The 52,213-nt window shown below is 57.1% G+C and carries 50 protein-coding genes; 18 read left to right on the top strand and 32 right to left on the bottom strand.

What is annotated here, in order from left to right; translation table 11 throughout:
* Positions 1-552: 552 nt before the first annotated feature.
* From rpmH to H7K56_RS20975, 8 genes are all read left to right on the top strand, one after another.
* A complete protein-coding gene (rpmH, locus tag H7K56_RS20940) occupies positions 553-693 on the top strand; it encodes a 50S ribosomal protein L34 (protein WP_000831330.1) in 141 nt (46 codons plus the stop codon).
* 15 nt (positions 694-708) lie between these two features.
* Positions 709-1,068 (top strand): ribonuclease P protein component, encoded by a 360-nt coding sequence (gene rnpA, locus H7K56_RS20945; protein WP_040679622.1) that lies wholly within the window; start codon positions 709-711, stop codon positions 1,066-1,068.
* Complete coding sequence (yidD, locus tag H7K56_RS20950; RefSeq protein ID WP_071813586.1) at positions 1,032-1,289, top strand: membrane protein insertion efficiency factor YidD; 258 nt, start codon at positions 1,032-1,034, stop codon at positions 1,287-1,289. The genes rnpA and yidD overlap by 37 nt, the downstream gene beginning before the upstream one ends.
* A gap of 2 nt (positions 1,290-1,291) precedes the next feature.
* Positions 1,292-2,938, top strand: a complete 1,647-nt coding sequence (gene yidC, locus H7K56_RS20955) for a membrane protein insertase YidC (RefSeq protein WP_150361080.1) — start codon at positions 1,292-1,294, stop codon at positions 2,936-2,938.
* Positions 2,939-3,018: 80 nt separating this feature from the next.
* On the top strand, positions 3,019-4,383 hold the full coding sequence (gene mnmE, locus H7K56_RS20960) for a tRNA uridine-5-carboxymethylaminomethyl(34) synthesis GTPase MnmE (RefSeq protein WP_150361079.1): 1,365 nt from the start codon (positions 3,019-3,021) through the stop codon (positions 4,381-4,383).
* Between the two features lie 207 nt (positions 4,384-4,590).
* Positions 4,591-4,848: a helix-turn-helix domain-containing protein gene (locus tag H7K56_RS20965; RefSeq protein ID WP_150361078.1), complete on the top strand. Its 258-nt coding sequence runs from the start codon at positions 4,591-4,593 to the stop codon at positions 4,846-4,848.
* Positions 4,848-6,158 (top strand): type II toxin-antitoxin system HipA family toxin, encoded by a 1,311-nt coding sequence (locus H7K56_RS20970; protein WP_150361077.1) that lies wholly within the window; start codon positions 4,848-4,850, stop codon positions 6,156-6,158. Before H7K56_RS20965 ends, H7K56_RS20970 begins: the two co-directional genes overlap by 1 nt.
* Before the next feature lie 149 nt (positions 6,159-6,307).
* Positions 6,308-6,898 carry a malonic semialdehyde reductase gene (locus tag H7K56_RS20975; protein ID WP_021506918.1) on the top strand — a complete coding sequence of 197 codons (591 nt, stop codon included), beginning with the start codon at positions 6,308-6,310 and terminating at the stop codon, positions 6,896-6,898.
* A 41-nt stretch (positions 6,899-6,939) separates the two neighbouring features.
* Here the strand turns inward: H7K56_RS20975 and H7K56_RS20980 are convergent, their stop codons facing one another.
* Positions 6,940-7,449, bottom strand: coding sequence for a flavin reductase family protein (locus tag H7K56_RS20980; RefSeq protein WP_031279601.1), 510 nt, complete (start codon positions 7,447-7,449; stop codon positions 6,940-6,942).
* A gap of 293 nt (positions 7,450-7,742) precedes the next feature.
* On the opposite strand from H7K56_RS20980, the gene H7K56_RS20985 reads away from it, so the two are divergent.
* Entirely contained in the window at positions 7,743-8,507 is a 765-nt protein-coding gene (locus tag H7K56_RS20985) for a 4'-phosphopantetheinyl transferase family protein (protein WP_031279602.1), read from the top strand.
* Positions 8,508-8,534: 27 nt separating this feature from the next.
* On the opposite strand, the gene H7K56_RS20990 is transcribed toward H7K56_RS20985, so the two are convergent.
* The gene (locus H7K56_RS20990; protein ID WP_150361076.1) at positions 8,535-9,848 is read right to left on the bottom strand and encodes an NCS2 family permease; all 1,314 of its coding nucleotides are present in this window, start codon (positions 9,846-9,848) and stop codon (positions 8,535-8,537) included.
* A 151-nt stretch (positions 9,849-9,999) separates the two neighbouring features.
* Between H7K56_RS20990 and yieH the strand changes: the two genes are divergently transcribed.
* A complete protein-coding gene (gene yieH, locus H7K56_RS20995; RefSeq protein ID WP_150361075.1) occupies positions 10,000-10,662 on the top strand; it encodes a 6-phosphogluconate phosphatase in 663 nt (220 codons plus the stop codon).
* Between the two features lie 307 nt (positions 10,663-10,969).
* Here yieH and H7K56_RS21000 read toward each other — a convergent pair whose 3' ends face one another.
* The 27 genes from H7K56_RS21000 to ravA all read right to left on the bottom strand — a co-directional run bounded on the left by H7K56_RS21000 (position 10,970) and on the right by ravA (position 39,841).
* Positions 10,970-12,208, bottom strand: a complete 1,239-nt coding sequence (locus tag H7K56_RS21000; protein WP_136546230.1) for an MFS transporter — start codon at positions 12,206-12,208, stop codon at positions 10,970-10,972.
* A 119-nt stretch (positions 12,209-12,327) separates the two neighbouring features.
* Positions 12,328-13,062 carry a phosphate signaling complex protein PhoU gene (gene phoU / locus H7K56_RS21005; RefSeq protein WP_150361074.1) on the bottom strand — a complete coding sequence of 245 codons (735 nt, stop codon included), beginning with the start codon at positions 13,060-13,062 and terminating at the stop codon, positions 12,328-12,330.
* Positions 13,063-13,076: 14 nt separating this feature from the next.
* The gene (gene pstB, locus H7K56_RS21010) at positions 13,077-13,850 is read right to left on the bottom strand and encodes a phosphate ABC transporter ATP-binding protein PstB (RefSeq protein WP_021506925.1); all 774 of its coding nucleotides are present in this window, start codon (positions 13,848-13,850) and stop codon (positions 13,077-13,079) included.
* A 44-nt stretch (positions 13,851-13,894) separates the two neighbouring features.
* A complete protein-coding gene (gene pstA / locus H7K56_RS21015; protein ID WP_021506926.1) occupies positions 13,895-14,782 on the bottom strand; it encodes a phosphate ABC transporter permease PstA in 888 nt (295 codons plus the stop codon).
* Positions 14,779-15,741 (bottom strand): phosphate ABC transporter permease PstC, encoded by a 963-nt coding sequence (gene pstC / locus H7K56_RS21020; protein ID WP_031279603.1) that lies wholly within the window; start codon positions 15,739-15,741, stop codon positions 14,779-14,781. Before pstC ends, pstA begins: the two co-directional genes overlap by 4 nt.
* 86 nt (positions 15,742-15,827) lie before the next feature.
* Complete coding sequence (pstS, locus tag H7K56_RS21025) at positions 15,828-16,871, bottom strand: phosphate ABC transporter substrate-binding protein PstS (protein ID WP_150361073.1); 1,044 nt, start codon at positions 16,869-16,871, stop codon at positions 15,828-15,830.
* Between the two features lie 143 nt (positions 16,872-17,014).
* Complete coding sequence (locus H7K56_RS21030) at positions 17,015-17,824, bottom strand: MrpH family fimbial adhesin (RefSeq protein ID WP_104094320.1); 810 nt, start codon at positions 17,822-17,824, stop codon at positions 17,015-17,017.
* Positions 17,825-17,859: 35 nt separating this feature from the next.
* Positions 17,860-18,351 (bottom strand): fimbrial protein, encoded by a 492-nt coding sequence (locus H7K56_RS21035; RefSeq protein ID WP_031279604.1) that lies wholly within the window; start codon positions 18,349-18,351, stop codon positions 17,860-17,862.
* A complete protein-coding gene (locus H7K56_RS21040; RefSeq protein WP_150361072.1) occupies positions 18,352-18,834 on the bottom strand; it encodes a fimbrial protein in 483 nt (160 codons plus the stop codon).
* 233 nt (positions 18,835-19,067) lie between these two features.
* On the bottom strand, positions 19,068-20,897 hold the full coding sequence (glmS, locus tag H7K56_RS21045) for a glutamine--fructose-6-phosphate transaminase (isomerizing) (RefSeq protein ID WP_058775624.1): 1,830 nt from the start codon (positions 20,895-20,897) through the stop codon (positions 19,068-19,070).
* 179 nt (positions 20,898-21,076) lie between these two features.
* Positions 21,077-22,447, bottom strand: coding sequence for a bifunctional UDP-N-acetylglucosamine diphosphorylase/glucosamine-1-phosphate N-acetyltransferase GlmU (gene glmU, locus H7K56_RS21050; RefSeq protein ID WP_150361071.1), 1,371 nt, complete (start codon positions 22,445-22,447; stop codon positions 21,077-21,079).
* 354 nt (positions 22,448-22,801) lie between these two features.
* Positions 22,802-23,221, bottom strand: a complete 420-nt coding sequence (locus tag H7K56_RS21055) for a F0F1 ATP synthase subunit epsilon (RefSeq protein ID WP_021508191.1) — start codon at positions 23,219-23,221, stop codon at positions 22,802-22,804.
* A gap of 24 nt (positions 23,222-23,245) precedes the next feature.
* Complete coding sequence (gene atpD / locus H7K56_RS21060) at positions 23,246-24,643, bottom strand: F0F1 ATP synthase subunit beta (RefSeq protein WP_021508190.1); 1,398 nt, start codon at positions 24,641-24,643, stop codon at positions 23,246-23,248.
* Positions 24,644-24,706: 63 nt separating this feature from the next.
* Positions 24,707-25,573 carry a F0F1 ATP synthase subunit gamma gene (gene atpG / locus H7K56_RS21065; RefSeq protein WP_150361070.1) on the bottom strand — a complete coding sequence of 289 codons (867 nt, stop codon included), beginning with the start codon at positions 25,571-25,573 and terminating at the stop codon, positions 24,707-24,709.
* 52 nt (positions 25,574-25,625) lie between these two features.
* Positions 25,626-27,167 (bottom strand): F0F1 ATP synthase subunit alpha, encoded by a 1,542-nt coding sequence (gene atpA, locus H7K56_RS21070; protein WP_021508188.1) that lies wholly within the window; start codon positions 27,165-27,167, stop codon positions 25,626-25,628.
* A 14-nt stretch (positions 27,168-27,181) separates the two neighbouring features.
* On the bottom strand, positions 27,182-27,715 hold the full coding sequence (gene atpH, locus H7K56_RS21075) for a F0F1 ATP synthase subunit delta (protein ID WP_021508187.1): 534 nt from the start codon (positions 27,713-27,715) through the stop codon (positions 27,182-27,184).
* Positions 27,716-27,729: 14 nt separating this feature from the next.
* Positions 27,730-28,200, bottom strand: coding sequence for a F0F1 ATP synthase subunit B (gene atpF / locus H7K56_RS21080; protein WP_021313757.1), 471 nt, complete (start codon positions 28,198-28,200; stop codon positions 27,730-27,732).
* 108 nt (positions 28,201-28,308) lie between these two features.
* On the bottom strand, positions 28,309-28,548 hold the full coding sequence (gene atpE, locus H7K56_RS21085; RefSeq protein WP_003849523.1) for a F0F1 ATP synthase subunit C: 240 nt from the start codon (positions 28,546-28,548) through the stop codon (positions 28,309-28,311).
* A gap of 49 nt (positions 28,549-28,597) precedes the next feature.
* A complete protein-coding gene (gene atpB, locus H7K56_RS21090) occupies positions 28,598-29,416 on the bottom strand; it encodes a F0F1 ATP synthase subunit A (RefSeq protein ID WP_031279833.1) in 819 nt (272 codons plus the stop codon).
* Between the two features lie 8 nt (positions 29,417-29,424).
* Positions 29,425-29,805, bottom strand: a complete 381-nt coding sequence (atpI, locus tag H7K56_RS21095; protein ID WP_021508185.1) for a F0F1 ATP synthase subunit I — start codon at positions 29,803-29,805, stop codon at positions 29,425-29,427.
* 713 nt (positions 29,806-30,518) lie between these two features.
* The gene (gene rsmG, locus H7K56_RS21100) at positions 30,519-31,136 is read right to left on the bottom strand and encodes a 16S rRNA (guanine(527)-N(7))-methyltransferase RsmG (protein WP_150361069.1); all 618 of its coding nucleotides are present in this window, start codon (positions 31,134-31,136) and stop codon (positions 30,519-30,521) included.
* Between the two features lie 48 nt (positions 31,137-31,184).
* The gene (gene mnmG / locus H7K56_RS21105) at positions 31,185-33,074 is read right to left on the bottom strand and encodes a tRNA uridine-5-carboxymethylaminomethyl(34) synthesis enzyme MnmG (RefSeq protein ID WP_150361068.1); all 1,890 of its coding nucleotides are present in this window, start codon (positions 33,072-33,074) and stop codon (positions 31,185-31,187) included.
* Between the two features lie 441 nt (positions 33,075-33,515).
* The gene (gene mioC / locus H7K56_RS21110) at positions 33,516-33,956 is read right to left on the bottom strand and encodes an FMN-binding protein MioC (protein WP_021508182.1); all 441 of its coding nucleotides are present in this window, start codon (positions 33,954-33,956) and stop codon (positions 33,516-33,518) included.
* Between the two features lie 154 nt (positions 33,957-34,110).
* Positions 34,111-34,572, bottom strand: a complete 462-nt coding sequence (gene asnC, locus H7K56_RS21115; RefSeq protein WP_007893613.1) for a transcriptional regulator AsnC — start codon at positions 34,570-34,572, stop codon at positions 34,111-34,113.
* 105 nt (positions 34,573-34,677) lie between these two features.
* Positions 34,678-36,816 (bottom strand): 5-histidylcysteine sulfoxide synthase, encoded by a 2,139-nt coding sequence (gene ovoA / locus H7K56_RS21120; protein ID WP_150361067.1) that lies wholly within the window; start codon positions 36,814-36,816, stop codon positions 34,678-34,680.
* Positions 36,817-36,887: 71 nt separating this feature from the next.
* A complete protein-coding gene (gene viaA, locus H7K56_RS21125) occupies positions 36,888-38,348 on the bottom strand; it encodes an ATPase RavA stimulator ViaA (protein ID WP_058770715.1) in 1,461 nt (486 codons plus the stop codon).
* Positions 38,345-39,841, bottom strand: coding sequence for an ATPase RavA (gene ravA / locus H7K56_RS21130; protein WP_150361066.1), 1,497 nt, complete (start codon positions 39,839-39,841; stop codon positions 38,345-38,347). Before ravA ends, viaA begins: the two co-directional genes overlap by 4 nt.
* Positions 39,842-40,140: 299 nt before the next feature.
* Here ravA and kup point away from each other — a divergent pair, with 299 nt between their 5' ends.
* Positions 40,141-42,009, top strand: a complete 1,869-nt coding sequence (gene kup / locus H7K56_RS21135) for a low affinity potassium transporter Kup (RefSeq protein ID WP_021508177.1) — start codon at positions 40,141-40,143, stop codon at positions 42,007-42,009.
* Between the two features lie 11 nt (positions 42,010-42,020).
* Here kup and qseC read toward each other — a convergent pair whose 3' ends face one another.
* Positions 42,021-43,352, bottom strand: coding sequence for a quorum sensing histidine kinase QseC (gene qseC / locus H7K56_RS21140; RefSeq protein WP_150361065.1), 1,332 nt, complete (start codon positions 43,350-43,352; stop codon positions 42,021-42,023).
* The gene (qseB, locus tag H7K56_RS21145; RefSeq protein ID WP_141496847.1) at positions 43,349-44,011 is read right to left on the bottom strand and encodes a quorum sensing response regulator transcription factor QseB; all 663 of its coding nucleotides are present in this window, start codon (positions 44,009-44,011) and stop codon (positions 43,349-43,351) included. The genes qseC and qseB overlap by 4 nt, the downstream gene beginning before the upstream one ends.
* A 170-nt stretch (positions 44,012-44,181) precedes the next feature.
* Between qseB and H7K56_RS21150 the strand changes: the two genes are divergently transcribed.
* From H7K56_RS21150 to rbsR, 7 genes are all read left to right on the top strand, one after another.
* On the top strand, positions 44,182-44,577 hold the full coding sequence (locus tag H7K56_RS21150) for a YgiW/YdeI family stress tolerance OB fold protein (protein WP_058758226.1): 396 nt from the start codon (positions 44,182-44,184) through the stop codon (positions 44,575-44,577).
* Positions 44,578-44,749: 172 nt separating this feature from the next.
* On the top strand, positions 44,750-45,169 hold the full coding sequence (rbsD, locus tag H7K56_RS21155; RefSeq protein ID WP_021313542.1) for a D-ribose pyranase: 420 nt from the start codon (positions 44,750-44,752) through the stop codon (positions 45,167-45,169).
* A 7-nt stretch (positions 45,170-45,176) separates the two neighbouring features.
* Complete coding sequence (gene rbsA, locus H7K56_RS21160; protein ID WP_150361064.1) at positions 45,177-46,685, top strand: ribose ABC transporter ATP-binding protein RbsA; 1,509 nt, start codon at positions 45,177-45,179, stop codon at positions 46,683-46,685.
* Positions 46,682-47,653: a ribose ABC transporter permease gene (rbsC, locus tag H7K56_RS21165; RefSeq protein WP_021508172.1), complete on the top strand. Its 972-nt coding sequence runs from the start codon at positions 46,682-46,684 to the stop codon at positions 47,651-47,653. Before rbsA ends, rbsC begins: the two co-directional genes overlap by 4 nt.
* Before the next feature lie 27 nt (positions 47,654-47,680).
* On the top strand, positions 47,681-48,556 hold the full coding sequence (gene rbsB / locus H7K56_RS21170) for a ribose ABC transporter substrate-binding protein RbsB (RefSeq protein WP_021508171.1): 876 nt from the start codon (positions 47,681-47,683) through the stop codon (positions 48,554-48,556).
* Between the two features lie 64 nt (positions 48,557-48,620).
* Positions 48,621-49,550, top strand: a complete 930-nt coding sequence (gene rbsK / locus H7K56_RS21175) for a ribokinase (protein WP_058770712.1) — start codon at positions 48,621-48,623, stop codon at positions 49,548-49,550.
* Between the two features lie 4 nt (positions 49,551-49,554).
* Positions 49,555-50,547, top strand: coding sequence for a ribose operon transcriptional repressor RbsR (gene rbsR / locus H7K56_RS21180; RefSeq protein WP_369597187.1), 993 nt, complete (start codon positions 49,555-49,557; stop codon positions 50,545-50,547).
* Here the strand turns inward: rbsR and mdtD are convergent.
* On the bottom strand, positions 50,544-51,947 hold the full coding sequence (gene mdtD, locus H7K56_RS21185; RefSeq protein ID WP_021508168.1) for a multidrug transporter subunit MdtD: 1,404 nt from the start codon (positions 51,945-51,947) through the stop codon (positions 50,544-50,546). The two genes, rbsR and mdtD, sit on opposite strands and share 4 nt — an antisense overlap.
* Positions 51,948-52,213: the final 266 nt, after the last annotated feature.

The following is a 52,213-nucleotide window of genomic DNA, read 5'->3' on the forward strand; positions in this document are numbered from 1 at the left end:
AGAAACTGTCTTTTTTGACACAGGCGGTCAGAAAGCGCCTGCGACCGCTATCCGCGGTAGTCATCCCCGGCGATCGCAAGGAGGATCGTCAGCGGAAGGGCGGATCATAGCGCAAAGCGCCTCAGAGATCTTCCCTTTCTACACAGTTTTGATCCATTTTATCCACAGGGTGTCCAGGCATGCATCAGTTTACGCCGTCTGCGGAAAAAGCGAGCGGGGATCAGGCTGAAAGCGAGAAATTTTCCACCGCGCTCGCATTTTTGCCGTTACGATCGGCGCGGCGATCGCAAGAAGATCCTGGACGATCCTTGCGCTTTCCTTTATAGCCCGTATAATTCCCCACCCGGCATTGGCGCGTGAAGCTTTGATGCCCGGAATTAGCGGGCTGTATCAGAGTTTTCAGGTCTCGCGCCCAGCGAAGTAAATTGACTCCGGACTGTACAATTATTACAATCCCGCCTCTTTATTAAAGACACATTGAGGCGTCGGTCGTTTTACTGGCCCGAAAACGCGTCACCCAGTGAAATTTTTCAAGTTTAGGTAGAAATCGCCATGAAACGCACTTTTCAACCGTCCGTACTGAAGCGCAACCGTTCTCACGGCTTCCGTGCTCGTATGGCTACTAAAAATGGTCGTCAGGTTCTGGCACGTCGTCGTGCTAAAGGCCGTGCTCGTCTGACCGTTTCTAAGTAATAAAAGCTAACCCTCGTGGTTAAGCTCGCATTTCCCAGGGAGTTACGTTTGTTAACTCCCGCTCATTTCACTTTCGTCTTCCAGCAACCTCTTCGGGCTGGCACGCCGCAAATCACCATCCTCGGCCGCCTTAATTCGCTGGGGCATCCCCGCATCGGTCTTACCGTCGCCAAGAAGCACGTGAAACGCGCCCATGAACGCAACCGGATCAAGCGATTGACCCGCGAAAGCTTTCGTTTGCGTCAACACGAGCTGCCGCCGATGGATTTTGTCATCGTGGCGAAAAAAGGGATTGCTGACCTCGATAACCGTGCACTGACGGAAGCGTTGGAGAAATTATGGCGTCGTCACTGTCGCCTGGCGCGCGGCTCCTGATCGCCCTGATACGCGTTTATCAACGCGCCATCAGCCCACTGCTGGGACCTCATTGCCGGTTCCATCCCACCTGCTCGCAGTATGGGGTGGAAGCTGTACGCCGCTTCGGCATGTTAAAAGGCAGTTGGTTGACGATTAAACGCGTATTAAAATGCCACCCTTTGAACCCGGGTGGCGACGATCCGGTGCCGCCAAAAACCTTTGATACCAGAGAACATTAACGATGGATTCGCAACGCAATCTCTTTCTCATCGCTTTTCTGTTCGTGTCTTTTATGATCTGGCAAGCCTGGCAGACGGACCACGCTCCGCAGCCACAGCAGACCCAGACCACGCAGAACACAAGCAGCGCAGCGGGTGATGCCGCCTCTTCCGGCGTGCCGGCTAGCGGCCAGGGCAAAACGATCACCGTTAAGACTGATGTCCTGTCAATCAACATTAATACCCGCGGCGGTGATATCGAGCAGGCACAGCTGCTGACTTACCCGGACAAACTGGGTTCAGACGCACCGTTCCAGCTGCTGGAAACCACTCCGGCCTTCGTTTATCAGGCGCAGAGCGGCTTAACCGGCCGTAACGGTCCGGATAACCCGAACAACGGCGCACGTCCGCTGTATACCGCTTCCCAGGATCACTTCGAGATGGCCGATGGCCAGACCGAGCTGCGCGTGCCGCTGAGCTGGACCGGTGAGAACGGCGTGGTTTACACCAAAACCTTCGTGTTCAAACGTGGCGAATTCGCGGTTAACGTCGACTACAACATCAATAACGCCTCGCAGCAGCCGCTGGAAGTGGCGATGTTTGGTCAGCTGAAGCAGACGATTGATCTGCCGAAGCATCGCGATACCGGCAGCAATAACTTTGCGCTGCACACTTTCCGTGGTGCCGCTTACTCGACCAGCGATGCGAAGTATGAAAAATACAAATTCGATACCATCGCTGATAACGAGAACCTGAACACCACCACCAGCAACGGCTGGGTGGCGATGCTGCAGCAGTACTTTGCGACCGCATGGGTGCCGCGCACTCAGGGTAACAATACGCTGTACACCAGCAATCTCGGCAACGGTGTGGCGGCAATCGGCTATAAGTCGGCGCCTGTAACCATCTCCGCCGGCGCGCAGCAGGATCTCGGTGCCACTCTGTGGGTCGGTCCGGAAATCCAGGACAAAATGGCCGCTATCGCGCCGCACCTCGATCTGACCGTGGATTACGGCTGGCTGTGGTTCATCTCTCAGCCGCTGTTTAAGCTGCTGAAGTTCCTGCACAGCTTTATCGGTAACTGGGGCTTCTCCATTATCGTTATCACCTTCATCGTGCGTGGCATCATGTACCCGCTGACCAAAGCGCAGTACACCTCGATGGCCAAGATGCGTATGCTGCAGCCGAAGATTCAGGCCATGCGTGAGCGTCTGGGTGATGATAAGCAGAAGCAGAGCCAGGAGATGATGGCGCTGTATAAGGCGGAGAAAGTGAACCCGCTGGGCGGCTGTCTGCCACTGGTTATCCAGATGCCAATCTTCCTGGCGCTGTACTACATGCTGTCCGGTTCCGTTGAACTGCGTCATGCTCCGTTTGTACTGTGGATCCATGACCTGTCAGCGCAGGACCCGTACTACATTCTGCCGGTCATCATGGGTATCACCATGTTCTTCATTCAGAAGATGTCACCGACCACCGTGACCGATCCGATGCAGCAGAAGATCATGACTTACATGCCGGTTATCTTTACCGTGTTCTTCCTGTGGTTCCCGTCAGGTCTGGTGCTGTACTACATCGTCAGCAACCTGGTAACCATTCTCCAGCAGCAGCTGATTTATCGCGGGCTGGAAAAGCGTGGTTTACACAGCCGCGACAAGAAGAAAGCGTAACGCCCGGCAACGCTGAGCAGGACGCAACATCTCCAGGGGCGGCATTTATGCCGCCCTGTTTTTTTTGGAAGAAGGTACTTATGAGCCACAGTGACACTATTGTTGCCCAGGCGACGCCTCCCGGCCGTGGTGGCGTCGGTATTCTGCGTATTTCCGGAGGCAAAGCCGCTGAGGTGGCGCAGGCCGTGCTGGGCAAGCTGCCGAAGCCACGCTACGCCGACTATCTGCCCTTTAACGATGCTGATGGCAGCGTGCTGGATCAGGGCATCGCGCTGTGGTTCCCGGGTCCCAACTCCTTTACCGGCGAAGATGTGCTGGAGTTGCAGGGCCACGGCGGTCCGGTGATTCTCGATCTGCTGCTGAAGCGCATTGTGGCGCTGCCGGGTGTGCGCATTGCGCAGCCGGGCGAGTTCTCGGAACGCGCCTTTCTGAATGACAAGCTCGACCTGGCGCAGGCAGAAGCGATTGCCGATCTGATTGATGCCAGCTCCGAGCAGGCCGCCCGCTCCGCCGTCAACTCGCTGCAGGGCGCCTTTTCACTGCGCGTTAATGCGTTAGTGGAAGCACTCACTCACCTGCGCATCTATGTGGAAGCGGCGATTGATTTTCCGGATGAGGAGATCGACTTCCTTTCCGACGGCAAAATCGAAGCGCAGCTGAATGCGGTGATCGACGATCTCAACGGCGTCCGCGCCGAAGCGCGTCAGGGCAGCCTGCTGCGTGAAGGGATGAAAGTGGTGATTGCCGGTCGTCCCAACGCCGGGAAATCCAGCCTGCTCAACGCACTGGCTGGACGCGAAGCGGCGATCGTCACGGATATCGCCGGCACCACGCGTGACGTGCTGCGCGAGCACATCCACATCGACGGCATGCCGCTGCACATCATCGATACCGCCGGTTTGCGTGAAGCCAGCGACGAAGTGGAACGTATCGGCATTGAACGCGCCTGGCAGGAGATTGAGCAGGCGGATCGCGTCCTGTTCATGGTGGATGGCACCACCACTGACGCCACTGAAGCCGCCGCCATCTGGCCTGATTTCGTGGCGCGCTTACCGGCTGCGTTGCCGATTACCGTGGTACGTAATAAAGCGGACATGACCGGTGAAACGCTGGGCCTGACAGAAGTAAATGGCCACTCACTTATTCGCCTGTCGGCGCGCACCGGCGCTGGCGTCGATACGCTGCGCGAGCACCTGAAACAGAGCATGGGCTTCGCCGGCAATATGGAAGGCGGCTTCCTCGCGCGTCGCCGCCATCTGCAGGCGCTGGAGTTAGCAGCCACTCACTTACAGCAGGGCAAAGATCAGCTGCTGGGAGCCTGGGCGGGCGAACTGCTGGCCGAAGAGCTGCGGCTGGCGCAGCAGGCGCTGAGCGAAATCACCGGCGAGTTCACCTCCGACGATCTGCTGGGCCGGATTTTCTCCAGCTTCTGTATTGGTAAGTAAAACAAACCTTTATATTAATGGCTGGCGGCTTCTTTACCGTTCGTCAGCCACTCCACGCTGTTCTTCCCGGTATTATTAACCCGCGTTAACCCTAGTTCACTACCGCCAGTTGCGCGTGAAGCCGGGATTACCTGTGATAGCGGGTAAACCTTGCTTCACACGCAATAGCGTGTAATGGTATCACGATTGCCAGACTGGAGCGCCGCTATGAAAATCACCAGCGCCAAACAATTAAGTTCTTATCTCAAAGATAGAAGACTCACAGAGGCACTCTCGCAAGCGAAAGTTGCCAGCAAAATTGGTATTCGCCAGGATACCGTCTCGAGCTTTGAGCTACAGCCAGAAACCACCCGACTGGACACGCTGTTTCGTATTCTCGCTGCTCTGGATCTGGAAATGGAGATAAAACCCCGTGGTTTGCCATCGGCCAAACAGGACCCGGAAGGCTGGAAGGAGGAGTGGTGATGACAGAACTGGATGTCTACATGAACGGCTATCGGACAGGCGTTTTCAGCAGGGCAGCAACCGGTGCACACACCTTCAGATATTATGAGAGCTGGCTGAATCAGCCGGGTAGCCGACCGATATCCCTCTCCATGCCTTTGCGCCACCAGCCTTACAAGGGCGCGGAGGTCTATAACTTTTTTGACAACCTGCTGCCTGATAATCCTGAAATTCGCGCACGTATTCTGTCTCGCTATCAGGCCAGCTCCACCCAGCCTTTTGACTTACTGGCAAAAGTCGGCAGCGACACCATTGGTGCGCTGCAATTGTTACCGCCTGACAGTAAACCGCACACTGTCCGAACGATCGATTATCGCAGGTTAAGCGATAGCGAACTGGAAAAAATCCTGTCAGGCTATCAGTCAGGCGCACCGCTTGGCATGCTGGAAGAGCTAACGGATTTTCGTATTTCACTGGCTGGCGCGCAGGAGAAAACGGCGCTGTTACGCATTAATCAACAATGGTGCCTGCCGCAGGGTAATACGCCCACCACCCACATTTTAAAATTGCCGATTGGCAATATCCAGAGCCATTCGCATCGCATCGATCTTTCAGATAGCGTGGAGAATGAGTGGCTTTGTACGCTGATTGCCAGAGAATTTGGCCTGGCAGTTCCCCCTTGCTTTATCGTAAACACCGGGAAAATTAAAGCACTGGCCGTAGAGCGGTTTGATCGGCGTTATGCATCGGATGGACAGTGGATCATGCGGTTACCCCAGGAAGACTTTTGTCAGGTGCTGAATGTACCCGCGGCAGGAAAATATGAAAGCCACGGCGGCCCGGGCATCTCTGCGATTATGGATTATCTCCTGAACTCAGTTAATGCAGAACAGGATCGATATGATTTCATGAAAGCTCAGGTCCTGTTTTGGCTGCTGGCGGCCACCGATGGCCATGCCAAAAACTTTTCCATTTTTATCGAAGCGGAAGGACGTTTTCGCCTGACGCCGTTTTACGACATTCTTTCCGTTTATCCCGTGATTGGCGGTGCGGGATTACACATTCGTGATGCAAAGCTGGCAATGGGACTGAACGGGAGCAAAGGCCGGAAAGCCGCCATCGAACACATTTTTCCCCGCCATTTTATAGAAACCGCAAAAACGACAAAATTTGCCCTGACGGCGATGGCACATATCCTCGATGAGTTCAGAGCCAGGACGCCAGAAGTGATCCAACGCGTGCAGGAGCAAATCCCTGCAGCCTTCCCGTTACGCGTGAGCCAGACCATCCTCAATGGCTTTAAGGCGCGGGCCGCGCGTCTGCAGCAGTAAACGTTCAACGGTTGTCATGCGTGTTTGTTATTTGGCGCGCCTTCGCCTTTGTCGTATAACGGTTGAGGGTCGCCGCGTAAACGCAGCGGCCCCATCCATTATTCATGCTAAAAATCAGGCGCAGGTTGTTGCCTGAACAGGAGAGAAACATGAGTACACCGCTCGACAGCGTGGCGCTGAACGCGCTGTTTACTGAAGCCCGCACACATAGCTACTGGCAGGATAAACCGATTTCGCAGGAGGTGCTGAAGCAGCTCTATGCGCTGACGGCTCTGGGGCCGACCTCAGCCAACTGCTCGCCGGGCCGCTTTGTGTTCGTGACGTCTCAGGAAGGTAAAGAGAAGCTGAAACCGGCGCTCTCCTCAGGCAATGTGGATAAGACCATGGCGGCACCGGTGACGGTGATTGTGGCGTGGGATCCGACCTTTTATGAAGCACTGCCAAAACTGTTCCCGCATGGCGATGCACGCAGCTGGTTTACCAGCAGCCCGGATTTGGCCAAAGAGACCGCGTTTCGCAACAGCAGCCTGCAGGCGGGCTATCTGATTCTGGCGGCCCGCTCGCTGGGACTGGATGCCGGCCCGATGTCCGGTTTTGATCCGGCTAAAGTTAACGCCGCGTTCTTCAGCGAAAATAACTGGCAGGTCAACTTACTGATCAACCTTGGCTATGGCGAAGCCAGTAAGCTGCATCCGCGCCTGCCGCGTCTGAGCTTTGACGAAGCCAGCAAATTTGCCTGATACGTTAAGCAGCGCAGCCGCACGACGCGCTGCGCCATGACTTAGCCCAGCGAGTGAAAACCGCTGTTGAAGTAGACCATCGGCGCTGTCGCTTCGCCCGGCAGCGCAATACCAACGATACGCGCCAGCAGCACGCTGTGGGTGTTCCACTCCACCGTTTTTTCCAGCTGACAATCGAAGCTCACCAGCGCATCAGCCAGCACGGGCGCGCCCGTATTAAGGGTTTGCCATTCACCGCTCTGGAAACGCTCAGCGCGGCGCGTCGGCGAGCTGAACTGCGCGCACAGGTCATCGTGCTGCTCGCGCAGAACGTTCACGGCAAAGTAGCCCGCCTGCAGAATGGCATCGTGGCTTGATGCGCTGCGGTTAACGCAGACCAGCAGGCTGGGCGGTTCCGCTGCCAGCGAGCTGACCGAGGTGGCGATCAGCCCGAACTTTTCTCCGCTGGATGAGGTGGTCACCAGCGAGACACCGGCAGTGAGACGGCGCATGCCGTGACGAAATTCATCCAGCGAGATCGATTCCTGGCGAGCAAGAGAGGTAACAGACATAACAACTCCGACGTGCATGGTTTGCGATGCGCACGATTGGCAGATAGGTGAATAATTTAAGCACTTCATTGTGCAGCTCTTTCCTGTCCAAATCCTACACCACATCCGCCGCTTCGGCACCCCATCCGACACCAATGTGCAAAAGCCTCATATTCAATTGCAGCTCATGGCAATGAGATTCGCCTCGTCCTTATCTGAATTTACTGGCTATCCAGCGTAAGCCGGATGCAAACCCATGAGAAAATTCTTACAATAGCCCTGATGATTATCCGACCATTTTCACGGAGCGACAGATGGCTAGTCATTTTGTTCGTTGGGTGGTTAACCCGCCCCTCACCCCAGAGACCATGCGGGTTCCACAGGATGTGATGACCAGCGCCGGGCACCTGCCTGATAAGCGCCGCGGCCGCTTTCTTGCCGCACGCGCGCTGCTGGCCCAGCTGATGCTGCGCGTCTATGGTATTCGTGACCTGCCGCCGCTGATCGCCAGCAGCAGCGGTCGTCCCTGCTTTGCCGATCCTAATCTGCCTGACTTCAGTATCTCCTATGCCGGTAATATGGTCGGCGTGCTGCTGGCAGAAGAAGGCGGGCGCGCTGGCCTGGATATGGAAATCGTTCGGGCGCATAGCCGTCAGGCGCAGGATGCCCTTACGCAGGGGCTGTCATCGGGTGAAAAGGCGTGGATTAACGCCCAGCAGGATTTTATGGAAGCGGTGACGCAGATCTGGACGCTACGCCAGAGCATCCTCAAACTGACCGGCGAAGCCAACAGCGGTATTGATGCACTGCGGCTGCATCCGGCGGCCGGCCGGCTGCGATCCAGCGTCTATCCCGATATTCAGGCAGTGTGTGATGCCGAGCCGACGCTGGTATGGTCCTGCGCGCTGTCGCCCGGCACTGAGCGTTTACGGCTGTGGGAGATTGATGCGCAGCAGCAGTGGCAGTCGCTGCGCGATGTGGAGATGAGCAAACCCAACATCGGGCCGCGCACCCTGCGCCTCACCAGCCTGCCCGGCGAGCGTGTCGCCAGTCAGCCGGAAGTCAGGCATCCCGGATAACCAGGCCGCACCCGCGGCCTGTTGCGTTTAGTGCGCGTCGATAAAAGCGATTTTCAGCACAAACAGCAACGCCACCACCACCACGCACGGGCTGATTTCACGCCAGCGTCCGGTACCGAGTTTCATCACGCAGTAGGAGATAAAACCGAGCGCAATACCTTCGGTGATCGAGAAGCTGAACGGCATCATCGCCGCCGTGACAAACGCCGGCACCGCTTCGGTGAGATCGTCCCAGCGCACGCGCGCCAGCGAAGCCGTCATCAGTACGCCGACATAAATCAGCGCGCCGGCCGCCGCATAGGCTGGCACCATGGCTGCCAGCGGCGACAGGAACATCACCAGCAGGAACAGGATACCGGTCACTACCGCCATCAGGCCGGTACGGCCACCAATCGCCACGCCGGATGAGCTTTCGATGTACGCCGTCACCGAAGAGGTGCCGATCAGCGAACCGGTGACGGAGCTGATGCTATCCACGTACAGCGCCTGTTTCATGCGCGGAAAAGTACCTTTCTCATCGGTCAGGCCCGCTTTATCGGTTACGCCAATCAGCGTACCGGATGAGTCAAACAGATTGACCAGCATGAAGGCGAAGATCACGCCCGCCATGCTCACGTTGAACGCGCCTTTGATATCGACCTGGCCGACCACAGAGGTGATGGCCGGCGGCGTGGCGAACAGCCCGGTAAACTTCACGTCGCCCAGCAGCAGACCGATCGCGGTGGTCACGACGATAGAGACCAGCACCGCCGCGTGGATGTTGCGCGACGCCAGAATCGCAATGATAAAGAAGCCGAGCGCGCCGAGCAGCACGTTGTGCGAGGCCAGGTTGCCGACGGTCACGATGGTGTCCGCGTTGGGCACAATAATGCCGGCGTTTTTCAGCCCCATCATGGCGATGAACAGACCAATACCGGCGGTGATGCCCACGCGCAGGCTGAGCGGAATATTGGCGATCATCCAGTAGCGTACGCGCAGCAGCGTCAGGATCAGCAGCCCCAGCGCGCCCCAGAAGATCGCGCCCATACCAACCTGCCACGAGTAGCCCATCGCGCCCACCACCACAAAGGCAAAGAAGGCGTTGAGGCCCATGGCCGGTGCCAGCGCCACCGGCAGATTGGCCACCAGCCCCATCAGGATGCTGCCGAACGCAGCAATCACGCAGGTGGTGACAAACACCGCCTGGGTGTCCATGCCTGCGGCACCAAGAATCTGCGGGTTAACGAAGACGATGTACACCATCGTCAGGAAAGTAGTGAAACCGGCAATCACTTCGGTGCGCGCGGTGGTTCCGTGTTCCTGCAGCCTGAAAATACGCTGCAAAAGGCCCTGCTCGTTCATTTCGCTGTTCCGATGAAAAATTTATCGCCGCGTATCCTATAGACTTTAGCGCCGCAAAACACTGATTTTTCGCAACCGGTTGCCTGGGGTCGCTTTCTGCGCTGAGTGCGCTAGAGTGACAGCTTATTGTTTACTAAAAGGATGAGGCGCGATGTCAGTTGAATGTATCTTTTTTGATTGCGACGGCACGCTGGTCGACAGCGAAGTGATCTGCACGCAGTCCTACGTCAACACCTTTGCCCGTTACGGTATCGAACTCTCGCTGCAGCAGATGTTTGTGCAGTACAAAGGGGTGAAGCTTTACGACATCATCCGCGATGTGACGGCCCAGCATCAGGTGACACTGCCGCTGGCTGAGGTGGAGAGTGCCTACCGCGCGGAAGTGGCGCGCCTGTTTGATCTTGATCTGCAGCCGATTGCCGGCGCCAGAGCGCTGGTGGAGCGCGTGAAGGTGCCGATGTGCGTGGTGTCGAACGGTACGGTGAAGAAGATGGAGCATTCACTGGGGCTGACCGGCATGCTGCCGTATCTGAGCGGACGCCTGTACAGTGGCTATGACATTAATCACTGGAAACCGGATCCGGAGCTGATGTATCACGCGGCGGAACAGATGCAGGTGCCGATTGAAAAGTGCATTCTGGTGGATGATTCAGAGGCTGGCGCGCGGGCTGGCATCGCCGCTGGCATACCGGTGTTTTATTACTGTGCCGATGCACACAATCCGGTGATTGATCACCCGCTGGTGACGCGTTTTGACGATATGGCGCAGCTGCCAGCGCTGTGGCGTGCACGTGGCTGGGATGTGGTCAGGTAAGTGCGCGCAGCCCCCTCATCCCAGCCTTCTCCCGCCAGCGGGAGAAGGGGCCGATCGAGCGGGGTTGAACAAAAGTGCCCACCCACATACCGCACCAGACGGTTCCCTCTCCCGTTTGCGGGAGAAGGGGCCGATCGAGCGGGGCTGAACAAAAGTTCCCACCCACATACCACACCAGACGGCTCCCTCTCCCGTTTGCGGAAGAAGGAGCCGATCGGGCGGGGCTGAACAAAAGTGCCCACCCACATACCGCACCAGACGGTTCCCTCTCCCGCAAGCGGGAGAGGGTTAGGGTGAGGGGAAAAAATCACCCAATCGCGCCCAGCGAATCCTCATTGCCCTGGCTTTTTGGCAGCAGGAACAGCGTGGCGACAATATCCAGCAGGTAAATCAGCGCCAGCAGCGTAATCGCAGCGGTGAACGAAATATGCGTGGCCAGCATGCCGATCACCAGCGGGCCGAAACCGCCGACGCCGCGGCCGAGGTTGAACAACACATTCTGCGCGGTGGCGCGCGCCTGCGGTGGGAAAGTGTCCGAGATCAGCGCGCCGTAGCCGCCAATCATGCCGTTAACAAACATCCCCATGATGGCACCGGTAAACAGCATCACCGTCGGGTCGCGCAGCTGGGCGTAAACCACCACCATCGCCACGGCGCCAAACTGGTACAGCAGGAAAATCTTCCAGCGCGCAAAGCGGTCCGCCAGCACGCCGAACAGCCAGATGCCGAACGTCATGCCCACTACCGTAACGGCCGTCCACAGGCCGGATTTGGTCAGGCTGAAGCCGAAGCTGGAAGAGAGATAACTTGGCATCCAGATCATCAGGCCGTAATAGCCAAAATTCTGCACCGAACAAAGAATCAAAATGCCGAGGCTAGCTTTGCTGGTGGCGCGATCGGCAAACAGCAGTTTAATGCGCGCGGAAAAGGAGAGCTGCGGAGTTTTTTCCACATGGCGGGTGAAGGCTTCCGGCTCGCCCATACTGCGGCGAATCACAAACGACACCAGCGCCGGCAGCAGGCCAACCAGGAACATACCGCGCCAGCCAATCACGCTCAGCAGCGGCGGTGTGATAAAGGCCGCCAGCAATACGCCGAGCTGCCAGCCGATACCGACCCACGCCGAGGCGCGGTTACGCTTCTCCTTCGGCCAGGCTTCGGCAATCAGCGCCATGCCGATGCCAAACTCACCGCCCAACCCCATGCCGGCCAGCGTACGATACGCCAGCAGATCCCAGTAGCCCTGCGCCACGGCGCACAGCCCGGTGAACAGCGAGAACATCAGGATCGTCACGGTCAGAATGCGGATGCGGCCGTAGCGATCGCTCAGATGACCAAACACAATGCCGCCGACCACCGCGCCGATCAGCGTCCAGGTCACCAGCGAACCGGCCTGCGACGCATCCAGCGCCAGCGACACGCTGATCGCCGGCAGCATAAATCCCAGAATCAGCAGATCAAATCCATCCATGGCATAGCCGCTGACGGCAGCCACCATTGCTTTCGCCGGCGTAACGGCGGTTTTGTTGTTATTTGCAGAGGACATAAAACAGCACCTGGCAGAAAAATGTGCGCCAAGTATAAAGAGAGCGGCAGGTTGAGAACAGGCAGAAATCAAGCGCACTGCCTGTCAGCCTCAGCGCTAACAGGCAGTCATCACGTCAATCAGGAGGGTTTATTGCTGCCGTCGTCGCCCGACAGCAGTTCATCCAGCTTGTCACCGCCCACGTGACGGAAATCCTGACCTTTCACGAAATAGAAGATAATTTCGCAGATGTTCTGGCAGCGGTCACCGATGCGCTCGATAGCGCGCGCGCAGAACAGCGCGGTGAGCACGCTGGGAATGGTGCGCGGATCTTCCATCATGTAGGTCATCAGCTGGCGCACAATACCTTCGTACTCTTTATCCACCTTTTTGTCTTCGCGGTAGATCTTGATGGCTTCGTTGAGATCCATGCGCGCGAAGGCATCCAGCACATCGTGCAGCATCTGCACGGTGTGATGCCCGAGCGACTCGAGGCTCACCAGCAGCGGCAGATGCTGCTGACCGAACTTCTCCAGCGCGGTACGGCTGATCTTCTCCGCCACGTCGCCGATGCGTTCCAGCTCCGAAATGGTTTTGATGATCGCCATCACCAGACGCAGGTCGCTGGCGGTAGGCTGACGCTTGGCGATGATGCGCACACAGGCTTCATCGATCTCCACTTCCATCATGTTGACCTTCTGGTCACCTTCGATCACCCGGCGCGCCAGTTCGCCATCCTGGTTATGCATCGCGGTGATGGCATCGGTAAGCTGCTGCTCCACCATGCCACCCATGATCATCACCTGAGTACGAATGTGCTCCAGCTCCGCGTTGAACTGACCGGAGATATGTTTGTTCAGATTTAAATTATCCATGTTTCTCTCCTGAATCAGCCGTAACGACCGGTGATGTAATCTTCTGTCTGCTTCTGCGCTGGCTTGGTAAACAGCGTGTCGGTGTCACTGAACTCAATCAGCTCGCCCAGATACATAAACGCCGTGTGATCGGAACAGCGCGCCGCCTGCTGCATGTTATGAGTCACGATGACCACGGTGTAATCCTGCTTCAGCTCGGTAATCAGCTCTTCGATGCGCCCGGTGGAGATCGGGTCCAGCGCCGAACATGGCTCATCCAGCAGCAGCACTTCCGGGCGAATCGCGATGCCGCGCGCGATGCACAGACGCTGCTGCTGACCGCCGGAGAGACTGTAACCGCTCTGGTGCAGCTTGTCTTTGGTTTCATTCCACAGCGCGGCTTTGCTCAGCGCCCACTGCACGCGCTCATCCATATCGGCACGCGACAGCTTCTCAAACAGCCGCACGCCAAAGGCGATGTTGTCATAAATCGACATCGGAAACGGCGTCGGCTTCTGGAACACCATGCCGACGCGCGCGCGCAGCAGGGCGATATCCTGATGCGATGCCAGAATGTTATCGCCATCCAGCAGAATTTCACCCTCAGCACGCTGCTCCGGATAGAGCGAGTACATTTTGTTGAAGGTGCGCAGCAGGGTGGATTTGCCGCAGCCCGACGGACCGATAAACGCCGTCACCTGGTTTTTGGCGATATCCAGATTAATGTTCTTCAGCGCGTGGAACTTACCGTAGTGGAAGTTCAGATTGCGCACCTGAATTTTACCGGCAGAAGGAGTTGCCATACTCATTGCTCATCTCTCATGTGCAGCGCCGCCGAAGCCGCGCCGGAAAATTAGTGTTTGCCTTTGGCGAAAATCACGCGCGCCACGATGTTCAGCAGCAGCACGCACAGCGTAATAATCAGCACACCCGCCCACGCCAGGCTCTGCCATTCGGCAAACGGGCTCATGGCGAATTTGAAGATGGTCACCGGCAGGTTGGCCAGCGGCTGCATCATGTCGGTGCTCCAGAACTGGTTCGACAGCGCGGTGAACAGCAGCGGTGCGGTTTCACCGGCAATGCGCGCAATCGCCAGCAGCACACCGGTAATGATGCCGGAGACCGAGGCTTTCAGCGTAATAGCCGAGATCATCTTCCACTTCGGCGTGCCCAGCGCATAAGCCGCTTCACGCATGCTGTCCGGCACCAGCCGCAGCATGTTCTCGGTGGTACGAATCACGATGGGCACCTGCAGCAGCGCCAGCGCTATCACACCGGCCCAGCCGGAGAAGTGCTGCATCTGCGCCACCACGATGGTGTACACGAACAGGCCGACCACAATTGACGGTGCGGACAGCAGGATGTCGTTGATGAAGCGAATCACTTCCGCCAGCCAGTGCTTGCGGCCATATTCTGCCAGGTAGATACCCGCCAGAATGCCCAGCGGCGTGCCAAAGAAGGTGGACCAGAAGATCAGCAGGCCGCTGCCCGCCAGGGCGTTCGCCAGACCACCGCCCGCGGTGTTGGGCGGCGGCGTGGATTCGGTAAACAGCGTCCAGCTCAGGCCATCGATCCCTTTCGTGACGGTGGTGAACAAAATCCAGATCAGCCAGAACAGGCCGAACGCCATGGTCAGCAGCGAGAGCGTCAGGGCAATTTTGTTTTTGGTGCTGCGCCACGCCTGCATTTTACGGCGCGAGGCTTCCAGCTCGGCGCGCGCCTGCATTTCAATTGCTGTCATGAACGGGCTCCTTCACTCTTCGCCAGACGCAGAATCATCAGTTTGGAGATCGCCAGAACGATAAAGGTAATCACGAACAGAATCAGGCCGAGCTCCATCAGCGCCGCCACGTGCACGCCGGATTCGGCTTCGGCGAACTCGTTCGCCAGCGCCGAGGTGATACTGTTGCCGGGCATAAACAGCGATGCGCTGTCCAGCTGGTAGGTATTACCGATGATAAAGGTGACCGCCATGGTTTCGCCCAGCGCGCGGCCGAGACCCAGCATCACGCCGCCGATCACGCCGTTTTTGGTGAACGGCAGCACGATGCGCCAGATCACTTCCCAGGTGGTGCAGCCGATGCCGTAGGCCGACTCTTTCATCATCACCGGCGTCTGTTCGAACACATCGCGCATCACCGAGGCGATGTAAGGGATAATCATGATGGCGAGGATCACGCCCGCCGCCAGAATGCCGATGCCAAAAGCCGGACCGGAGAACAGCGCGCCGACGATCGGGATATTTGCCAGCACGTCGCCAACCGGCGTCTGGAAATACTCCGCGAACAGCGGAGCAAAGATAAACAGGCCCCACATGCCGTACACGATGCTGGGAATGGCCGCCAGCAGCTCAATCGCGGTACCCAGCGGACGGCGCAGCCAGTTTGGCGCCAGTTCGGTCAGAAACAGGGCGATACCGAAACTCACCGGCACCGCGATGATTAAGGCAATCAGTGAGGTCACGAGGGTGCCGTAAATCGGCACCAGCGCACCAAATTCTTCGTTTGGCGCATCCCAGGTTTTGGTCCACAGAAAGGAGAAGCCAAATTTCTGGATGCTCGGCCAGGAGGAGAAAATCAGGGAGACGATAATGCCACCCAGCAGCAGTAACACGATCAGCGCGGAGAGCTTCACCAGCGCGCCGAATATCATGTCGCCCTGCTTGCCCGGTGCTTTAAACGTCGGCTTAGTGGCAGCCATAGAATTCTCGATCTCAGAGGGTAATCAGGGCGGCAACAAGGCCGCCCATCAGGCTGGCCAGCGCGGACGCTGGCCGGGTCATACACTTACTGGTACAGCGCTTTACCGGAACTGTCTTTGATGTTGGCTTTCCAGGCAGCACGAATCTGATTCGCTACGCTCTCTGGCAGCGCAGCGTAATCCAGCGCCGTAGCCGTTTTGCTGCCGCCTTTGTACGCCCAGTCAAAGAACTTCAGCACTTCACTGCCCTTCTCTGCATTCGCCTGCTCTTTGTAGATCAGGATGAAGGTGGTTGAAGTGATCGGCCATGCGTCGTTGCCTTTCTGGAAGGTCAGGTCCTGGGCAAAGGATTTGCTCCAGTCAGCGCCTTTGGCGGCGTTCGCAAAGCTGGCTTCGCTCGGTGCCACTGGCTTGCCATCGGCATCAACCAGTTTGGTGTAAGTCAGGTTGTTCTGTTTGGCGTAGGCGTACTCTACGTAGCCAATCGAGCCTGGCAGACGCTGTACAAACGCGGCCACGCCGTCGTTACCTTTACCGCCCAGTCCGGTTGGCCAGTTAACGGTGTTGCCTTTACCGATTTTGCTGTTCCAGGTCTCGTTCACTTTAGACAGGTAGCTGGTGAAGACGAAAGAGGTGCCGGAACCATCTGCGCGGCGCACCACGTTGATGTTGGTGTCTGGCAGCTTCACCCCCGGGTTCAGTTTGGTGATCACCGGATCGTTCCACTTTTTGATGGTGCCGAGATAGATGTCGCCGACCGTTTTACCGTCGAGCGTCAGCTCACCAGATTTAACGCCGGGAATGTTCACCGCCAGCACCACGCCACCGATCACCGTCGGGAACTGGAACAGGCCATTTTTCTGCAGATCTTCTTCTTTCATCGGCGCATCGGACGCACCGAAATCCACGGTTTTGGCGATGATTTGCTTCACGCCACCCGAGGAACCAATACCCTGATAGTTGATTTTGCTACCGGTGGCTTGCTGATACTCTGCTGCCCACTTGGCATAAACCGGTGCCGGGAACGTCCCGCCTGCGCCTGTCAGGTCGGTGGCTGCAAAAGCAGAAACCGCGCTTACTGCGAAGGTGGCGGCGAGAATTCGGGCTACGGTGCTACGCATCAGTGTCATGTTCCCTCCAGGGGATTAAAAATCAGGCTTGACGCCGTTTTAGTAAGAGTCATTGATTGCTGCTGGAGGCAAAATAGGACAGTTTGATGACAGTGAAATGTACGAATTGTGACAGTTATATGACAACCGGGTCGGCTGGCAAATCAGAGGTAATTAATGAAAACCACCGTGCTGCCGGTAAAGTTACCGGGACTGGGGGTTGTTGAGGAGAGCGTCGAAATCAGCGTGAACGGCGTCGTCACGTTAGCCCGCACTAATCGCGGTTTATTCAGGCTCCCGTCAGCCAGTGATAACAGCGTACTGATGTTGTTGCTCAGTTTGAGGATATTGATCCCACCGGCAAGCGCAAAACTGATATTCACATCACGGTTGCAGAAAAGCGAGAAGTTAACGCTGGCTTTGGCGCCATTAACGGCGGCCGGGGCCAGCGTACCATGATTAATATTCAGCGCGGCTCCGCTTACCGAACAGGATACCGGCACCACCGGAATGTTGACGCAAGGTGCCCAGGGCGCAACCATTCCGGAATAGTCAGTTACGGTCGCGGAGGCTGTCACAAAGCTGCCGCAGTATGAACTGTAATAACGGGTATCTGAGTTACGCAGAAACTTGCCACCCCGACCATTAAAACGGATAAAACGTTCAGCCACCGAGGCCAGGCTCTCGCCCTGATCGACGTAAATTTGTGGCCCGCCCGCAGCGCTGAATACGGTGCCATGCCCGATAAACCAGGCGCTGACACCGATGCCTGCTGCGCAGGTTCTCTCTGAAGAGTTACAGCGGGCATAGCCGGATATCATACCGACATCCACCACTGACCAGGTAATTTCAACCTGGCTTGCGTTGACCCAGCGAATGCCATCCACGCGCGGGGCTTCCATCGCTTGCGCTGAAAAGAACAGCAGCAGGCCAGCGAAAAAAGCCAGATAGCGGAAAACAAGCCCTGTTAGCATTGGTCTAATCCTGTGGTTGCGTCAACGCCGATCATCTACTGGTACTCAACCACCAGCGCAGCAAAAGCAGAAAAGTCACCGCTGGTTAACACCGCGGCGTTTTTTTTCACCGGTACCACCTGAATGACGGGCAGCGCAGGAAAGGTAAACGGCAGCCAGTTATTCAGTGCCAGGGCATTTTCGCCATTTTTACCGCTTAATATCTGAATCGCCAAATCACGCTGGCTGGTCGCCAGCAAAGCAGAATTAAATGCGCTTCCGGTGCCACTGATTTGTACACGCATACTCTTATCGGGATTATTGCTACAGGTTAACGTCCAGGAGACAGGTTTTCTGTAGCTGTCACCATTGATCTGGGAAATAACCACTGAACCAAACTCCACCATAATTGGCTTTTCGCCGTTAATCTGACATAACGGTGGTTCGATTAGCTGTCCACTGAAGTTAGCCTGCACGCTGAAAGCAGCCACTGCGCTATACTTCAGCATAGCGGGCAGCAATAGTGCCATTAACCACGTTCGTTTCATTTATTGCAGTTCCACTACCAGTGTTGCCGCTGAAGTAAAACTTCCGCCCGTTAAACTGCTGCTGTTATCTTTCACCGGGACGGCCGTAATAACCGGCAGCGCGGGATAAGTAAAGTTTACCCAGCTGGTATTAATATTTAACCTTTCAGCGTTAGACTTAAAAAACGCAATGCCTAAACCGCTAACGGATGCGCGTAACGCGCCGCTATCGAAGCTGGCTGCATTCCCCTGTAGCTGGAGTTTAAGCGCATTAGAGGGAAGATTAGTGCAGGAAAGCGTAAATGACACAGGTTGCTGATACGCTTTCCCATCTATTTTATCGGTGCGCACATCGCCGAAATTAACACTGATCGGCATACCATTATTTATTTTACAGTCGGCAGGTACCATCACGTTACCAGAAATATTCACACTGAATGACGATGCCAGTGCATCGGATAAAAGCACCAGACACAAAAAAGTAAATATGAAATAACGCGCCATAAATTACTACATGCAGAGAACGAGTTTGGCTTGCTACATGCATCAGAAAGCTTATGACTGAAAGGTTAAATTAAAGTTAAACAAAACAGAAGTGAAGGACAGCCAGAGAATTATGAAAGTTGATTTCACATATCAGGGAAAAATTAATTCACAACGTTCACAGAATTTACGATTAATTTAATCGAAACAACAATGATTTAAAAAACCCGGCCTGTTTCCAGACCGGGCTACGCTTATTCCACCGTGACCGATTTCGCCAGGTTACGCGGCTGGTCGACATCGGTGCCTTTGATTAGCGCCACGTGGTAGGAGAGCAGCTGCAGCGGCACGGTGTAGAAGATTGGGGCAATCACCTCTTCGACGTGCGGCAGTGGGATGATTTTCATGCCTTCGCTGTCGCTGAAACCGGCATCCTGGTCGGCAAACACGTACAGCAGACCGCCGCGCGCGCGCACCTCTTCGATGTTGGATTTCAGCTTCTCCAGCAATTCATTGTTCGGTGCCACCACAATCACCGGCATATCGGCATCAATCAGCGCCAGCGGACCGTGTTTCAGCTCGCCCGCCGCATAGGCTTCGGCGTGGATGTAGGAGATCTCTTTCAGCTTCAGCGCTCCTTCCATGGCAATCGGATACTGATCGCCACGGCCGAGGAACAGCGCGTGATGCTTGTCAGAGAAGCCTTCGGCGAGATTCTCGATCACTTTATCCTGCGCCAGCATCTGTTCAATGCGGCTCGGCAACGCCTGCAGTGCATGGACAATCTCGTGCTCGGTGTCAGCGCGCATGCCGTGCAGACGGCCCAGCTTCGCCACCAGCATCAGCAGTACCGTCAGCTGGGTGGTGAACGCTTTGGTCGAAGCCACGCCGATTTCGGTGCCGGCTTTGGTCATCAGCGCCAGATCTGACTCACGCACCAGTGACGAACCCGCCACGTTGCAGATGGCCAGCGAACCGAGATAGCCCAGCTCTTTGGACAGGCGCAGCGCTGCCAGCGTATCGGCGGTTTCACCGGATTGTGACAGGGTGATCAGCAGGCTGTTTTTACGCACCGCCGATTTGCGATAGCGGAATTCGGAGGCGATTTCCACGTCACACGGGATGTTGGCCAGCGACTCAAACCAGTAACGCGACACCATGCCGGAGTTGTAGGAGGTACCGCAGGCGATGATCTGAATGTGTTCCACCTGGCTCAGCAGCGTTTCCGCGTTAGCGCCCAGCTCGCTGAGATCAACAATTCCGTCATGGAAGCGGCCGGCCAGCGTGTTTTTGATGGCGTTCGGCTGTTCGTAAATCTCTTTCTGCATGTAATGGCGGTAGACGCCTTTGTCGCCGGCATCGTACTGCGCATTGGATTCGATCTCCGCGCGCTGTGCCTGGTTACCGTGGCGATCGATAATCGTCACTTCGCGGCGGGTAATTTCGGCAATATCCCCTTCTTCGAGGTAGATAAAGCGGCGGGTCACCGGCAGCAGCGCCAGCTGATCGGAAGCGATAAAGTTTTCGCCCACGCCGCGGCCAATGACCAGCGGGCTGCCGGAACGCGCAGCCACCAGCACCGACGGATCGCGGCTGTCCATGATCACCATGCCATACGCCCCGCGCAGTTGCGGGATCACCCGCAGTACCACTTCGCGCAGCGTACCGCCCTGTTTCTGCTCCCAGTGCACCAGGTGCGCCACCACTTCGGTATCGGTTTCGGAGGCAAAGCGATAACCGCGTGCGATCATCTGCTCACGCAGCGGTTCGTGGTTCTCAATGATGCCGTTGTGCACAATAATAATGTGCTCTGAGACGTGCGGATGCGCATTGGCTTCCGATGGCTCACCGTGCGTCGCCCAGCGGGTGTGCGCGATGCCGGTTCCGCCAATCAGCGGCTGCTGTTCCGCCGCTTCTGCCAGATTGGCCACTTTACCCAGACGACGCAACCGCGTCATGTGGCCCTGGCGATCGACAACCGCCAGACCGGCAGAGTCATAACCGCGATACTCAAGACGACGCAGCCCTTCCAGCAGAATTTCTGCGATATCACGCTGCGCTACTGCACCAACAATTCCACACATAATAATTTCCTGACGTCATGGCTTTCGGCCATTGCGTTGTCATCTGACCTGATTGTTCCCCGAGCCTTGTAGAGAGTGGGGGATATCCCTTCCTATTCCAGGTTGCTGGTGCGTTAGCTGCCTGAAAACCGGAATATGTCGGGTTTTAATACCGGGCCGATCTTTGCCGGCCCTGACATTTATTTTTTCTTAACCGGACGCTGCCAGCCAGACTTCTGATTTTGCTCTTTGCGGTTATAGACCAGATCGGCAGCGGTAACATCTTTCATCACCGTTGTGCCGGCGGCGATGGTGGCGCCCGCCGCCACGCTGACCGGAGCCACCAGCTGGGTGTCCGAGCCGACAAACACGTTGTCGCCGATAATGGTTTTAAACTTGTTGGCACCGTCGTAGTTGCAGGTGATGGTGCCGGCACCGATATTCACGCCCGCGCCAATCTCCGCATCCCCGAGATACGACAGATGGCCGGCCTTAGAGCCTTTGCCCAGCGTCGCTTTCTTCATCTCGACAAAGTTGCCGACGTGCGCCTGTTCAGCCAGTTCGCTGCCCGGACGCAGGCGCGCAAACGGCCCGACGGTGCAGGCGGCGGCCAGCGTGGCATCTTCAATCACCGAATAAGGGCTGATTTCGCAATCATCGGCAATCACGCTGTTTTTGATGATGCAGCCAGCGCCAATTTTTACCCGATGGCCCAGCGTGACGTTGCCTTCAATGATCACGTTGGTATCAATATCGACATCACGACCGTGCTGCAGCGTACCGCGCAGATCGAAGCGCGCCGGATCGCGCAGCATGACGCCAGCCAGCAGCAGCTTATCCGCCTGCTCGCGTTGATAAGTGCGCTCCAGCGTGGCCAGCTGCAGACGATTGTTTACGCCGTCGGTTTCGCTGATGCGCGCCGGGTGCACTGCGTTGATCACGCGGCCTTCCTGATGCGCCATGGCGATGATATCGGTGATGTAAAATTCGCCCTGCGCATTATGATTGTTGAGCTGCGCCAGCCAGCGCTTCAGGTCGGCACCGTTGGCGATCAGGATGCCGGTGTTGATCTCCTGAATCTTCAGCTGTTCGGCTGACGCATCTTTTTGCTCCACGATGCCGGTGATGGTGCCGTTTTCACGCACGATGCGTCCGTAGCCGGTGGGGTTATCCAGCACCACAGTGAGCAGCCCGATGCCGCCAGCGGGTTTGGCGTCGCGCAGACGCTGAAGGGTTTCCTGGGCGATCAGCGGGACATCGCCGTACAGCATCAGGATATCTTCGTCATCGGCGAAGAACGGTGCCGCCTGCTGCATAGCATGGCCGGTGCCGAGCTGTTCCGCCTGCAACACCCAGTTCAGCGGGTTATGCGCCAGTTTCTCCTGCAGCAACTCACCGCCGTGGCCGTAGACCAGATGCACATGCTGTGCGCCGAGGCCGGTAGCGGCATCAATAACGTGTTGCACCATCGGTTTACCTGCCAGGCTGTGCAGCACCTTGGGCAGATCGGAATACATGCGGGTGCCTTTGCCAGCGGCGAGGATCACCACGCTCATTGCGCTTGTCGACATAACTATCCTGACTCAATTTAGCTTACGAAAGTGTAAGGTTTACCCCTGAGATTACTACATTTTTCTCCGTGCGAAATTAGCGGAAGAGGATGAGCGGCGGTGAGTGGCCAGCACGGGTCGCCGGGAAGGGCATAAGGTAAGGGCGTTGCGCCATTTTCGGTCGCCATAAATGGCGCCCCTACGGGGTGATTGTGCGGTTTTGGACAGCATGCGCATTTATGCGTACCGACATTTGGTCGCCATGAATGGCGCCCACTAGCATAGCTATTCGTAGGGTGCGCATTTATGCGCACCGGCAGCAGGCAAAAAAAATGCCAGCCCGGGGGCTGGCATTTCGTGACGCATAAAGCCTGATTACATCGCTTTTTTGGTCAGCTCGATGACGCGCAGTTTCGCGATAGCTTTCGCCAGCTCCGCAGAGGCCTGAGCATAGTCCACGTCGCCGTGGCTGCTGTTCATGTGCTCTTCTGCTTTACGTTTCGCTTCCAGCGCGCGCGCTTCGTCGAGGTCTTCACCGCGAATTGCAGTGTCGGCCAGAACGGTCGTGCTGCCCGGCTGTACTTCCAGCACGCCGCCAGAGAGGTAGATATACTCCTCTTCGCCGTGCTGTTTAACGATGCGAATCATACCAGGCTTGATGGCAGTCAGCAGCGGGGCGTGGCCCGGGTAAATACCCAGCTCACCTTCGCTACCTGACACCTGGATACGCTGCACCAGACCGGAGAACATTTGCTGCTCCGCGCTGACCACGTCCAGATGATAAGTCATAGCCATACCACTCCTCCTGGGAAACCGTTATTACAGTTTCTTCGCTTTTTCGACAGCTTCTTCGATCGCGCCGACCATGTAGAACGCCTGCTCTGGCAGGTGGTCGAATTCGCCTTCCATGATGCCTTTGAAGCCACGGATGGTGTCTTTCAGCGTCACGTATTTACCCGGAGAACCGGTGAAGACTTCTGCTACGAAGAACGGCTGAGACAGGAAGCGCTGAATCTTACGCGCACGTGCCACCAGCAGTTTGTCTTCTTCAGACAGCTCGTCCATGCCGAGGATGGCGATGATGTCTTTCAGCTCCTGGTAACGCTGCAGCAGCGACTGAACGCCACGCGCGACGTCGTAGTGCTCCTGACCGACGATCAGCGGATCCAGCTGACGGCTGGTAGAGTCCAGCGGGTCAACGGCCGGGTAGATACCCAGTGACGCGATCTGACGGCTCAGCGTAACGGTTGAGTCTAAGTGAGCAAAGGTGGTTGCTGGTGACGGGTCAGTCAGGTCATCCGCAGGAACGTAAACGGCCTGTACGGAGGTGATTGAACCGGTCTTGGTGGAGGTAATACGCTCCTGCAGCACACCCATCTCTTCAGCCAGCGTTGGCTGATAACCTACCGCCGATGGCATACGACCCAGCAGTGCAGAAACCTCTGTACCGGCCAGGGTGTAACGGTAGATGTTGTCGATGAACAGCAGAACGTCACGGCCTTCATCACGGAATTTTTCCGCCATGGTCAGACCGGTCAGTGCTACGCGCAGACGGTTACCCGGCGGCTCGTTCATCTGGCCATACACCAGCGCTACTTTATCGATAACGTTGGAGTCCGTCATTTCGTGGTAGAAGTCGTTACCCTCACGAGTACGCTCACCCACGCCGGCAAAGACCGAATAACCTGAGTGCTCAGCCGCGATGTTACGGATCAGCTCCATCATGTTTACGGTTTTACCTACACCCGCACCACCGAACAGACCGACTTTACCGCCCTTCGCGAACGGACACATCAGGTCGATAACCTTGATGCCGGTTTCCAGCAGTTCCTGCGAGTTTGACTGATCTTCATAAGAAGGCGCTGCGCGATGAATAGAGGAAACCTCTACAGCGCTGCCGTCTTCTTCTTTCAGGTCGCCTTTCATGTCGATTGGCTCACCCAGCACGTTCATGATACGGCCGAGTGTTGCTTTACCAACCGGAACCTGGATAGGTTTTTTCAGGTCGGTGACTTCCAGACCGCGCTTCAGGCCGTCAGAAGAACCCATGGCGATGGTACGCACCACGCCACCGCCCAGCTGCTGCTGTACTTCCAGCACCAGACGAGCATCACCATTTTTTACCTCGAGAGCGCTGTATACCTGCGGTACCGCGTCCTGAGGGAATTCGACGTCAACTACGGCGCCGATAATCTGGACAATCTTTCCAGCTGCCATCTTGAATCCTCTACCTAATACGAGAATATCCGGCCGCGCTCGCGCGACGGGATATATGCCTGGTTAAACCGCGGAGGCTCCCGAGACGATCTCGGTAAGTTCCTGAGTGATGCTGGCCTGACGAGCTTTGTTGTACACCAACTGCAGCTCTTTGATCAGGTTTCCGCCGTTATCGGTTGCCGCTTTCATGGCCACCATACGTGCAGCCTGCTCACTGGCCAGGTTTTCCACCACACCCTGATAAACCTGCGATTCGACATAACGACGCAGCAGGGTATCCAGCAGCGCTTTCGGATCGGGTTCGTACAGGTAATCCCAGGTCTTCGCCTTCATCTCTTCTTCACCTTCCGCTGGCGGTAACGGCAGCAGTTGGGTAATGGTCGGAGTCTGAGACATGGTGTTGTTAAATTTATTGCTGACGATAAACAGCTTGTCGATGCGGCCTTCATCATAAGCCTGCAACATCACTTTTACCGGGCCGATCAGGTCGGACAGCGCAGGCTTATCGCCCATGCCGGTAACCTGAGCCACGACGTTGCCACCTACAGAGCCGAAGAAAGAAACGCCTTTGGAACCGATAATAGCCAGATCGCTCTGTACGCCTTTATCAGACCAGCCTTTCATTTCTGCCAGCAATTTTTTGAACAGGTTAACGTTCAAACCACCACAAAGCCCGCGGTCAGTCGAAACGACCAGGTAGCCGACGCGCTTAACGTCGCGCTCATCCAGGTAAGGGTGCTTGTATTCCAGATTACCCAGAGCAAGGTGACCAATCACTTTGCGCATGGTATCTGCATACGGACGGCTGGCCGCCATGCGTTCCTGCGTTTTACGCATTTTGGAGGCGGCGACCATTTCCATCGCTTTGGTGATCTTCTGCGTGTTTTTCACGCTTCCGATCTTGGTACGTATTTCTTTTGCGCCGGCCATTAGCTTCTCCTCAAAGCCTTGCGGCCTGCCTTTTCAGACAAGCCGCCAGACATTACCAGGACTGGGTTGCTTTAAACGTTTCGAGGAGGCCTTTCAGCTTCTCTTCGATTTCGTTGTTGTAGTTACCCGCCTGGTTGATTTCAGCCATCAGCTCCGCGTGTTCGCGATCGGCGAACGCCAGCAGAGCGGCTTCGAAGCTGCCGATTTTCGCCAGTTCAACGTCGTTCAGGAAGCCGCGCTCGGCAGCGAACAGTACCAGACCCTGTTGTGCAACAGACATCGGTGCATACTGTTTCTGCTTCAGCAGCTCGGTCACTTTCTGACCGTGGCTCAGCTGTTTGCGCGTTGCATCGTCCAGATCGGAAGCGAACTGAGAGAACGCTGCCAGTTCACGATACTGTGCCAGCGCGGTACGGATACCACCGGACAGTTTCTTGATGATCTTGGTCTGTGCAGCACCACCAACACGGGATACCGAAATACCCGGGTTAACGGCTGGACGGATACCGGAGTTGAACAGGTTCGATTCCAGGAAGATCTGACCATCGGTAATCGAGATTACGTTGGTCGGAACGAACGCAGAAACGTCACCCGCCTGGGTTTCGATAATCGGCAGCGCGGTCAGAGAACCGGTCTGGCCTTTCACTTCACCGTTGGTGAAACGCTCAACGTAGTCAGCGCTAACGCGTGATGCACGCTCCAGCAGACGAGAGTGGAGGTAGAACACGTCGCCCGGGAATGCTTCACGACCCGGCGGACGGCGCAGCAGCAGAGAAATCTGACGGTAAGCAACAGCCTGCTTAGACAGGTCATCATACACGATCAGCGCATCTTCACCGCGGTCACGGAAGTATTCACCCATCGCGCAACCGGCATACGGAGCCAGGTACTGCAGCGCAGCGGATTCAGAAGCGGAAGCAACAACCACGATGGTGTTAGACAGCGCACCGTGCTCTTCCAGCTTACGTACCACGTTAGAGATGGTAGAGGCTTTCTGACCGATCGCGACGTAAACACACTTGATGCCAGAATCGCGCTGGTTGATGATGGCGTCGATGGCCATCGCAGTTTTACCGGTCTGACGGTCACCGATGATCAGCTCACGCTGGCCACGGCCGATTGGAATCATCGCATCGACAGATTTGTAACCGGTCTGAACAGGCTGGTCGACTGACTGACGGTCGATAACGCCTGGTGCAATCACTTCAACTGGTGAGAAGCCATCGTTGTCGATAGCGCCTTTACCGTCGATCGGTGCACCCAGGGTGTTAACCACGCGGCCCAGCAGGCCACGGCCAACCGGCACTTCCAGGATACGGCCAGTACACTTCACCTTCATGCCTTCGGCGAGGTCAGCGTACGGACCCATCACTACTGCACCTACAGAGTCACGCTCGAGGTTCAGTGCGATAGCGTAACGGTTGCCCGGCAGAGCAATCATCTCACCCTGCATTACATCGGCCAGGCCGTGTACGCGGATGATACCGTCACTTACAGAAACAATAGTACCTTCGTTGTGAGCTTCGCTCACGACATTGAACTGAGCAATGCGCTGCTTGATCAGTTCGCTGATTTCGGTGGAATTCAGTTGCATATGCTCCAGTCCCCTTAAGACTGCAAGACGTCTGCCAGACGGTCAAGACGGCCGCGCACGCTGCCATCAATCACCAGGTCACCCGCACGGATAACCACACCTGCCATTACAGACTTATCAATTTTGCAATTCAGCTTAACTTTGCGTGACAGACGTTTTTCCATCGCGGCGCTGATTTTACTCAGCTGGCTGTCACTCAGCGCACTGGCGGAGATCACATCAACTTCGGCTGTCGCTTCATAAGCGTCACGCAGTTGAATGAACTGTTCCAGTACCGCTGGAAGCGCTGTCAAACGTCCGTTCTCCGCCATAACCTTAATCAGGTTCTGAGCGTGTTCATCAAGTTGATCACCACAGACTGCGTTGAAAGAAGCAGACAAGGCTTCCGGTGCTAATGCACCGGAAAGGAGTTCTGCCATCTGTTCGTTGCGAGCCACTTCTGCGGCAAACGCCAGCATGGTCTGCCAGCGGTCGATACTTTGATGCTCAACAGCAAAGTCAAAAGCTGCTTTGGCGTAGGGGCGAGCTACAGTAATCAGATCAGACATCAGCCCCTCCCTCCTTACAGTTCAGCGACCAGTTTATCAACGATGTCGCTGTTAGCAGCTTCATCCACGGAACGTTCGATGATCTTCTCGGCGCCAGCTAAGGCCAGCAGCGCGACTTGCTTACGCAGCTCTTCACGTGCACGTGAGCGCTCGGCTTCGATTTCTGCCTGCGCCTGAGACACGATGCGGTTACGTTCAGTCTCAGCTTCAGTTTTGGCTTCGTCCAGAATCTGGGCACGGCGTTTGTTCGCCTGCTCGATAATGACCTGAGCTTCTTCTTTGGCTTTTTTCAGCTGGTCGGTCGCATTGGCCTGCGCGAGATCCAAATCTTTCTTCGCGCGTTCAGCAGAAGCAAGGCCTTCAGCAATTTCTTTCTGGCGCTTTTCGATGGCAGCCATAATCGGCGGCCATACGTACTTCATGCAGAACGCGACAAACAGGATGAACGCGATGGCCTGGCCGAGGATTGTTGCATTAATGTTCACAGCACAATGCCTCTTATTAAGTTAACTTGCTCTGCCGCTATCAGCGATAAACGGCAGAATCCGTTCCTCATCACACTGCGTGCCATGAGTGAACCACGGCTACAGGCTTTAGGCGACAGCAAACATCACGTAGAGACCCAGACCAACAGCGATCATTGGGATTGCATCCACCAGACCCATTACAACAAAGAACTGCGTACGCAGCAGAGGAATCAGATCCGGCTGACGCGCTGCGCCTTCCAGGAATTTACCTCCGAGGATGCCGATACCGATCGCAGCACCGATTGCCGCCAGACCCATCATCACAGCGGCAGCCATGTACAGCAGATCCATATTCAGGTTTTCCATGACAGTCTCCAGTTTGTTTCAGTTAAAAGCTAAGTTGTTGAGATAAAAATCAATGCTCTTCAGATGCCATCGACAGATAGACAATCGTGAGGACCATGAAAATGAAAGCCTGCAGCGAAATAATCAGGATGTGGAAAATGGCCCATGGCACATTCAGCACCCACTGCGACCACCACGGCAGCAGACCGGCAATCAGGATAAAGATCAGCTCACCCGCATACATGTTGCCGAACAGTCGCAGACCGAGCGAAACCGGTTTAGACAGCAGGCTAACACCTTCAAGAATCAGGTTGATGGGGATGAAGATCGGGTGATTAAAAGGCTGCAGCGTCAGCTCTTTGGCGAAGCCACCTACACCTTTCATTTTGATGCTGTAGAACAGAATCAAAATAAATACGCCCAGCGCCATAGACAGCGTGATGTTCACGTCTGCAGACGGCACGACGCGCAGCGCCGGCAGGCCCAGATAGTGCTCACCGATAAACGGCAGCAAATCGATAGGCAGCAGATCCATGAAGTTCATCAGGAAGACCCAGACGAAAATCGTCAGAGCCAGCGGGGCGATAACTTTACTCTTACCGTGGTACATGTCGCGGACGTTGCTATCAACAAAACCAACGACCAGCTCGATAGCCGCCTGCATTTTCCCTGGCACACCGCTGGTGGCACTTTTCGCCACTTTACGGAACAGCACCAGGAACACCAGTCCCAGTACAACAGAGAAAAACATGGAGTCCAGGTTTAACGTCCAGAACGTTGCTGGCGCGTCGTGTGCATTCACCAGCTCGAAAGTACGCAGGTCCATCTGAAGATGTGTCAGATGATGACCTATGTATTCCTGCGGCGTTGAGATCTCTCCTGCGGCCATGATGCCTCTTACCCTTTGTTGTTAATTACAGCCGGCGCGACGATTTGTACCACCAGCACCGATAACCAGGTGATTGCGAGTGGCCAGAAGACCGCTCCAAATCCACCTAACGCCACAACGAGAAAAACAACGGTGGCAAACACCTTGAGCACTTCACCAAAGGCGAAGCTCCAGGCGACACGCCCTTTTGCCGGAGTTTGATCCTGCAGGCGCCAGGCTAAAAACATAAACAGTACGTTTGGCAGCCAGGCTGCCGCACCACCCGCGATGGCAGAGGCGCCCCAGGTGACATCTTTCAGGGCAAACAGCGCACCGATTACGACAAAGGTCACCAGCTGGATCACCAGCACGGTTCGGGCTAATTTCACACTGTAAAGAGACACTGACATGACGCTTAACTCTCCTGCCCCGAACGGGGTATGTCGCGTGTCGTATAAGACTGCCTTTACTCTTTTGAGTCAAGCAGCAAAAGCCGTGCAAATTATACGGGCCGCACCTGCGATTTCAATCGGTAAGTAGCGAAAAGGTGAACAATTATTTAAATTTCTTTCTGGAGGGCTATTTTTCAAAACATCCGCTTCGGCCTGCCTGACGAAACAGGCTTGAAATTGCCCGGCAGACTTGCTTTTAAAGCGTGCTTCAGATCACATTATAAGCACCCCCGGCAGCGATAATTTGCTTTTTAACCCCTGCCGCGCAATTAATGAAACCCGTAATTTACTTTTCTATCAGTAAGATAGAATTATTGCTTCAGGATTAGCGCCAGATTTTCGATAAAAACACTCTATTGACATCAGCCACCGCAATAAAAACGTAAAACTGATATTACGTCCGCCGATTTATTGCAGAGTTATATTTTCCGCCGTGACTATTCGGCACTGTAAATACAGCGGTTAAAGTGATGTAACTGATAATGAAATGTGAATTATTCGTTAAATGTAACAGAGGTTTTCGGATAATTTCCGCGGCGGATGTTAACCCGCTTCCCCTGCCCTGTTGAATAAAAGCGTTTATCGTGACGCGTTCAACCGCTGTTTTTTTAGCCGGCTGCTGCGCTAAGCCAAACGGCATGAATCACGATAAATCCACACCGTTTGCGCGACTATTGCCGCCTGATCACCACCAGATGACGCTCACCTTCCAGTTCCGGCACCCGCAGTGGCTCAATTTTTTCGATGGCGAAGCCGGCAGGCAGCGCGGCAATTTCGTCATCCGGCCTGACGCCTTTCAGCGCATAGAAGTGGCCTGTTGCTCCCGGCAGATGGTGGCACCAGTTCAGCATGTCCTCCAGCGATGCAAAGGCGCGGCTGATCACCCCGTCAAACGGCGGCTCAGCCGGGAACTCTTCCACCCGGCTCTGCACCGGCGTGACGTTAGTAAGCCCTAACTCATGTTGCACCTGACGCAGGAAACGCACGCGTTTCCCGAGGCTGTCCAGCAGCGTAAAGTGCGCCTGCGGGCAAACAATCGCCAGCGGGATCCCCGGCAGGCCCGGTCCGGTACCGACATCAATAAAGCGCTCACCCTGCAGGTGGGGTTCTACCACGATGCTGTCGAGAATGTGGCGCACCAGCATCTGCTGCGGATCGCGCACCGAGGTCAGGTTGTAGGCTTTATTCCACTTGTGCAGCAGTTCGACATAACCCACCAGCTGCTGTTTTTGCTGATCGGAGAGGGAAATGTTTGCCGCTTGCAGCAGCCGGGAGAGTTTATTAATCACGACGAGAATTCCATTAACAGGGGCGAGCGTGCCCGCCCCGGGGGTCGATCAGGCGCTTTTACGCAGCAGGCCCTGTTTTTTCAGGTAAATCAGCAGAATTGAAATTGCCGCCGGCGTGATGCCGGAAATACGCGATGCCTGGCCGATAGAGGTCGGTTTGTGGTCGTTGAGTTTGGCGATCACTTCATTCGACAGTCCATTCACCTGGCGATAGTCGAGGTCGGCCGGGAGTAAGGTGTTTTCATTGCGCTGCTGGCGATCGATCTCCTCCTGCTGACGCGCGATGTAACCTTCATACTTCACCTGAATCTCTACCTGCTCTGCGGCCTGCTCATCCGCCAGCGCCGGACCGTAGCCCGGCAGCGACATCAGCAGTTCGTAGGTCATCTCCGGACGACGCAGCAGATCTTCCGCGCTGGCTTCTTTGGTGAGCGGCGCGCTGATTACCGTGTTCACTTCGCTGACGTTTTCAGACTTCGGATGCACCCACAGGTCACGCAGACGCTGACGCTCCTGCTCAATCGCTTCCAGCTTCTGGTTATAGCGAGCCCAGCGCGCGTCGTCGACCAGGCCGAGTTCACGTCCGGTTTCGGTCAGGCGCAGATCGGCGTTATCTTCACGCAGCATCAGACGATACTCGGCGCGCGAGGTAAACATGCGATACGGCTCTTTGGTGCCCAGCGTACACAGATCGTCGACCAGCACGCCAAGATAGGCCTGATCGCGACGCGGCGCCCAGCCCTCTTTGTCCGCTGACTGACGCGCAGCGTTAAGGCCGGCCAGCAGCCCCTGCGCCGCCGCTTCTTCATAACCGGTGGTGCCGTTGATCTGGCCGGCAAAGAACAGGCCGTGGATAAATTTACTCTCCAGCGTCGGCTTGAGATCGCGCGGATCGAAGAAGTCGTACTCGATGGCGTAGCCCGGGCGCACGATCTTCGCGTTCTCCAGACCTTTCATCGAGCGCACGATCTGCATCTGCACATCAAACGGCAGGCTGGTGGAGATACCGTTCGGGTAGATTTCGTTGCTGGTCAGCCCTTCCGGCTCAAGGAAAATCTGATGTGCGTTACGATCGGCAAAGCGCATCACTTTGTCTTCAATCGACGGGCAGTAGCGTGGCCCGATCCCCTCGATGATCCCGGCATACATCGGGCTGCGATCGAGGTTATTGCGGATCACTTCATGTGTCTGCTCATTGGTGTGGGTTATCCAGCATGGTACCTGCTGCGGATGCTGTCCGGCATGGCCCATAAACGAGAACACCGGCATCGGGTCATCCCCGTGCTGCGGCGTTAGCACCGAAAAGTCGATGGTGCGGGCATCGATACGCGGTGGCGTACCGGTTTTCAGGCGGTTTACGCGCAGCGGCAGCGCACGCAGACGTTTAGCCAGCGGAATCGACGGAGGATCGCCTGCACGACCACCGCTGTAGTTATCGAGGCCGATGTGGATTTTGCCGTCCAGGAAAGTGCCCACCGTCAGAACGACGGTTTTCGCCCGGAACTTCAGGCCCATCTGGGTCACGGCGCCGACAACGCGATCGTTCTCCACAATCAGATCATCAACCGCCTGCTGGAAGATCATCAGGTTCGGCTGGTTTTCCAGCGCAGTGCGTACCGCCTGGCGATACAGTACCCGGTCTGCCTGTGCACGCGTGGCACGCACCGCCGGGCCTTTGCTGGCGTTTAGTATCCTAAACTGAATACCGGCCTGATCGATCGCGCTGGCCATCAAACCGCCTAAGGCATCCACTTCCTTAACCAGGTGTCCTTTCCCGATGCCACCGATCGCCGGGTTACAGGACATTTGTCCCAGCGTATCAATATTATGGGTGAGTAACAGGGTTTGCTGACCCATTCGGGCAGCGGCCATCGCGGCTTCTGTGCCCGCATGACCACCACCGATTACGATGACGTCAAAAGGATCTGGATAAAACATGAAGTGGGTCCTCGTTAGTGTTCGGACAGGGATCGTTGCCCTGGGCGGTGGATTCTACTGAAATTCTGTTCAGGGCGAAAGTCGCGGGATCCTGCGGTTTAAAAGAAAGGATCTTAAGTCTTTTATATGATCTCTCTGTTAGATCTCTTATTAGGATCGCCCCTGTCTGTTGATAACCCGGAAAAGCGCTGTGGCAACAGGGGATTAGCGAGGATCGTTTACTGTGAATGATCGGTGATCCTGATCCGTATAAGCTGAGATCAACTTTGCTACTTATACACAGCGTAAAAAAGCATCAGCGGTTGTTCTTTGGATAACTACTGGTTATACGCATGAAATAACGGATCTTATCCACAGAGCGACGCAGGTAAAAGGCGATAAAACAGCGGAATCAACTGGGGATCGACATAAATACCCGATCCCCGACCAGCAAAGATCGTCTTAAATCTGCGGGTGCCAGCTGGCAACCCACACTTCCGCCGGATCTTCCGGAATCTCATGTTCCAGCACGTCGATCTCCAGCCGATCGCCAATACGTTTGGCACCCAGCTGCGTTAACGTCGTCTCCAGCAGTTTGATCGCACCGCAGAACAGATCGTATTCATGATTACCGATACCCACTGCGCCAAAGCGTACGCCTGAGAGATCCGGCTGGCTCTCCTGCAGCGCTTCATAAAACGGCAGCAGGTTGTCCGGCAGTTCGCCGGCACCGTGCGTTGAGCTGACAATCAGCCAGACGCCCTCCTGCGGCACCTCATCCAGCTCGGGTCCGTGCAGCAGTTCGGTTGAAAAGCCCGCTTCCTGCAGTTTCTCTTCCAGATGTTCAGCGACATATTCGGCGCTGCCAAGGGTACTGCCACTGATTAAGGTAATATCGGCCATGATGCTCTCCCGCACTAAAGGCGAGCATTGTACGCTGTGATCAAGCGGTGATCCACCTGTGGAAAACAGGGTTAATCGTCGATAGCATCAGGCGACAAGGCGCATCACAAAAGCGATCCGCCCGGGATAAGGTTATGCACAGCGGGGAAGCCGATCACGGCTTGATAGTGCGCATGATCGGGTTTTGCAGCGAGATCAGCGTCTCGGTGGACTGGATTTCATCAATGGTCTGGATCTTGTTGATCAGCACCTGCTGCAACGCATCAATGGAGCGGCACATCACTTTAATAAAAATGCTGTAGTGGCCGGTGGTATACCAGGCTTCCACCACTTCATCCAGCGCTTCCAGTTTGCTGAGCGCTGCCGGATAGTCGCGCGCGCTTTTCAAAATGATGCCGATAAAACAGCAGACATCAAATCCGAGCTGCCGTGGATCGATCTCCACGCGCGTACCCAGAATAATCCCCGCCTGACGCATCTTCTCGACGCGCACGTGAATCGTGCCGGGGCTGACGTTGAACTGCTTGGCGAGTTCGGCGTACGCGGTGCGCGCGTTTTGCAGCAGCGCATTTAAAATGCCGCGGTCGAGATTATCCAGTTGCAGGTGTTCCGCCATCATCCATCCTCATTAGGTTCGTCTTCTCTGAACAGGGAGAATGTGCAGCAAATTAGCGGGACAGGCAAGGCGCAGACAGCGGAGCTGCCGCTGTCTGCACGCTTTTTAGCGCTTACGCCACAGCGTCAGCTGGGCCTGTGTGTGCTGGAACTTACGCGCGGTTTCGCGAATCACAAACGGCACGTCCTGCGGCGGCGCAACCTCCTCAAAGGCATCGCGCAGCAGTCGTTGCAGCGCCTGCCAGGTGGTGAGCGCTTCACCGTTTTCACGGAAACCGCCCAGCCAGTTCTCCTTCGGCGTGAACTCTTCCAGCCAGGTGTAAGGTGAGGAGATAGCCAGCAAACCGCCGGAGCGGATCATCGGCGTGATGTCCTGCAGGAAGCGCTTCGGCTGGCGCAGGCGATCGATCAGGTTGGAGGCCAGTACCAGATCGTAGCCATCGGGCTGCGGTTTCAGGTTACAGGCATCGCCCTGCACAAACTGAATGCGCTGCGCCAGGGACTCATCGAAACCAAACTCTTTCAGCCGCACCTGGCGATACTCCACCAGCTCTCCCTCTTCCGGCACCACGTAACGGAAATCCTCGCCCGAGGTCAGCTGCAGCGCCACGTCGATAAAGCGCGCCGAGTAATCCATGCCGGTGACCGCAGCAAAATGGCGTGCCAGTTCAAAGCTGGCACGGCCGGTGGCGCAACCGATATCCAGCGCGTGGCCGCGCTGCGCGCAGTGCGGCAGCACGATATCGACCAGCGCCGCCGCGTAGTTCGGCACACCGTAATAGCCGGGGCCGTACTGGAAGTCGAGGTACTGCGACACCATGCTGTCGGTTTCATACGGATTCAGCGCCATGCTCTCCTGATGCGAGGAAACCACGTAGCGGAAACCGGCATGCTGGAAGAAGTGGCGCCGGAAGGCGTAGCGTGAGGATTTCAGCGCTTCGTTGCCGGTGGAGATCCAGCTGCCGCCTTTGATCAGCGCATGTTTGCCGTCAAAGGTGGGCGTGGAGAAATCGTCATACAGCGGATGTACCCTGAAGCCTTCAAAGCCGTTGGTCGGCGTGGTGGTCCACTGCCAGACGTTGCCGACGATGTCGAAGAAGTCACCCTGGGCAAAGTGGTCTACCGGACAGGAAGAGGCCCAGCGGGCAAGATTGATGTTGCCCGGCGCGTCGATCCAGTCTGGCTGATCGCCGGCAACCTGCTCGCGCAGCTGCATCCACTCGGCTTCGCACGGCAGCTGGATCGCTTTGCCGCTCTCTTCTGCCAGCCAGCGGCAGAACGCCGCCGCTTCCAGCTGATTCACTTCGGCGGGCCAGTCCCACGGCATCGCCACTTCTTCGGTCATCAGGCGCAGCCGGAGATCGTCAGGTTGTGCAATGTCGCCGACCCAGAAAGTCGGCATCTGCGCCTGGGCATACTCACGCCAGCCCCAGCCTTCATCATCCCACCAGCGGCGTTCGTTATAGCCGTTGGCGGCAATAAAATGAAAGAACTCGGCGTTGCTCACCAGCATTTTGCTGGCTTTGAACGGTTTCAGCTCAGTTGAAAGGCTGCCGTATTCGTTATCCCAGCCGTAGGTATCATCGGTTTTACCCTGCGTGACGCGGCCGCCTGGCATCGCCACCAGCGTATTGGCCGGTACCGAGGCACGATCGTGGCGCGCTTGTGGACACGCCGGCCAGTGCGGCTGCGGTTTAACCCACTCAAGCGGCAGCTGGCGGATCAGCACGCTGGAGGTTTCGAGGTGAATTCGCTCATGCTCAATACCCATCAGAATCACCCACGCCGGGCTGTCCCAGTCAATCGGCAGATCCAGTGGCATGGTGCGGATGAATTCACTTACCACGGTTTTCACTTTGCCACGGTAGTCGCGCACCTCGGCTACGTCCGGCCAGCTGTAATGGCTGTCGTCGAGATCGTCCCAGCTCATCTCATCCACGCCGATCGCCATCATCGCCTCGATGCGATCGTCAATGCGCTGCTGCAGATAACCGCCCGCCATCAGCTTATTAATGTAGAAAGTAGCGGTATGGCCAAAGTAGAAGATCAGCGGATGGCGCAGGGTGATAGCTTTATTAAAGTACGCGCGCTCATCGGCGAGGCAGTCGAACAGGCTTTCGTACAGCTCCCAGGTCTGGGTGAAATAGGCCAGCAGTTCGGCGCGTTTGGCGTCGCTGCTGCTGCCGGAAAGCCGGACGGTGCGGGTGGGCGCAGGCAATTGATCGTGAAGATGAGCGGTTGTCACAGTGAACTCCGTAAGCTGATTAAACACAGCGGGTAATTCACTATAGCAAATTAGCATTTCTGCCTGATGAATTAGCGTTTCCAGCGGCGCAGCAGGCGGCTTTTCAGGCCGGTATCGAAGCGCCAGATGTGATCGAAAATGCGCAGAATGCCGGGTTTGCCGTGCGCCGACATCGCCACGGCGTGGAAGCGTTGCTGGTGGTGACGCTGGCGCTGTTTAATAGTGCTGACGATGTCGTCCGGCAGACGCTGGGCGATAAAATCGGAAACGATCACCGCATCGGCTTCCTGCCACTGACTGCCCTCCATACGCGTGACCACCGCAGACAGGCAGGCGGCCAGATCGGTGCCGCCGCGAAAACGCTGGCTGAGAAAACGGATTGCCTGCTCGATGCCGTTATCCGCGGTCAGCTCGTAGCCAATCACTTCGTGAGCAAACAGCATGATGTAGCAGCGCCGCCTGTCGGCCAGCGCCACCTTCAGCAGCGCCAGACAAAACGCTTTGGCGCAGCGTTCATTGAAACCGCCCATCGAACCAGAGGTATCCACGCAGACGATGAACGGGCCGCGCGGCTGTGCTTCGTGCTGCTGATGGCTGGCCGGGCGCAGCGTCACTTTCTCGTGCCAGGCATCGCCCTGTAACCGGTAGGTCAGCAGGCGTTTCTCCACCAGCCGGCGATAAAACTCCAGCTCCAGTTCGCTGATGCTCAGCGCCGCCAGTTCCGGCGGCAACAGACGCAGCACATCGTCGCTCTGATGGATGCCGCTGACCTCTTCCGGCACGTTGTCCGGCTCGCGCACCAGCTGATGAAACGCTTCCAGCGGCGCATCCTGTGACGGTACCGATTTCGCTTCGCGGCTGCGTCCCAGCTGCTGCGCCAGTTTCATCAGTTCCGGCTGCTGGGCGAGGAAATCGCCGTACTGCACAATCAACTCATAGTCGCCATGCTGCAGCGGTGCCTTGCTCAGATCCCACAGGCGTCCGGCGGCGGCTTCGTCGTCATCGGTCAGAATCGGCGCCAGCTGGCCGCTGATGGCCATGCGCTGCTGCAGCTCAGCCATCAGGCGTTCCCGCTGCTCTTCCAGCAGGGTTTCGTTCAGCGTCAGGGTTTGCAGCGTCAGGCTCAGGCGCCAGCGCTGCAGGAACAGCGTGTGCTGCGCATTGCTCAGCTGGGCGCTGTCGGTATGCAGCAGCAGTTTGCTGGCCTCTTCGATAAACGGGGACGGCAGCGCTTTCAGCTGCGTCATGATGGCGGGCAGTTGCTCACTGAAGGCGTGGCTGCTGAGCAGCTGCATCTGCTGGAAGAGCTGAAATTCGCGCGCCAGCGCGTCCGGCACCGGCGTGGTTTTCATCTGGGCGGCAATCTCGGCGCGCCAGCGCGGCAGCTCGCCCATCATCGCCTGTTTCAGGCGCGGAAATTTTTCAAAGAACAGCGCCAGCTGTGGCGAGGCCAGCAGTGCCACAATCAGCTCTTCGATCAGCTCGGTTTCGCCAATCGACAACAGCGTGCTGAGCGTCTCCAGCGAGATCATTTTCTCGCCTGTTTCAGCTGTTCCGCCACATCCTGCAGGCTGGTTTCGACGCGCGCCAGCCAGTCGTCGCTGATAAACAGGCAGCGCTGGTGCTGGCTAAACAGCGTGCGCTGCGCGCGCAGCTGGGCCTCCAGCGCGTCGTATTCTTCAATGATTTCCTGCGGCACGTCGCTGCTGCTGGCGGCACCCGGCAGCGTCAGGCGCGTGGACTGCAGGCTGACGTCGCGCAGCGTCAGACAGTGGTGCGCATCCACCAGCAGGTCGAGCGTCTGGCCAAAGCCGATGCCGTTGAGCTTGCCGCGGATCTCGCCCGCCTTCAGCAGCCACTGATTGAGCGCATCGCGTGCCACCACCACGTGCGTGACCTGCATGTCGTGCAGCGTCAGCGGTTGCTGCAGCATCAGAGTCAGCTGTTCGTCCGTGATCGAGGCCGGTAATTCATAGTGCGGTTTGCGGCTGAACATGCCGCTGTGTTTCTCCAGCGTCAGCGCCTGCGCCACGCTCTGCTGTTGTTGCAGCGCCAGCCGGCGCGCTTTGATCTGCTGCAGCGTGTGCAGCATCGCCTGCTGCTGCCACGCGTGCTGCGTCATTAGCGCATCGATTTCACGATCCAGTAGCTGCATCGACGCCACGTCGTGCCACAGGCAATCTTTCAGCAGGATCAGATCAAGCGGGGCAATCGCCACGCGGCCGCTGTAAAACGCGCTGGCCTGCAGCAGATGGATGGCTTTTTTCCAGCGGCGATCGGAGATATACGGCGCCTCTGGCAGGTTCTCCAGCTGCTGGCGCAGCTGATAGATCAGTTCAAACACATGATCGGGCAGGCTGACCTGGCTGATGCCTTTCTGCCACTGCTGATACTCTTCATCGCTGATGCACAGCGATTCCGCCACCGGATTGGCGTTTTCATCCTGCTGGTGGGTCAGCATGCTGCGGAAATTCTGCTTTTCATGCACGTTGTCGAGCCACAGCCGGATCAGCATACGGTCGTACAGCGCTTCCAGACCGCTATCGGCTTCCGGCAGTTCGTTAGAGGCGGTGACCAGCAGGCGCATCGGGATCGACTCTTCGCTGTCGCCGTTGCGGAAGCGACGTTCGTTGATGGCGGTGAGCAGCGTATTGAGAATCGCCGGACCGGCTTTCCAGATCTCATCAAGAAAGACAATTTCGGCATCCGGCAGATAGCCTTTGGTCAGACGCTGGTAGCGGCCTTCATCTTTCAGCGCCTGAATCGACAGCGGGCCAAACACCTCTTCAGGTGTGGAAAAACGGGTCATCAGGTATTCAAAGGCACGGGCATGCTGGAAGGCGTATTTCAGTCGGCGGGCAATCAGGCTCTTGGCGATGCCCGGTGGCCCAAGCAGAAACACGCTTTCGCCGCTCAGCGCTGCCAGCAGGCAGAGACGAATGGCATGATGCCGTTCATACAGCCCTTTCTCCAGGGCATTGCTGAGGCGAGAAATTCTTTCTGCCAAAAGATGGGGTTGAGCCATAATCACATCATTGTCCTTCTGATCCTGGTGCCGTCATATTCTGGCGAGCGCAATACTCTACTGTTTATCATGCGTGAAAGCGTTGATAGCCGTCAGCTTTTTTGTTTCAGAAGGTTGAGGTGAGGCAAATCGCGGGTTTTCAGCGCATTTCGCGCCGATTTTCGGCGAAAAAACGCTGCGCAGACGGCGTAATGCCAGACGGTAAAAGTAGGTTTTTTCGGGAATATGTGCATACTGTGCGCTTTTTGATGATCTGAGCGCCGGGCTGAGGCCTGCGCGGCTCCAACAAAAGACAACTTATGAGCTCGGATAAGAAACAGTCCCTTGGCGCAGTCACTCTGGCGGCGATCGGCGTGGTGTATGGCGATATCGGCACCAGCCCGCTCTATACCCTGCGCGAGTGTCTCTCTGGTCAGTTCGGCTTTGGCGTGGAACGCGAGGCGGTGTTTGGCTTTCTGTCGCTGATCTTCTGGCTGCTGATTCTGGTGGTTTCGCTTAAATACATCAGTTATGTGATGCGCGCCGACAACGCCGGTGAAGGCGGGATCCTGACGCTGATGTCACTGGCGGGCCGCAATACCGGTGCGCGCGCCACGGCGATTCTGGTGATCATGGGGCTGATTGGCGGCAGCTTCTTCTACGGGGAAGTGGTGATCACGCCGGCGGTATCCGTGCTTTCGGCCATCGAAGGGCTGGAGATCGCCGCGCCGAGCCTCGATAGCTACATTGTGCCGCTGGCGATTGCGGTACTGACGCTGCTGTTTGTAATTCAGAAACACGGCACCGGCATTGTCGGTAAGCTGTTTGCGCCGGTGATGCTGCTGTGGTTCATCATCCTGGCGGTGCTGGGCGCGCGCAGTATCATCAATAATCCTGAGGTGCTGCACGCCATGAACCCGTACTGGGCGCTGCACTTCTTTATTCAGTACAAAACGGTATCGTTCTTCGCGCTGGGCGCGGTGGTGCTGGCGATCACCGGCGTTGAAGCGCTGTATGCCGATATGGGCCACTTTGGTAAGTTTCCGATTCGCCTGGCATGGTTTGTGGTGGTGCTGCCGTCGCTGGTGCTCAACTATTTCGGCCAGGGGGCGCTGCTGCTGGAGCATCCGGAGGCCATCAAAAACCCGTTCTTCCTGCTGGCACCGGACTGGGCGCTGATTCCGATGCTGATTCTCGCTACGCTGGCCACGGTGATCGCCTCGCAGGCGGTAATCTCCGGCGTATTCTCGCTGACGCGCCAGGCGGTGCGTCTTGGCTATCTGCCGCCGATGCGCATCGTGCACACGTCCGAAGAGGAATCCGGCCAGATTTATATTCCGGTCATCAACTGGCTGCTCTATTTCTCTGTGGTGATAGTGATCGTCGGCTTTGAGCACTCCAGTAATCTGGCGGCCGCCTACGGGATTGCGGTGACCGGTACCATGGTGCTGACCGCCATTCTGTGTTCAACGGTGGCGATTCAGAACTGGCACTGGAATCGCTATCTGGTGGTGCTGATTCTCATCGCGATGCTGTGCATCGACGTTTCGCTGTTCTCCGCCAACCTGGTCAAAGTATTCTCCGGCGGCTGGCTGCCGCTGACGCTGGCGCTGATGATGTTTATCGTGATGACCACGTGGAAGAGCGAGCGCTTCCGCCTGCTGCGTCGTATGCATGAGCATGGCAATTCGCTGGAGGCGATGATCGCCTCGCTGGAGAAGTCGCCGCCGGTGCGCGTGCCGGGCACGGCGGTCTACATGTCGCGGGCGCTCAATGTCATCCCCTTTGCCATGCTGCATAACCTGAAGCACAACAAGGTGCTGCACGAGCGCGTGGTGCTGCTGACGCTGCGTACCGAAGATGCGCCTTATGTGCACAACGTGCGTCGCGTGACCATTGAGCAGCTGTCGCCCACCTTCTGGCGCGTGGTGGCAAGCTACGGCTGGCGCGAAACGCCGAACGTCGAGGAGATTTTCCACCGCTGCGGCCTCGAAGGGCTCAACTGCCGCATGATGGAAACGTCGTTCTTTATGTCACACGAGTCGCTGATCATCGGCAAACGCCCGTGGTATCTGCGTCTGCGCGGCAAGCTGTTCCTTGCGCTGCAACGCAACGCCCTGCGCGCGCCGGATCAGTTTGAAATTCCGCCTAACCGGGTAATCGAGCTCGGTACTCAGGTCGAAATCTGACGCATCGCGCGTCACCAACTGAGGGTGACGCGCAGCCCCTGCGGCTGCACCGAGCTGAAGGTCAGCCGGATGCCGTGCAGCTGAGCCACATTTTTCACAATCGACAAGCCAAGCCCGCTGCCGGTTTGCGCCTGCCCCGGCGGTCGCCAGAAGCGTTCACCCAGCCGCGCCAGCTGCTCTGCGCTGACGCCCGGTCCGTTATCCACCACCTCCAGCCTGCGCGCGCTGAGCTGCAGCTGAATCTCACTGCCGGACGGCGTGTAGCGCAGCGCGTTATCCAGCAGATTGCGCAGCAGTAAACCCAGCAGCAGTGGATGACCGTTCATCACCGGTTCCGCGTCAGACGTCAGCGTCAGCCTGGTGTGCTGCGCTGCCGCCTGTGCCTGATGTTCGGTCACCAGCTGGTGCAGCAACGGCGCGAGGGGGACCGGCTGAAATTCGCTGCGCAGATCGTCTGCTTCGACGCGCGACAGCGTCAGCAGCTGATCGACCAGCCGCGTGGCGCGCAGGATGCCGCTATCGAGCTGCTGCAGCGCATGGTTACGCATCGCCTCGTCATCGCCGGCCAGCTGAATCACCTCGCTCTGTACGCGCAGCGCCGCCAGCGGGCTGCGCAGCTCGTGCGCCGCATCGGAGGTAAAGCGTCGCTCGCGCTGGACCAGCTGTGCCATGCGGGCAAACAGGCCATTCAGCGCCGCCACCAGCGGCTTCACCTCCAGCGGCAGGCGTTGCGGCGTCAGCGGGGTGGCATCATCCGGCGCGCGTTGCTGCAGCGATGCAGTCAGGCGTTTCAGCGGACGCAGCTCAAACCACACCAGCGCCAGCAGCAACAGCAGCATCAGCGGCATGGCCACCACCCACGGCAGCAGGCTGCTCAGTGCCAGATCGCGCGTCATATCATCACGATATTCCCACTCCTGTCCGACCACCACGCGCCACTGCTTATCGGCTGACGTCAGCCACAGCAGCCGCCAGCGATCGTCATCACCACGCAGGCGACCATCGTGGAAGCCGTCACGATCCGCTGTAAACAGCAAATCGCGGCCGTTTTCGCCGTCGTTCAGCAGCGGTTTGCCGTCGGCGCTGAACAGCGCAAAGGCCAGCGCGTCGTCATCCTGATCGCCGCGATGGTGGCGCAAAATCGCTTTGGTTTTTGGCAGCGAGGCGGCCTGCAGACGGCTGGCATCCAGCGCCAGCAGGCGTTTGGCGAACAGCATTTGCTGGGTATCAAACAGCTCATTAACGGTGTCGCGCGTCTGCTGCCATGCGCTAAAGGTGGCACTGGCACCACACAGAATAATTAACAGCAGAAAGCCGATGGCCAGCCGCAGGAACAGACTCATTCTGCCGCTCCCAGCGTGTAGCCAATGCCGTGCACGGTGCGGATGAACTGACTGCCGAGCTTTTTACGCAGATGATGGATGTGCACTTCGACTGCGTTACTGGAGACGTCGTCGTCCCAGCTGTACAGTTTCTCCTCCAGCTGCGCGCGCGTCAGCACGCGACCGGGATTGCGCAGGAACAGCTCCAGCAGCGCCAGCTCACGGCTTTTCAGGCTGAGCGGTTCGCCATCGACCATCACGCTGTGGCTGCCGGGAGCCATCACCACCCTGCCGTGACGCAGCTCCGGCTGCAGCTGACCGTGACGGCGACGAATCAGCGCCTGCAGACGTGCGGCCACCTCCGTCAGCGCAAACGGCTTACACAGATAGTCGTCGGCACCGAGTTGCAGGCCCTGCACGCGCTGGTCCAGCGCATCGCGTGCGGTGAGGATCAGCACCGGGACATCCGCGCCCTGCTCACGCCACTGGCGCAGGATGTCCAGCCCGTCACGTTGCGGCAGCGACAGATCCAGCACCACGGCATCCCATGGCGCCGCGTTGAGCGCCTGAAATCCGGCTTCGCCGCTGACAAACCAGTCGACGCTGAAACCCAGTTTGGTCAGGCCGACCTTCAGGCCATCGCCAATCAGCGTATCGTCTTCAATTAATAAAATGCGCATGCGTTTCTCCCGGTTACCTGGGGGTTTATACGAAGCAGATGCGCGCTTGTACAGCGTCATTCGCCCGTTTTGGCTTATTTTTCCCCTCTTTTTTTCCCTTAAGATCCTGTTAAGAACCCTGTGGTGAAATAGCTCCCGTAATCCGCACAGACATGGAAATGAGGTGAAAAATGAAAAAGAGTGCAGCGCTGTTCGCCATTATCGCCCTGGCGGCAACCCCGGTGTTAGCCGCCCAGCAGGGTGGCTTTGTCGACCCTAACGCGCCAGCCGCTCAGGCTAAAGCCGGCGGTTTTAAGGCCGATAACAGCAGTGTGGTGACGGTAAAACAGGCCGAAGAGATGAAGGATGACAGCTGGATCACCGTGCGCGGCCAGCTTGATAAGCAGATCGGCGATGAAGATTATCTGTTCCGCGACAGCAGCGGCAGCATGAAAGTGGAGATCGACCACAAACGCTGGAACGGCCAGACCATTACGCCGAAAGATCAGGTCGAGCTGACCGGCGAACTGGATAAGGATTTCAATTCGATTGAACTGGACGTTAAACAGGTACGTAAACTGCCTTAACCTCCCCTGCGGAGCCACGTCGTGGGCTCCGCCATCCCGCCAAACTCAAATTTCCCCCGGCCCAGGCGAAACGTTTCGATGGCGATCACATTTCCGTGATGCCGTCATTGAGTTGCCATGTACATTTAATACACTGCCAGACAGCGAAACGTTTCGCTGTGGAGTGGAATAAATGAAAAAAGGTCGCCTGTTAAACGCTGAAGTCTCTCATGTGATTGCCCGCCTCGGGCATACCGATACGCTGACGATTGCCGATGCGGGCTTGCCGATCCCGGCCGGTCCACAGCGCATCGATCTGGCGCTGACGCCCGGTACGCCCGATTTTTTACAGGTGGTGGAGGTCATCACGCAGGAGATGCAGGTTGAGAGTGCCCTGATAGCGGAAGAGATCCAACAACACAATCCGCAACTCCATAGCCAGCTGATCGCCGTGCTCGAAGCCTTGCAACAGCACCAGGGGAATGTGATTAGCGTTCGTTACACCAGCCATGAACAGTTCAAACAACACACTCAGCGCAGTCAGGCGGTCATTCGCAGCGGAGAGTGCTCTCCGTATGCGAATGTCATCCTGAGCGCGGGCGTCACTTTCTGAGGCCGCTATGCAACCGTTATTGCAACTCAGGGGAATTGAAAAATCATTTCCCGGCGTGAAGGCGCTCAACGGCGCGTCGCTGGCGGTCTATCCCGGGCGCGTGATGGCGTTAGTGGGAGAGAACGGCGCGGGCAAATCCACCATGATGAAGGTGCTGACCGGCATCTACAGCATGGACGCCGGTTCGCTGCACTGGCTGGGAAAAGAAGTGACGTTCTCCGGACCGAAATCGTCTCAGGAAGCCGGCATCGGCATCATCCATCAGGAGCTGAACCTGATCCCGCAGCTGACCGTTGCGGAAAATATTTTCCTCGGCCGTGAATTCGTTAACCGCTTTGGCCGCATCGACTGGAAACAGATGTATGCCGCGGCGGATGCGCTGTTAAAGCGCCTCAATCTGCGCTTCAGCAGCCACAAGCTGGTGGGCGATCTGTCGATTGGCGACCAGCAAATGGTGGAGATCGCCAAAGTGCTCAGCTTCGAGTCGCAGGTCATCATTATGGATGAACCGACCGATGCGCTGACCGATACCGAAACCCTGTCGCTGTTCCGCGTCATCAATGAGCTGAAAGCGCAGGGCTGCGGCATTGTTTATATCTCCCACCGCATGAAAGAGATCTTTGAGATTTGCGACGACGTCACCGTGTTCCGCGACGGCCAGTTTATTGCCGAGCGCGCGGTAAACGATCTCAGCGAAGAGGCCCTGATCGAAATGATGGTCGGCCGCAAGCTTGAGGATCAGTATCCGCATCTCGATCAGACACCGGGCGAGGTGCGGCTGCGGGTCGAGCACGTTAGCGGACCGGGCGTAGAAGATGTCAGCTTTACCCTGCGTAAGGGCGAGATTCTGGGCATCTCCGGTCTGATGGGCGCGGGCCGCACCGAATTAATGAAGGTGCTGTACGGCGCGCTGCCGCGTACGCACGGCAAAGTGACGCTTAACGGCCGCGAGATTGTCACCCGCTCGCCGCAGGACGGCCTGGCCAACGGCATCGTCTATATCTCGGAAGACCGTAAGCGTGACGGGCTGGTGCTCGGGATGTCGGTCAAAGAGAACATGTCGCTGACCGCGCTGCGCTACTTCAGCCGCGCCGGTGGCGGCCTGAAGCACGCCGAAGAGCAGCTGGCGGTGGGCGATTTTATCCGCCTGTTCAATGTGAAAACGCCGTCAATGATGCAGCCGATCGGTCTGCTGTCCGGCGGTAATCAGCAAAAAGTGGCGATTGCGCGTGGCCTGATGACGCGCCCGGATGTGCTGATCCTCGACGAGCCGACGCGCGGCGTCGATGTCGGGGCGAAAAAAGAGATCTATCAGTTAATTAACCAGTTTAAAGCCGAAGGGCTGAGCATCATCCTGGTGTCGTCGGAAATGCCGGAAGTGCTGGGCATGAGCGACCGCATTCTGGTGATGCATGAAGGCCATCTGAGTGGCGAATTTTCCCGTGAGCAGGCTACCCAGGAATCCCTGATGGCAGCGGCGGTCGGTAAGCAACACAGCGAGGAGTTAGTTGTATGAGTACCCAAACCTTACCTGCCAGCCGTCGCTGGTTCAGCAAAGCCTGGCTGCTGGAGCAGAAATCGCTGATCGCGCTGATTGTGCTGATCGCCGTGGTTGCCAGCCAGAGCCCGAACTTCTTCACGCTGCCCAACATGTTCAACATCCTGCAGCAGACATCGGTCAACGCCATCATGGCGGTGGGCATGACGCTGGTGATCCTGACCTCAGGCATCGACCTTTCGGTCGGCTCGCTGCTGGCGCTGACCGGCGCGGTAGCGGCATCGATTGTCGGGCTGGAAGTTAATGCATTGGTGGCCGTAGCGGCATCGCTGGCGCTGGGTGCCTTTATTGGTGCCATTACCGGTGTGATTGTGGCACGCGGCAAGGTGCAGGCGTTTATCGCTACGCTGGTGATGATGCTGCTGCTGCGCGGCGTCACCATGGTTTACACCAACGGCAGTCCGATCAACACCGGCTTCAGCGATAACGCCGATCTGTTTGGCTGGTTCGGCATTGGCCGTCCGCTGGGCATTCCGACGCCGGTATGGCTGATGGCGGTGGTGTTCGCGCTGGCGTGGTACATGCTGCATCACACCCGCCTCGGCCGCTATATCTATGCGCTGGGCGGAAACGAAGCGGCCACGCGCCTGTCCGGCATCAATGTTAACCGCGTTAAAGTCATCGTCTATTCGCTGTGCGGCCTGCTGGCGGCGCTGGCGGGCACCATCGAAGTGGCGCGTCTCTCTTCCGCGCAGCCGACGGCGGGCACCGGTTATGAACTGGATGCGATTGCCGCAGTAGTGCTGGGCGGTACCAGCCTCGCGGGCGGTAAAGGGCGCATTATGGGCACGCTGATCGGTGCGCTGATTCTCGGCTTCCTCAATAACGGCCTCAACCTGATGGGCGTATCGTCTTACTACCAGATGATTGTCAAAGCCGTCGTCATTCTGCTGGCGGTGCTGGTGGATAACAAAAGCAGTAAGTAACTCTGACCTTCACACAGGATTAAAGAAATGAAAAAGTTAACTGCATTGGCCGTCATCCTTGGCGCCACCCTCAGTGCTGGCGCGATGGCTAAGGATACGATTGCGCTGGTGGTCTCAACCCTGAATAACCCGTTCTTTGTGTCGCTGAAAGATGGCGCACAGAAAGAAGCCGATAAGCTGGGCTATAACCTGGTGGTGCTCGACTCGCAGAACAACCCGGCAAAAGAGCTGGCAAACGTGCAGGATCTCACCGTGCGCGGCACCAAACTGCTGCTGATCAACCCAACGGATTCTGACGCGGTCGGTAACGCCGTGAAAATGGCTAACCAGGCGAACATCCCGGTGATTACGCTGGACCGTATGGCGGCGCAGGGTAAAGTTGTCAGCCACGTGGCGTCTGATAACCGCTTCGGCGGCAAAATGGCCGGCGATTTCATCGCGAAGAAACTGGGCGACGGTGCGAAAATCATCGAGCTGCAGGGCATTGCCGGCACCTCCGCTGCCCGCGAGCGTGGTGAAGGCTTTAAGCAGGCCGCTGATGCACACAAATTCAACGTGCTGGCCAGCCAGCCGGCCGACTTCGACCGTACTAAAGGTCTGAACGTGATGCAGAACCTGCTGCAGGCGCATCCGGACGTGCAGGCAGTTTTTGCCCAGAACGACGAAATGGCGCTGGGCGCGCTGCGTGCGCTGCAGACCGCAGGCAAAACCGACGTGCTGGTGGTGGGCTTTGACGGCACCGCGGACGGCGTGAAGGCGGTAGAATCCGGTAAACTCAGCGCGACCGTTGCACAGATGCCAGACAAGATTGGTATGATTGGCGTCGATACCGCAGATAAAGTTCTGAAGGGCGAAAAAGTGCAGGCGATCAACCCGGTTGACCTGAAACTGGTTACTAAATAAAACCCAAAGAAAAGCATGGCAACGCGCCACCCTCGCGGTGGCGCAACTTCCTGGATAACTCCCTATGAGCAAAAGCGCAAAACTGGCGGTACTCGGCAGCATCAACGCCGACCACATCCTCAACCTCGCCCATTTTCCCCGTCCGGGTGAAACGGTGATCGGGAAACAGTATCAGGTTGCCTTTGGCGGTAAAGGGGCCAACCAGGCCGTCGCGGCTGGCCGTGCCGGCGCTGACATTGCTTTTATTGCCTGCGTGGGTGCAGATGACATCGGCGAACGTATTCGCCAGCAGCTGCAGCAGGACCAGATTGATACCGCTCCGGTGGAAACCGTGGCGCAGGAAGCCACCGGCGTGGCGATGATCTTCGTGAATGGCGAAGGCGAAAATAACATTGGCATCTACTCAGGCGCGAACGCGGCGCTGACGCCAGCCTGTGTGGAGCGCCACCAGCAGGTAATTCGTTCGGCCGATGCGCTGCTGATGCAGCTGGAGTCGCCGCTGGACAGCGTGCTGGCCGCTGCCCGCATCGCGCGCGCCAGTCACACTCAGGTGATCCTTAATCCGGCGCCGGCGACCCAGCTCTCTGATGAGCTGCTGGCGCTGATCGACATTATTACGCCGAATGAGACCGAAGCGGAAATCCTCACCGGCATCGCCGTCAATGACGACGACGACGCGGCGCGGGCAGCCCAGGCGCTGCACGCCAAAGGCATCGATACCGTACTGATTACGCTGGGCCGGCGCGGCGTATGGCTCAGCGAGCAGGGCCAGGGACAGCGTATTCCTGGTTTCAGCGTGCAGGCGGTGGATACCATCGCTGCCGGTGATACCTTCAACGGTGCCTTCATTACCGCGCGGCTGGAAGGCGTGGCGATGCAGGATGCGGTTCGTTTTGCCCATGCGGCGGCAGCCATTGCCGTGACGCGCCCGGGCGCACAGCCCTCAGTGCCATGGCGCACTGAGATTGACGCATTCCTGCAGCAACAGGGTTAAGCGCTTGGCTACCATGAAAGATGTCGCCCGTCTGGCGGGCGTCTCCACCTCCACCGTTTCGCACGTTATCAACAACAACCGTTTTGTTAGCGAACAGGTGCGCGACAGAGTGGAACAGGCGATTCGCGAATTAAACTACGCGCCGTCGGCGCTGGCGCGCAGCCTGAAGATCAAGCAAACGCGCACCATTGGCATGTTACTGACCGCCAGCAGCAACCCGTTCTACTCGGAGGTGGTGCGCGGTGTAGAGAACAGCTGCTATGAACGCGGCTACAGCCTGATTCTGTGCAATACCGAAGGCGATGAAGAGCGCATGAATCGCAGCCTTGAAACGCTGATGCAGAAGCGCGTGGATGGCCTGCTGATGATGTGCACAGAAACCCATCTGCCCTCCGCCGACATCCTTAATCGCTATCCTTCGGTGCCGATGGTGATGATGGACTGGGCGCCGTTTGAAGGGCGCGGCGATATTATTCAGGATAACGCGCTGCTGGGCGGCGAACTGGCTACGCAGTATCTGATTGATCGCGGTTACACCCGCATCGCCTGTATTGCCGGGCCGCTGGATAAAACCCCGGCGCGCCTGCGTCTGGACGGTTTTCATCAGGCGATGGCTGCCAGTGGGCTGGCGGTGCCGCCGGGCTATGTGGTGGACGGCGATTTCGAATTTCAGGGCGGTTTCAACGCCATGAATCAGCTGCTGGCGCTCGATCCGCCACCGCAGGCGGTGTTTACCAGCAACGATGCGATGGCGGTGGGCGTCTATCACGCCCTGTATCAGGCGGGACTGCGCGTGCCGCAGGATATGGCGGTGATGGGCTATGACAACATTGAGCTGGCGCGCTATCTGACGCCGCCGCTCAGTACCATTCATCAGCCGAAAGATGAGCTGGGCGAGCTGGCCATTGATACGCTGATTCATCGTATGAGCGATCCCGACGCCAGCCAGCAAACGCTGGTGCTGACGCCGGAGCTGGTGGAGCGCGGTTCGGTTTAACTGCTTTTACGCGTTTTCTCGCGGTTGGCGATCAGGTTACGGCCATCCCCCGGCCGTAACATCAGAAACGCCAGCGCCGACAGCACGGTAATCACACCCATGGTAAAGAAGGTGGCGTGGAACTGCTGCACCGTGGTGCTCTCAAAATCCTGGTAAAAGCGCAGCACGGCGGCGCTGACCGCCACGCCAAAACTGATCGACACCTGCTGCGTTACCGCCAGCACGCTATTGCCGCCGCTGGCGTTCTCATCATTCAAATCCGCCAGTGTGATGGTATTCATGGCGGTAAACTGGGTGGACATCGCCATGCCCAGTACAAACAGCGCCACCAGCAGCATGATGATGCTTCCGTCCGGCGACTGCAGCGCGAAGCTGGCGACCAGCACGCCGATGATAACCGTAATGCCCACCAGCGTTTTACGATAGCCAAAGCGGCGCAGCACCTGAGTCACGGTGGATTTAGCCAGCAGCGAGCCAATCGCCGTGGGCCCCATCATGCAGCCGGCGATGATCGCCGGATAGCCAAATCCTACCTGTAACATCAGCGGCATCAGGAACGGAATACAGCCGGTACCGAGACGCGCGGCAATATTACCGATAATCCCGACGGAGAACGTGCGTGTCTTAAACATCGGCAGACTAATCAGCGGAGCCGGATGGCGGCGTGCATGCATAATATAGAGCAGCAGCAATACCACGCCGCTGACCAGCACCAGCACCGCCTGCCACGGCGATACGATACGCTCGCCAAACAGCTCGATGCCGATGGAGATCAGCACCAGGCCAAAACCAAACAGCATAAAGCCGCCGAAATCGAAGCGGCGTTTTGGCGTGGTGAAGTCCGGCATATATTTGCGCGCATAGAAGATGCCGGCGATGCCGATAGGAATATTAATCAGGAAGATCCAGTGCCAGCTGGCGTAGGTGACCAGCAAACCACCGAGCATAGGGCCAAGAATCGGTCCGACCAGGCCGGGCATGGTGACGAAGTTGAGTACCGGCAGCAGTTCGCTGCGCGGATAGGCGCGCAGCAGCGCCAGACGCGCTACCGGCATCATCATTGCTCCGCCAACGCCTTGCACCACGCGCGAAACCACCAGCATGCTCAGCGATCCGGACAGCGCACAGGCCAGTGACCCGAGCGTGAACAGGGAAACCGCCACAATAAACACCTTACGCGTGCCAAAGCGATCGGCCAGCCAGCCGCTGACCGGAATCAACATCGCGACCGTGAGCGTATAACTGATGACGGCAGACTGCATGGCAAGTGGGGAACGTTCAAGGCTGGTGGCAATGGCGGGAAGCGCGGTATTCAGGATGGTGGCGTCGAGAGCCTGCATAAAAAACGCCATGGCGGCGATCCAGGGCAGGCCGGCCATACTGCGCGCGGAGCGAATCATTGAAAATCCTTCTTGAAGAAAATCGGTCAGCAAAGAGCGTAAGTTAAACAGGATAGCATCGGTCGCTGCGATGATGGCGCTGATTTGTGCCGCTGTGAGAGCTGATTTGCCTGATTATTAGACGGGAAATGTCTGTTTTTACCGCGTTCGTATAAAAAAGTAGCTTTCAGTCAATTTTTTTCAGGAAATGCTTGTCACTTCAGATTAACTCCCTATAATGCGCCACCACTGAGACGGCAAAGCGGCAACGCAGGCGGCTCAGCAGG

The sequence above is a fragment of the Pantoea dispersa genome (assembly GCF_014155765.1).
Classification (GTDB): Bacteria; Pseudomonadota; Gammaproteobacteria; order Enterobacterales; family Enterobacteriaceae; genus Pantoea; species Pantoea dispersa.

What these genes read in the sequence shown, in the direction of transcription:
- H7K56_RS20965 (WP_150361078.1), top strand. Translation starts at nt 4,591, where the DNA reads ATGAAAATCACCAGCGCCAAACAATTAAGTTCTTATCTCAAAGATAGA.
- atpG (WP_150361070.1), bottom strand. Translation starts at nt 25,573, where the DNA reads ATGGCCGGCGCAAAAGAAATACGTACCAAGATCGGAAGCGTGAAAAAC.
- atpI (WP_021508185.1), bottom strand. Translation starts at nt 29,805, where the DNA reads ATGTCAGTGTCTCTTTACAGTGTGAAATTAGCCCGAACCGTGCTGGTG.
- mdtD (WP_021508168.1), bottom strand. Translation starts at nt 51,947, where the DNA reads ATGATTCGCTCCGCGCGCAGTATGGCCGGCCTGCCCTGGATCGCCGCC.
- rbsA (WP_150361064.1), top strand. Translation starts at nt 45,177, where the DNA reads ATGCAACCGTTATTGCAACTCAGGGGAATTGAAAAATCATTTCCCGGC.
- ravA (WP_150361066.1), bottom strand. Translation starts at nt 39,841, where the DNA reads ATGGCTCAACCCCATCTTTTGGCAGAAAGAATTTCTCGCCTCAGCAAT.
- H7K56_RS20980 (WP_031279601.1), bottom strand. Translation starts at nt 7,449, where the DNA reads ATGTCTGTTACCTCTCTTGCTCGCCAGGAATCGATCTCGCTGGATGAA.
- yidC (WP_150361080.1), top strand. Translation starts at nt 1,292, where the DNA reads ATGGATTCGCAACGCAATCTCTTTCTCATCGCTTTTCTGTTCGTGTCT.
- H7K56_RS21000 (WP_136546230.1), bottom strand. Translation starts at nt 12,208, where the DNA reads ATGTCCTCTGCAAATAACAACAAAACCGCCGTTACGCCGGCGAAAGCA.
- kup (WP_021508177.1), top strand. Translation starts at nt 40,141, where the DNA reads ATGAGCTCGGATAAGAAACAGTCCCTTGGCGCAGTCACTCTGGCGGCG.
- rbsD (WP_021313542.1), top strand. Translation starts at nt 44,750, where the DNA reads ATGAAAAAAGGTCGCCTGTTAAACGCTGAAGTCTCTCATGTGATTGCC.
- H7K56_RS20990 (WP_150361076.1), bottom strand. Translation starts at nt 9,848, where the DNA reads ATGAACGAGCAGGGCCTTTTGCAGCGTATTTTCAGGCTGCAGGAACAC.
- rbsC (WP_021508172.1), top strand. Translation starts at nt 46,682, where the DNA reads ATGAGTACCCAAACCTTACCTGCCAGCCGTCGCTGGTTCAGCAAAGCC.
- pstA (WP_021506926.1), bottom strand. Translation starts at nt 14,782, where the DNA reads ATGACAGCAATTGAAATGCAGGCGCGCGCCGAGCTGGAAGCCTCGCGC.
- atpA (WP_021508188.1), bottom strand. Translation starts at nt 27,167, where the DNA reads ATGCAACTGAATTCCACCGAAATCAGCGAACTGATCAAGCAGCGCATT.
- glmU (WP_150361071.1), bottom strand. Translation starts at nt 22,447, where the DNA reads ATGTCGACAAGCGCAATGAGCGTGGTGATCCTCGCCGCTGGCAAAGGC.
- phoU (WP_150361074.1), bottom strand. Translation starts at nt 13,062, where the DNA reads ATGGATAATTTAAATCTGAACAAACATATCTCCGGTCAGTTCAACGCG.
- viaA (WP_058770715.1), bottom strand. Translation starts at nt 38,348, where the DNA reads ATGATCTCGCTGGAGACGCTCAGCACGCTGTTGTCGATTGGCGAAACC.
- pstB (WP_021506925.1), bottom strand. Translation starts at nt 13,850, where the DNA reads ATGAGTATGGCAACTCCTTCTGCCGGTAAAATTCAGGTGCGCAATCTG.
- atpB (WP_031279833.1), bottom strand. Translation starts at nt 29,416, where the DNA reads ATGGCCGCAGGAGAGATCTCAACGCCGCAGGAATACATAGGTCATCAT.
- yieH (WP_150361075.1), top strand. Translation starts at nt 10,000, where the DNA reads ATGTCAGTTGAATGTATCTTTTTTGATTGCGACGGCACGCTGGTCGAC.
- glmS (WP_058775624.1), bottom strand. Translation starts at nt 20,897, where the DNA reads ATGTGTGGAATTGTTGGTGCAGTAGCGCAGCGTGATATCGCAGAAATT.
- H7K56_RS21040 (WP_150361072.1), bottom strand. Translation starts at nt 18,834, where the DNA reads ATGGCGCGTTATTTCATATTTACTTTTTTGTGTCTGGTGCTTTTATCC.
- H7K56_RS21150 (WP_058758226.1), top strand. Translation starts at nt 44,182, where the DNA reads ATGAAAAAGAGTGCAGCGCTGTTCGCCATTATCGCCCTGGCGGCAACC.
- qseB (WP_141496847.1), bottom strand. Translation starts at nt 44,011, where the DNA reads ATGCGCATTTTATTAATTGAAGACGATACGCTGATTGGCGATGGCCTG.
- yidD (WP_071813586.1), top strand. Translation starts at nt 1,032, where the DNA reads ATGGCGTCGTCACTGTCGCCTGGCGCGCGGCTCCTGATCGCCCTGATA.
- rbsB (WP_021508171.1), top strand. Translation starts at nt 47,681, where the DNA reads ATGAAAAAGTTAACTGCATTGGCCGTCATCCTTGGCGCCACCCTCAGT.
- atpH (WP_021508187.1), bottom strand. Translation starts at nt 27,715, where the DNA reads ATGTCTGATCTGATTACTGTAGCTCGCCCCTACGCCAAAGCAGCTTTT.
- qseC (WP_150361065.1), bottom strand. Translation starts at nt 43,352, where the DNA reads ATGAGTCTGTTCCTGCGGCTGGCCATCGGCTTTCTGCTGTTAATTATT.
- mnmG (WP_150361068.1), bottom strand. Translation starts at nt 33,074, where the DNA reads ATGTTTTATCCAGATCCTTTTGACGTCATCGTAATCGGTGGTGGTCAT.
- H7K56_RS21030 (WP_104094320.1), bottom strand. Translation starts at nt 17,824, where the DNA reads ATGCTAACAGGGCTTGTTTTCCGCTATCTGGCTTTTTTCGCTGGCCTG.
- rpmH (WP_000831330.1), top strand. Translation starts at nt 553, where the DNA reads ATGAAACGCACTTTTCAACCGTCCGTACTGAAGCGCAACCGTTCTCAC.
- rbsK (WP_058770712.1), top strand. Translation starts at nt 48,621, where the DNA reads ATGAGCAAAAGCGCAAAACTGGCGGTACTCGGCAGCATCAACGCCGAC.
- asnC (WP_007893613.1), bottom strand. Translation starts at nt 34,572, where the DNA reads ATGGCGGAACACCTGCAACTGGATAATCTCGACCGCGGCATTTTAAAT.
- atpD (WP_021508190.1), bottom strand. Translation starts at nt 24,643, where the DNA reads ATGGCAGCTGGAAAGATTGTCCAGATTATCGGCGCCGTAGTTGACGTC.
- mnmE (WP_150361079.1), top strand. Translation starts at nt 3,019, where the DNA reads ATGAGCCACAGTGACACTATTGTTGCCCAGGCGACGCCTCCCGGCCGT.
- H7K56_RS21035 (WP_031279604.1), bottom strand. Translation starts at nt 18,351, where the DNA reads ATGAAACGAACGTGGTTAATGGCACTATTGCTGCCCGCTATGCTGAAG.
- pstC (WP_031279603.1), bottom strand. Translation starts at nt 15,741, where the DNA reads ATGGCTGCCACTAAGCCGACGTTTAAAGCACCGGGCAAGCAGGGCGAC.
- H7K56_RS20970 (WP_150361077.1), top strand. Translation starts at nt 4,848, where the DNA reads ATGACAGAACTGGATGTCTACATGAACGGCTATCGGACAGGCGTTTTC.
- H7K56_RS21055 (WP_021508191.1), bottom strand. Translation starts at nt 23,221, where the DNA reads ATGGCTATGACTTATCATCTGGACGTGGTCAGCGCGGAGCAGCAAATG.
- H7K56_RS20975 (WP_021506918.1), top strand. Translation starts at nt 6,308, where the DNA reads ATGAGTACACCGCTCGACAGCGTGGCGCTGAACGCGCTGTTTACTGAA.
- atpE (WP_003849523.1), bottom strand. Translation starts at nt 28,548, where the DNA reads ATGGAAAACCTGAATATGGATCTGCTGTACATGGCTGCCGCTGTGATG.
- H7K56_RS20985 (WP_031279602.1), top strand. Translation starts at nt 7,743, where the DNA reads ATGGCTAGTCATTTTGTTCGTTGGGTGGTTAACCCGCCCCTCACCCCA.
- mioC (WP_021508182.1), bottom strand. Translation starts at nt 33,956, where the DNA reads ATGGCCGATATTACCTTAATCAGTGGCAGTACCCTTGGCAGCGCCGAA.
- pstS (WP_150361073.1), bottom strand. Translation starts at nt 16,871, where the DNA reads ATGACACTGATGCGTAGCACCGTAGCCCGAATTCTCGCCGCCACCTTC.